This is a genomic window from Pararhizobium polonicum, from assembly GCF_001687365.1.
GTDB classification, from domain to species: Bacteria; Pseudomonadota; Alphaproteobacteria; order Rhizobiales; family Rhizobiaceae; genus Pararhizobium; species Pararhizobium polonicum.
On sequence record NZ_LGLV01000021.1, the window covers coordinates 1 to 57174 of the forward strand.

53 protein-coding genes (1 of these 53 only partly in view) are annotated in these 57174 nt (G+C 60.0%); 30 read left to right on the forward strand and 23 right to left on the reverse strand.

Annotation, left to right across the window (positions count from 1 at the left end):
- Positions 1 to 279 precede the first annotated feature (279 nt).
- From ADU59_RS27355 to wecC, 6 genes are all read left to right on the forward strand, one after another.
- Entirely contained in the window at positions 280 to 546 is a 267-nt protein-coding gene (locus ADU59_RS27355) for an acyl carrier protein (RefSeq protein ID WP_068958639.1), read from the forward strand.
- On the forward strand, positions 543 to 1892 hold the full coding sequence (locus tag ADU59_RS27360; RefSeq protein WP_068958641.1) for an ANL family adenylate-forming protein: 1350 nt from the start codon (positions 543 to 545) through the stop codon (positions 1890 to 1892). The genes ADU59_RS27355 and ADU59_RS27360 overlap by 4 nt, the downstream gene beginning before the upstream one ends.
- Positions 1893 to 1895: 3 nt before the next feature.
- Complete coding sequence (locus tag ADU59_RS27365; RefSeq protein WP_202970083.1) at positions 1896 to 2618, forward strand: SDR family NAD(P)-dependent oxidoreductase; 723 nt, start codon at positions 1896 to 1898, stop codon at positions 2616 to 2618.
- On the forward strand, positions 2618 to 3709 hold the full coding sequence (locus ADU59_RS27370) for a hypothetical protein (protein WP_068958645.1): 1092 nt from the start codon (positions 2618 to 2620) through the stop codon (positions 3707 to 3709). The genes ADU59_RS27365 and ADU59_RS27370 overlap by 1 nt, the downstream gene beginning before the upstream one ends.
- Before the next feature lie 462 nt (positions 3710 to 4171).
- Positions 4172 to 5305: a non-hydrolyzing UDP-N-acetylglucosamine 2-epimerase gene (gene wecB, locus ADU59_RS27375; RefSeq protein ID WP_193427109.1), complete on the forward strand. Its 1134-nt coding sequence runs from the start codon at positions 4172 to 4174 to the stop codon at positions 5303 to 5305.
- On the forward strand, positions 5302 to 6579 hold the full coding sequence (gene wecC / locus ADU59_RS27380) for a UDP-N-acetyl-D-mannosamine dehydrogenase (protein ID WP_068958647.1): 1278 nt from the start codon (positions 5302 to 5304) through the stop codon (positions 6577 to 6579). Before wecB ends, wecC begins: the two co-directional genes overlap by 4 nt.
- Before the next feature lie 223 nt (positions 6580 to 6802).
- Here wecC and ADU59_RS27385 read toward each other — a convergent pair whose 3' ends face one another.
- The 19 genes from ADU59_RS27385 to bglB all read right to left on the reverse strand — a co-directional run bounded on the left by ADU59_RS27385 (position 6803) and on the right by bglB (position 29399).
- Entirely contained in the window at positions 6803 to 7261 is a 459-nt protein-coding gene (locus tag ADU59_RS27385; RefSeq protein WP_068958649.1) for a hypothetical protein, read from the reverse strand.
- Positions 7262 to 7834: 573 nt separating this feature from the next.
- A complete protein-coding gene (locus tag ADU59_RS27390; protein ID WP_068958651.1) occupies positions 7835 to 8236 on the reverse strand; it encodes a hypothetical protein in 402 nt (133 codons plus the stop codon).
- A 22-nt stretch (positions 8237 to 8258) separates the two neighbouring features.
- On the reverse strand, positions 8259 to 10229 hold the full coding sequence (locus ADU59_RS27395; RefSeq protein ID WP_139093235.1) for a hypothetical protein: 1971 nt from the start codon (positions 10227 to 10229) through the stop codon (positions 8259 to 8261).
- Between the two features lie 290 nt (positions 10230 to 10519).
- Positions 10520 to 11317: a hypothetical protein gene (locus tag ADU59_RS27400; RefSeq protein ID WP_068958654.1), complete on the reverse strand. Its 798-nt coding sequence runs from the start codon at positions 11315 to 11317 to the stop codon at positions 10520 to 10522.
- A 26-nt stretch (positions 11318 to 11343) separates the two neighbouring features.
- A complete protein-coding gene (locus ADU59_RS27405) occupies positions 11344 to 12027 on the reverse strand; it encodes an acylneuraminate cytidylyltransferase family protein (protein WP_158515772.1) in 684 nt (227 codons plus the stop codon).
- The gene (locus ADU59_RS27410) at positions 12024 to 12947 is read right to left on the reverse strand and encodes a polysaccharide deacetylase family protein (RefSeq protein ID WP_068958658.1); all 924 of its coding nucleotides are present in this window, start codon (positions 12945 to 12947) and stop codon (positions 12024 to 12026) included. The genes ADU59_RS27405 and ADU59_RS27410 overlap by 4 nt, the downstream gene beginning before the upstream one ends.
- Complete coding sequence (locus ADU59_RS27415; RefSeq protein WP_158515773.1) at positions 12928 to 13965, reverse strand: GNAT family N-acetyltransferase; 1038 nt, start codon at positions 13963 to 13965, stop codon at positions 12928 to 12930. Before ADU59_RS27415 ends, ADU59_RS27410 begins: the two co-directional genes overlap by 20 nt.
- Before the next feature lie 77 nt (positions 13966 to 14042).
- The gene (gene neuC / locus ADU59_RS27420) at positions 14043 to 15200 is read right to left on the reverse strand and encodes a UDP-N-acetylglucosamine 2-epimerase (RefSeq protein WP_068958662.1); all 1158 of its coding nucleotides are present in this window, start codon (positions 15198 to 15200) and stop codon (positions 14043 to 14045) included.
- A complete protein-coding gene (locus ADU59_RS27425) occupies positions 15193 to 16197 on the reverse strand; it encodes an N-acetylneuraminate synthase family protein (RefSeq protein ID WP_068958664.1) in 1005 nt (334 codons plus the stop codon). The genes neuC and ADU59_RS27425 overlap by 8 nt, the downstream gene beginning before the upstream one ends.
- 5 nt (positions 16198 to 16202) lie before the next feature.
- A complete protein-coding gene (locus ADU59_RS27430; RefSeq protein ID WP_068958666.1) occupies positions 16203 to 17789 on the reverse strand; it encodes a hypothetical protein in 1587 nt (528 codons plus the stop codon).
- Between the two features lie 21 nt (positions 17790 to 17810).
- The gene (locus tag ADU59_RS27435; RefSeq protein ID WP_068958668.1) at positions 17811 to 19082 is read right to left on the reverse strand and encodes a DUF6716 putative glycosyltransferase; all 1272 of its coding nucleotides are present in this window, start codon (positions 19080 to 19082) and stop codon (positions 17811 to 17813) included.
- A 476-nt stretch (positions 19083 to 19558) separates the two neighbouring features.
- Complete coding sequence (kduD, locus tag ADU59_RS27440; RefSeq protein WP_068958670.1) at positions 19559 to 20317, reverse strand: 2-dehydro-3-deoxy-D-gluconate 5-dehydrogenase KduD; 759 nt, start codon at positions 20315 to 20317, stop codon at positions 19559 to 19561.
- Positions 20301 to 21386 (reverse strand): ABC transporter ATP-binding protein, encoded by a 1086-nt coding sequence (locus tag ADU59_RS27445; protein WP_068958672.1) that lies wholly within the window; start codon positions 21384 to 21386, stop codon positions 20301 to 20303. The genes kduD and ADU59_RS27445 overlap by 17 nt, the downstream gene beginning before the upstream one ends.
- Positions 21387 to 21395: 9 nt before the next feature.
- Positions 21396 to 22448: a carbohydrate ABC transporter permease gene (locus tag ADU59_RS27450; protein ID WP_068958674.1), complete on the reverse strand. Its 1053-nt coding sequence runs from the start codon at positions 22446 to 22448 to the stop codon at positions 21396 to 21398.
- Positions 22445 to 23422: a carbohydrate ABC transporter permease gene (locus ADU59_RS27455; protein WP_068958827.1), complete on the reverse strand. Its 978-nt coding sequence runs from the start codon at positions 23420 to 23422 to the stop codon at positions 22445 to 22447. Before ADU59_RS27455 ends, ADU59_RS27450 begins: the two co-directional genes overlap by 4 nt.
- A 212-nt stretch (positions 23423 to 23634) precedes the next feature.
- A complete protein-coding gene (locus tag ADU59_RS27460; protein ID WP_068958676.1) occupies positions 23635 to 24903 on the reverse strand; it encodes an ABC transporter substrate-binding protein in 1269 nt (422 codons plus the stop codon).
- A gap of 82 nt (positions 24904 to 24985) precedes the next feature.
- Complete coding sequence (locus ADU59_RS27465) at positions 24986 to 27469, reverse strand: hypothetical protein (RefSeq protein ID WP_068958678.1); 2484 nt, start codon at positions 27467 to 27469, stop codon at positions 24986 to 24988.
- Positions 27466 to 28302, reverse strand: a complete 837-nt coding sequence (kduI, locus tag ADU59_RS27470) for a 5-dehydro-4-deoxy-D-glucuronate isomerase (protein WP_068958680.1) — start codon at positions 28300 to 28302, stop codon at positions 27466 to 27468. The genes ADU59_RS27465 and kduI overlap by 4 nt, the downstream gene beginning before the upstream one ends.
- Positions 28299 to 29399 carry a beta-galactosidase BglB gene (gene bglB / locus ADU59_RS27475; RefSeq protein WP_068958682.1) on the reverse strand — a complete coding sequence of 367 codons (1101 nt, stop codon included), beginning with the start codon at positions 29397 to 29399 and terminating at the stop codon, positions 28299 to 28301. The genes kduI and bglB overlap by 4 nt, the downstream gene beginning before the upstream one ends.
- Positions 29400 to 29514: 115 nt before the next feature.
- On the opposite strand from bglB, the gene ADU59_RS27480 reads away from it, so the two are divergent.
- Positions 29515 to 30576 (forward strand): LacI family DNA-binding transcriptional regulator, encoded by a 1062-nt coding sequence (locus ADU59_RS27480; protein ID WP_068958683.1) that lies wholly within the window; start codon positions 29515 to 29517, stop codon positions 30574 to 30576.
- Positions 30577 to 30609: 33 nt separating this feature from the next.
- Here the strand turns inward: ADU59_RS27480 and ADU59_RS27485 are convergent, their stop codons facing one another.
- Positions 30610 to 31581, reverse strand: coding sequence for a quinone oxidoreductase family protein (locus tag ADU59_RS27485; RefSeq protein ID WP_068958686.1), 972 nt, complete (start codon positions 31579 to 31581; stop codon positions 30610 to 30612).
- 98 nt (positions 31582 to 31679) lie between these two features.
- On the opposite strand from ADU59_RS27485, the gene ADU59_RS27490 reads away from it, so the two are divergent.
- Positions 31680 to 32075, forward strand: a complete 396-nt coding sequence (locus ADU59_RS27490) for a winged helix-turn-helix transcriptional regulator (protein WP_068958829.1) — start codon at positions 31680 to 31682, stop codon at positions 32073 to 32075.
- A 32-nt stretch (positions 32076 to 32107) separates the two neighbouring features.
- On the opposite strand, the gene ADU59_RS27495 is transcribed toward ADU59_RS27490, so the two are convergent.
- Complete coding sequence (locus ADU59_RS27495) at positions 32108 to 32833, reverse strand: GntR family transcriptional regulator (RefSeq protein ID WP_068958687.1); 726 nt, start codon at positions 32831 to 32833, stop codon at positions 32108 to 32110.
- Positions 32834 to 32933: 100 nt separating this feature from the next.
- Between ADU59_RS27495 and ADU59_RS27500 the strand changes: the two genes are divergently transcribed.
- The 10 genes from ADU59_RS27500 (at position 32934) to ADU59_RS27545 (ending at position 42118) form a co-directional block, all read left to right on the forward strand.
- Entirely contained in the window at positions 32934 to 33536 is a 603-nt protein-coding gene (locus ADU59_RS27500) for an amino acid synthesis family protein (RefSeq protein ID WP_068958689.1), read from the forward strand.
- The gene (locus ADU59_RS27505; RefSeq protein ID WP_425332064.1) at positions 33490 to 34341 is read left to right on the forward strand and encodes an alpha/beta fold hydrolase; all 852 of its coding nucleotides are present in this window, start codon (positions 33490 to 33492) and stop codon (positions 34339 to 34341) included. Before ADU59_RS27500 ends, ADU59_RS27505 begins: the two co-directional genes overlap by 47 nt.
- Positions 34338 to 35264, forward strand: a complete 927-nt coding sequence (locus ADU59_RS27510; RefSeq protein ID WP_068958691.1) for a flavin reductase family protein — start codon at positions 34338 to 34340, stop codon at positions 35262 to 35264. Before ADU59_RS27505 ends, ADU59_RS27510 begins: the two co-directional genes overlap by 4 nt.
- A 5-nt stretch (positions 35265 to 35269) precedes the next feature.
- Positions 35270 to 36307 (forward strand): LLM class flavin-dependent oxidoreductase, encoded by a 1038-nt coding sequence (locus ADU59_RS27515; RefSeq protein WP_068958693.1) that lies wholly within the window; start codon positions 35270 to 35272, stop codon positions 36305 to 36307.
- 4 nt (positions 36308 to 36311) lie between these two features.
- Positions 36312 to 37778, forward strand: a complete 1467-nt coding sequence (locus tag ADU59_RS27520; protein WP_068958695.1) for an aldehyde dehydrogenase — start codon at positions 36312 to 36314, stop codon at positions 37776 to 37778.
- A 5-nt stretch (positions 37779 to 37783) separates the two neighbouring features.
- Positions 37784 to 38113, forward strand: a complete 330-nt coding sequence (locus tag ADU59_RS27525) for an NIPSNAP family protein (protein ID WP_068958833.1) — start codon at positions 37784 to 37786, stop codon at positions 38111 to 38113.
- Between the two features lie 118 nt (positions 38114 to 38231).
- Positions 38232 to 39242: a polyamine ABC transporter substrate-binding protein gene (locus ADU59_RS27530; RefSeq protein ID WP_068958698.1), complete on the forward strand. Its 1011-nt coding sequence runs from the start codon at positions 38232 to 38234 to the stop codon at positions 39240 to 39242.
- Between the two features lie 119 nt (positions 39243 to 39361).
- Entirely contained in the window at positions 39362 to 40237 is an 876-nt protein-coding gene (locus ADU59_RS27535) for an ABC transporter permease (protein WP_068958699.1), read from the forward strand.
- A 1-nt stretch (position 40238) separates the two neighbouring features.
- Positions 40239 to 41039: an ABC transporter permease gene (locus ADU59_RS27540; protein ID WP_068958701.1), complete on the forward strand. Its 801-nt coding sequence runs from the start codon at positions 40239 to 40241 to the stop codon at positions 41037 to 41039.
- Positions 41036 to 42118: an ABC transporter ATP-binding protein gene (locus ADU59_RS27545; protein ID WP_068958704.1), complete on the forward strand. Its 1083-nt coding sequence runs from the start codon at positions 41036 to 41038 to the stop codon at positions 42116 to 42118. Before ADU59_RS27540 ends, ADU59_RS27545 begins: the two co-directional genes overlap by 4 nt.
- An 8-nt stretch (positions 42119 to 42126) precedes the next feature.
- On the opposite strand, the gene ADU59_RS27550 is transcribed toward ADU59_RS27545, so the two are convergent.
- Positions 42127 to 43188, reverse strand: a complete 1062-nt coding sequence (locus ADU59_RS27550; protein ID WP_068958835.1) for a LacI family DNA-binding transcriptional regulator — start codon at positions 43186 to 43188, stop codon at positions 42127 to 42129.
- A 237-nt stretch (positions 43189 to 43425) separates the two neighbouring features.
- On the opposite strand from ADU59_RS27550, the gene ADU59_RS27555 reads away from it, so the two are divergent.
- The 7 genes from ADU59_RS27555 (at position 43426) to ADU59_RS27585 (ending at position 51111) form a co-directional block, all read left to right on the forward strand.
- Positions 43426 to 44403, forward strand: coding sequence for an autoinducer 2 ABC transporter substrate-binding protein (locus tag ADU59_RS27555; RefSeq protein WP_068958707.1), 978 nt, complete (start codon positions 43426 to 43428; stop codon positions 44401 to 44403).
- A 100-nt stretch (positions 44404 to 44503) separates the two neighbouring features.
- Entirely contained in the window at positions 44504 to 46018 is a 1515-nt protein-coding gene (locus ADU59_RS27560; protein ID WP_068958710.1) for a sugar ABC transporter ATP-binding protein, read from the forward strand.
- Positions 46011 to 47012, forward strand: a complete 1002-nt coding sequence (locus ADU59_RS27565) for an ABC transporter permease (RefSeq protein WP_068958712.1) — start codon at positions 46011 to 46013, stop codon at positions 47010 to 47012. The genes ADU59_RS27560 and ADU59_RS27565 overlap by 8 nt, the downstream gene beginning before the upstream one ends.
- Positions 47009 to 48004, forward strand: coding sequence for an ABC transporter permease (locus ADU59_RS27570; RefSeq protein ID WP_068958714.1), 996 nt, complete (start codon positions 47009 to 47011; stop codon positions 48002 to 48004). The genes ADU59_RS27565 and ADU59_RS27570 overlap by 4 nt, the downstream gene beginning before the upstream one ends.
- 4 nt (positions 48005 to 48008) lie before the next feature.
- Positions 48009 to 48857, forward strand: coding sequence for a sugar phosphate isomerase/epimerase family protein (locus tag ADU59_RS27575; RefSeq protein WP_068958716.1), 849 nt, complete (start codon positions 48009 to 48011; stop codon positions 48855 to 48857).
- Between the two features lie 65 nt (positions 48858 to 48922).
- Positions 48923 to 50410 carry an FGGY-family carbohydrate kinase gene (locus ADU59_RS27580; protein WP_068958718.1) on the forward strand — a complete coding sequence of 496 codons (1488 nt, stop codon included), beginning with the start codon at positions 48923 to 48925 and terminating at the stop codon, positions 50408 to 50410.
- Entirely contained in the window at positions 50407 to 51111 is a 705-nt protein-coding gene (locus ADU59_RS27585; protein WP_068958720.1) for a class II aldolase/adducin family protein, read from the forward strand. Before ADU59_RS27580 ends, ADU59_RS27585 begins: the two co-directional genes overlap by 4 nt.
- A 42-nt stretch (positions 51112 to 51153) precedes the next feature.
- On the opposite strand, the gene ADU59_RS27590 is transcribed toward ADU59_RS27585, so the two are convergent.
- Positions 51154 to 51720: a dual specificity protein phosphatase family protein gene (locus ADU59_RS27590; protein WP_068958837.1), complete on the reverse strand. Its 567-nt coding sequence runs from the start codon at positions 51718 to 51720 to the stop codon at positions 51154 to 51156.
- A 336-nt stretch (positions 51721 to 52056) separates the two neighbouring features.
- Between ADU59_RS27590 and ADU59_RS27595 the strand changes: the two genes are divergently transcribed.
- The 5 genes from ADU59_RS27595 to ADU59_RS27615 form a co-directional block, all read left to right on the forward strand.
- Positions 52057 to 53085: a substrate-binding domain-containing protein gene (locus tag ADU59_RS27595; protein WP_068958721.1), complete on the forward strand. Its 1029-nt coding sequence runs from the start codon at positions 52057 to 52059 to the stop codon at positions 53083 to 53085.
- Between the two features lie 70 nt (positions 53086 to 53155).
- Positions 53156 to 54694, forward strand: a complete 1539-nt coding sequence (locus ADU59_RS27600) for a sugar ABC transporter ATP-binding protein (protein WP_068958723.1) — start codon at positions 53156 to 53158, stop codon at positions 54692 to 54694.
- A gap of 28 nt (positions 54695 to 54722) precedes the next feature.
- Positions 54723 to 55715 carry an ABC transporter permease gene (locus tag ADU59_RS27605; RefSeq protein ID WP_099050955.1) on the forward strand — a complete coding sequence of 331 codons (993 nt, stop codon included), beginning with the start codon at positions 54723 to 54725 and terminating at the stop codon, positions 55713 to 55715.
- Position 55716: 1 nt separating this feature from the next.
- On the forward strand, positions 55717 to 56733 hold the full coding sequence (locus tag ADU59_RS27610; RefSeq protein WP_068958727.1) for a sugar-binding transcriptional regulator: 1017 nt from the start codon (positions 55717 to 55719) through the stop codon (positions 56731 to 56733).
- A protein-coding gene (locus ADU59_RS27615; protein WP_068958729.1) for an aldo/keto reductase crosses the window boundary here: on the forward strand, positions 56730 to 57174 show its 5' end (the start). Its footprint extends 551 nt past the window's final position; 445 of the gene's 996 nt are visible here — the first part of the coding sequence; it begins with the start codon at positions 56730 to 56732; the stop codon falls past the right edge of the window. Before ADU59_RS27610 ends, ADU59_RS27615 begins: the two co-directional genes overlap by 4 nt.

Genomic DNA, 57174 nt, shown 5'->3' on the forward strand with positions numbered 1-57174 from the left:
GCTTTCGGCCCGGCACCGAACCCGTCCGTTTCGTCCGCCAGGTGCACGAGATCGGACGATAACCCGGCCTGCGCAAGAACGGACGATCGCATCCCGGATGCCGAAACCATCAGCGCCGGGTGAGTTTCATGGTCTGAGCACTACAACACGTTTCACTTACACAAAGCTTTGAGATGTGGATCGCCAGGCGATGCCGGGCTCTACGTTGACGTTCGGAACGCTTCATGGTAGCGGCGGGGCACGAAATACTCGATCCCGAAGGATTTGAGAGGAGCAACTATGGCCGATCCTACACAGCTAGAAAATACGATCCGTAACCGGCTTACCGAGGTTTTCTCGAGCCAGGCCGGAGATGGTGAGATTCCCGCCCTGACCGACGGCACGGTGCTGCTGGAGACCGGCCTCGATTCCCTAGGCTTTGCGATCCTTGTGACACAGCTTGAGGAAGAGTTGGGTTATGATCCGTTCAGTCTGGCGACGGAAGCTTACTATCCCACCACTTTCCGCCAGTTCGTCGATTTTTACGCAGCCCATCAGCCGGCATGAACCTGCTCGATCATCTTCAGCTTGCTGATCCGCTCGGGCTGGCACTGGCAACCGAGGCTAGCAGTCTGCAGTTTCAGGATCTGATTGCAGAAGCCGAAGGATTGCGCGCCGCTCTGGGCGAGGTGCGGGGCATACGGCTGTTTCTGAACATCGCTGACCCGGTAGCCGCCGTCATCGCGCTGGCGGCTCTGGATGGCGTGGCCGGGGCCCTTATTCTCTCTTCGCCTACGCTTGATGCGGCGACGGTGGCGGTGCTTGCCGCACGTGCAGAGGCGGATGCGATTCTGTCGGACCGGAACGACCTGTTAGAGGAGATACCGGTTGTTCATCGGGTCGCGGACCTGGCCTTGGTACCGGTATCGCGGGTTTTCGGCGGCGCGACCGATTGGGTGATGACCACCTCCGGTACGACCGGTCGCCCGAAGCTGGTGGCGCATGGACTGGACAGCTTGACGCGTACTACCAAGCAAGACCAGTTGCGGGGGCGCGCTCAGGTCTGGGGACTGCTTTACGACTATACGAGGTTCGCGGGTCTTCAGGTCATGCTGCAGAGCTTGCTCTCGGGCGCGGTGCTTGGAGTGCCCTCGGCCGATCTGTCGCTTGAGGGCCGAATCGCGTTTCTCGCCGGGATGGGGGTAACGCATCTCTCCGCAACTCCGACCTTCTGGCGCAAGGTTTTGATGACGCCGGGAGCAGAACGGTTGGCGTTGCGGCAGATCACACTGGGCGGTGAGATCGCCGATGATACCATCCTGTCGGCCCTGACACGCCGGTATCCCGGCGCCCGGGTTAGCCATATCTTCGCCTCGACCGAAGCGGGTGTCGGCTTTTCGGTCACCGACGGACGGGCTGGGTTTCCGGTCATTTTTCTGGACGAGCCGCCGCTAGGTATCGGTCTGCAAATCCGGGACGGCCGTCTTTTTATCCGCAATGAACGCGTGGCCAGCCATTATCTGGGCGGTGAAGGTGAGCTTGCCTGTGACGGATGGGTCGATACCGGGGATCAGGTTCGCGTTAACGATCAGCGGGTGCTGTTTTTGGGCCGCAGCAACGGGGTGATCAATGTTGGTGGCGACAAAGTGCATCCCGAAGAGGTTGAGGCGGTCATCTTATCCCATCCCGCCGTCGAGATGGTTCGCGTCTATGCCAAAAAAAACCCGATTGTTGGGGCATTGGTCGCCACAGACATCATGCCCAGGCCCGGCTGTTCCGATCACGCAGCCCTGCGCGAAGAATTGAAGCATTGGCTGGCAACCCGTCTGGAGCGGCACAAGGTTCCGGCATTCATCCGTATTGTGGAAGAGTTTGAAACCAACGCTGCCGGCAAGCTCAAGAGGGGCGAATAAATCATGAAGAACGTCATCGTTACCGGTGCGACACGCGGTCTTGGCCTTGCCATCTGTGCCCGTCTTCTTGCCGTGCCGGACTATCGCATCATCGCCATCGGCCGTTCGCCTTCGGAAGAGTTTTCCGCGCTTTGTGTGGAACATGCCGAAAACTTGATTTTCCGGCCCTATGATCTGGCTGATCTGGCTGGAATCGCAGCGCTGGTTCAGTCCATCACGCGGGAATTCGGTCCGCTTTATGCATTGGTCAACAATGCGGCGGTCGGGCTGGACGGGCTGTTGGCGACACAGCACGCCTCGGAAATCTCGCGGGCGTTGCGTGTCAATCTGGAATCGCCGATCCTGTTGACCAAATATGCTTGCCGGACGATGCTGACCCGGGGCGAGGGGCGTATTGTCAATGTCTCGTCGATTATTGCGTCGACCGGATTCAATGGTCTGTCGGTTTATGCTGCCAGCAAGGCCGGGCTGGAAGGTTTCACCCGCTCACTGTCGCGCGAGCTTGGCCGTGCCAAGATCACTGTGAACTGTGTGGCGCCGGGCTATATGGAAACCGATATGACAGCCGGATTGCAGGGAGAGAAGCTAAATTCGATTCGTCGGCGCGCGCCTCTGGGCTTGCCGCGCCCGGCGGATGTCGCGGGAGCCGTCGCCTATCTTCTTTCCTCCGAAGCTTCGATGGCGACAGGGACAGTTATTACCGTCGATGGCGGAAGCACAGCCTGATGGGGGCAGTCCGTACCCGCCTGGCCGAAAGCCGTGATCGCGATGCCCTGATCGAATTCATCCGCGACCACTGGTCGGCGCGCCATGTTTTTGTCTCTGACCCCGATGTTTTTGACTGGCAATATCGCCAGGCTGACGGTCGTATCAATATGATGATGGCCGAGGATGTCGCCGAGGACGGTCATGCGACCGTTCTGGGAGTGTTGGGATTTATCCCGACGGGGCGCTTCGATCCCGATCTGGGCGACGCCGATATCCTGCTAGCATTGTGGAAGGTGCGCGAGGATATTGCTCCGCCCGGACTGGGGCTGCGGTTGCTGAAAGCCATACAGGCGCAATTGAAACCACGCATGATCGGTGCCATCGGCATCACGGATGCCGTCGGGCCGATCTACCGGGCGCTTGGATATACCTTGGACCGTCTGTCGCAGGCCGCCATCGTGAACCCCGCCTTCAAAGGGCGGACGCGTCTGGCGCAGGGTGTCCCCGAGGCGGCCTTTGCTAAAGGTGCGGTGGATACGACCCGTAGCCTGTGCAAGCTGGATCCACAGCGTGATTCCGATGTGGTCGCGGTACTTGCAGGCAGGTGCTGCCCACAGAAATCCTGGGCCTATATCCGAGAGCGCTACATCGATCATCCCTGGTATGACTACGATCTTCGCTTCGTCCTGCATGACGGACGGCCCGAGGCTTTGCTGGTTTGGCGCTCCGTCGAGGCCGAGGGCGCGCGCATCCTGCGTATCGTCGATTCGATCGGCAGCACGGGGTGGCTGCCTTCGGGAACAGCGCTGCTGCGGCCTGTTTTGACTGAAGCGGCTGCGGAATATATCGACATCATGGGCTGCGGGCTTTCGGCTGAAAATCTTCAGGCCGGAGGATTCATCAGCCCGGAATGGTGCGACGGTCTGATCCTGCCCAATTATTTTGCACCGTTCGAGGCCAAAAATATCCGCATCGCGCTGTCTTGGAAGCGTTTTGACGGTGCTGCCGGGGCGGATGCGATGTGTCTGTTTCGGGCAGATTCTGATCAGGATCGGCCCAACCAGCCCCTGCCGCGACGAACCGCAGGGTCCGGACAGGCCGCAGTCTGACGGACCGGCGACCTCAAGACAATCCGGGTCGATAGCGGCAGAGTTCATCTCTCGCGACCTGGATCCTGAATCTACGCCAACAGCGTCACCCTCGGCGTCTTACGTCCGCGGTCGACGATGGCTTCGAAGCCGTTCGCCTTTGGTCCAGGGTTTGGTTTCGGAGTGGTCGTTTAGCCAAAGAGAGGCGGGACTTTCCCATGAATGAAATTTTCTCTTCTCAAGTTGTTTCTTATCAACTAAGGATAACTACCTTATCGCCCGTCCGACCATCGCCATACGGATGCTCTTTTTATGCGCCTTAAGCTTTTGTGATCTGTAGATCCCATAACTCCGGTTATTGAATAGAGCCGCCCCTTTCGTGGATTTCGTATCTCCACCGGCATCAAGGACTTACTCTCCCGAGACACAAACCTCAAACAGTTCACAGTTCGACGACAATAAAAAGGTCTCTAAATATATATTATGATGAAGGTATTGACTGTTTTTGGAACGCGCCCGGAAGCCATAAAAATGGCCCCCTTGGTCCTAGGATTACAGCACGACGACCGATTTGAGAGTGTTGTATGTATCACCGCTCAACATCGTGAAATGTTGGATCAAGTTATCAATCTTTTCGGCATCGTGCCGGATTATGACCTGAATGTCATGCGCGACAAGCAGGATCTGCATAGCCTGACCGCAACAATGGTCCAAGGTTTGCGGTCTGTTATCAGCGAAACCTCCCCTGACATCGTTCTGGTGCATGGGGATACGACGACGACTTTGGCGACGTCGCTGGCAGCTTACTATTCAGGCAAGCCGATTGGTCACGTGGAAGCCGGCTTACGGACCGGCGATATCTACTCGCCCTGGCCCGAAGAAGGGAACCGTCGTGTTGTCGGCGCGCTTGCCACTTTGCATTTTGCGCCCACTGCGGGCGCGCGTGAAAACCTGTTGCGCGAAAACATTCCGAGTGACCGTATTGTCGTGACCGGGAACACCGTCATCGACGCCTTGGCCGAGGTATCCGAGCGATTGCTTGGGGACCCGCAGCTTAATGAAAGCCTGCGCAGTAAGTTCCCGTTCTTTGCGCCGCACCGAAAGATTGTTCTGGTGACCGGCCATCGGCGGGAGAGTTTTGGTTCGGGCTTTGATCGCATCTGCCTTGCCCTTCGCGAGCTTGCTACCAGCTTCGGTGAGGTGGACTTCGTCTATCCGATGCACCTTAATCCGCAAGTTCGGGAACCGGTCACGCGAATTCTGGGGGCGGCGTCTAACGTGCATCTGATCGAGCCGTTGGACTACCTGCCTTTTGTCTGGTTGATGAACCATTCTCACATCATACTGACGGACTCTGGCGGCATTCAGGAAGAAGCTCCTTCCTTGGGTAAGCCGGTATTGCTGATGCGCGATACTACGGAGCGCCCTGAAGCGGTCGATGCTGGAACGGTGCGCCTTGTCGGCACCGACAAAGATCTTATCGTAAAATGGGTTTCGACGCTTTTGAATGATGAGGCTGAGTATCAGGCGATGAGCCGCGCTCATAACCCCTATGGCGACGGGAAATCCGTTGCTCGGATATTGGAAGCACTGCAGGAATTTGGAGTAAATCGATGAAAGCGTTCAATTCCGTTTGTATCGTCGGCCTTGGCTACATAGGCCTGCCCACTGCCGTTGTGTTTGCTCTGCGCGCCATAAACGTCGTTGGGCTTGATGTTAATGCAAGAGCCGTTGAAAAGATAAATTCCGGCGAGCCGCATATCGTTGAACCTGGCTTGGCTGACGCTCTCAGGCGATCGGTTGATGCCGGCTATCTGCGCGCGACAACAACGCCGGAACCTGCCGATGCCTTTCTGATTGCGGTCCCAACACCGTTTCGCGCGGGGATCGAGACACACGACCCAGACTTGTCTTACGTAGAAGCCGCCAGCCGGTCGATTGCCCCGGTGCTAAAAAAAGGCGACCTAGTTGTGCTTGAATCGACCAGCCCGGTTGGGGCAACTGAGGAAATGGCTGCGTGGCTTGCTCAGGAGCGCCCGGATTTGACTTTCCCTCAGAAAAACGGGGGACATTCGGACATTCGGATAGCGCATTGCCCTGAGCGAATTCTTCCCGGGCATGCCCTCACCGAACTGGTATCCAATGACCGCATCATTGGGGGAATGACCAAGGAATGCTCCGCTCGTGCCCGGGAGCTTTATAAAATGGTCGTTGAGGGGGAATGCATCGAAACAGACTGCCGAACCGCCGAATTGGCAAAGCTGACCGAAAATAGCTTCCGTGATGTCAATATTGCGTTTGCCAACGAATTGTCGCTGATCTGCGATCGTCTCGGAATTAATGTATGGGAACTGATCAAGCTGGCGAACCGGCATCCGCGCGTCAATATCTTGCAGCCGGGTCCAGGCGTCGGTGGACATTGTATCGCCGTCGACCCCTGGTTCATCGTCAGCCAAGCTCCAGACGAGGCGAAAATAATACGAACTGCACGAGAGGTAAATGACGGCAAGCCCGAATGGGTGGTGGCCAAAATTCACCAAGCTGTCGCTGATTATATCGAGACGCATTCCGAGCAGCCGCGTATCGGATGCTTCGGCCTATCGTTCAAGCCAAATATCGACGATATCCGTGAAAGCCCTGCGCTTCGGATTGTTGAAAGTCTGGCGCGCCTTTATCCCGGACAAATTGACGTCATCGAGCCACACTTGCATGAGTTGCCTGCCGGCATCAAAACACAGGCAAACCTGGTGCGCTCTGTACAGGCCCTACAATCCTGCAGGATTCTGGTGATGCTTGTCGACCACGATGATTTCAAGGCCATGCCGGTACCGCTTGCGAGCGATTATACGATTATCGACACGAAGGGGGTTTGGTTGAACCGTCCAGCGTAAGTACATTCTTTCCAAAATTATGCTGCAGGTACGGAATGTTACAACGCTGTGCGTCATACATGACGCACAGCGTTGTAGGCTTTGATTGACGGGGCAGCAGAATGAGGGCGCGAAGATCAACGGAAGAGCTTTGGGCATATCTGCCGGCTTATACCGGCAGATAATTTGAATCCGAGAGGATCTGATGCGCAGAGCCCAAGTGTTTCAACCGGTCAGGGAAATGCTAACTCCCGCTCGCCACTTTCGGCTTCCTGAAGCGCGCTTTTACTGGCAACACTGCTGATGAAGGCTGGGTGGCATCTTCTTTCACCAGCATTTCCTCAATTGTATCAATCGATTCTATGACAGAATACTCGGCATGTGTGCCGGAAGCGGTCGTACGAATAGTCGCCAGCCCGCCACGTTCATAGACGCCCACGATTTGATCGACATTGATGAACAGGGTGCGGCCGTCACCGCTACGGTTGACATGGATGAATGCCGCGCCGCAAGCTGAGAGTTGACTGACAACTTCTTCGATCGGTTTCGCTACGACAAAATTGATATTTTCGCCGCCTGCGGTCGTACGGACGACCGTTTGCTGCTCTTCTGTTTGTTGTTGTGCTTCGAAAATAATCACAACATGGTCGCTGTTCAAAAGCAGAGAGCCTTTTCCCTCGGGGCGAGTGAATTTCGTAAACATGATCTCATTTCCTATTCGTCATATCACGACCATGCAATTTGAGTAGTGGAGCGGAACCGGACGACGCCCAAATCTTGCTTCTGAAACTCGAATGCATGCCGCTCAGGTTTGATATCGTTGGTGAAATTTCGTACTCAAGACTTTAAGAGCGCAATATCGTCCTTATAATGGCAGGTCTAAATTTTATCGTTTTATAATATTGACGTGTCTAAAATATGTGAATGATCATCGCAACCCTGAATTTTCAATATCGTTTCATCTGGTACAGCTGATGAGAAGCATCGCGAGTGGTTGAGCGAGTACGACGAATCATCAATCGCAATGGTCAGGGGAAAATTAAATGGTAGCCGCTCTACGCCAGAATAGTTCCTTAAACCGGAATCGGTTTAAGGATGAAATTATGCGGCGAGTATAAAGCGTTGCAGCGAACCCTAGTGCGTTTCGTATGACGCACGGCGCAGTTAAAGTCTGGCAGCAGAGATGAAGGAGGCTGCTTACCGACAGGGGCCCGGAACAGCGGATGGTATTGCTGTGCCACGCGACGCCTGAATTTTATGCTGTGCGTTTCAGGCCTTAATTTTCGTCGACGTGGTTTTCGGCATTGTCCGACGTGACGAGCTCCACGTTCTGAATGGTGTGGAATGTTTCTATGTTGAAGCGGATCTGATACTGGTCCATCCACCCGCCGAGCAAGTCCCGGAATGCCACTGCGAGATGGGCTTTCTGCGCGGGGGTAATCTCTACCCCATCACTGTCAAATGGTTTTGCAGCCGTTCCGAGATCGCCATTGATCTCAACAAACAGGGCGAGCAGTTGATCAGCCTCGGGAAAGACAAAGGGGGGCTTCTTTCCCTCCATGACCCAGAAGTTCCGTTCGGGATCGGTCATCGCCCGTCCAGCTGCGACGGCGTCCTCCCGTGTGGGATATGGACCCTGATAATGCCCTTCTTTCTCGTAGTAGAACCAGCCGTACATCTGGGGTCCCCGGCCAACTGTCTCACATGACGCGATAGCGAGCTGTGAAACTGAAGCTGTTGTTGTTGGTTTTCTGAGCCAGCCAACGGAGGCGTAGCATTGTGCCATTTGCCGCGACAGAACCGGCAATATTCAAGCCGGCAGTTGCTGCGATGAGCGAACCTGAGGCATCCTGGGGCTGGGTGAACATAGAGGGCACTGGCACTGGCATGTCGATTTCGCAGTTTCCGGCTGCCGCCGCTGTCGCCGTCAACCTGCCATAAACCTCGATCAAATCGTCATCGATATAGAGCCAGTCGAGCGCTGGTGCCTTAACGCTCGCGACGTTGACGACAGCAATTGGTTTTGGTGAATAGCTCTGCCGCTTGCCGACGAGAATAACCGGCGAGCCAGCTGTCCACGGGGTATTGCTGCCTTCCTTTGACAGGTTAACCGCGCGGATGCGGTTACTGCCATAATTGCTACCGATAACTCCCTGCAGCGTGTCGCTACCCAAGAGTTTCGCATTGATGACCTCGATATCGGAATTCTGGGAGCCGAAGCTGAACGCGCGCGAACTGTCCGGCGAAGCAAAACCCACATCATGAAAGGTGATGTCAGAAAATGCCACTCCTTCGAGGCAAGCCGAGGTGTCGCGGATCGCGTGCTCGTGGCAATTCGACAGCACCATGTTTGAAAATCTGCCGCCAGTGAAACGCCCGGTGGTCAACTTGATCAGGTTTTGGGGCGTTCTCACACCGCCCTTGGCGTTACCGCCGCCGGTAATGCCAGATACGTTGAAATCACGGCCGCCGGTGAGCTCAAGGATTTCTGTTGCCGAAACCGTCGAGGTGGAATTGGTGATAGAGCCGTGCTTTCCGAGATGGCCGTAGAAGATGCGACGGCCGATATCGAGAACGATATCGTTAATTTTCAGGCCGACGATCTTGTCGGCGTTCGGTCCGACATTGGCGACAGCGGCGTAGTTCAGTGAATGGAAGCGCGTGTCCGAAACCGCGATGCCACGGAAGGCCATCGCGTCGTCGTAGGCGTCATGCCCGGACGTGTCGCTGGGGCTATAATCGCCAAGGTCCGGCCAGTCGAGGCCGATGCCGATATGGCATGAGGTGAAGTGATTGGTATGCGCTGCAAGGCCCCGGCCCTTGTGATAGACGCCTTGATAGAAGCCAGAGAAACGGCAGCGGCTGATCGTTACATCAACGTCCATCGTTTGGCCCATACCCTTGTCGCTGTGCAGGCCGTCCTTCCGGTTGGCCCAGTTCGCCTTGTTCGGTTGCCCAGATATCAGCGACAGGTTGAAGAGTTTGAATTCCTGAGAAGAGTTCCGGATGGCCGGCTCGCTACCACCATCCTGGCACCGAATGGTGGTATCCCAGTAGGACCGGCCGTTGAAGGAGATGCCGAGAATCTCGTTTGGGATGACAAGCTGGGAGATATTGTAGATGCCGCGCTCCCACGTCAGGGCACGAGATCGGGGCGGATAGTACTCCATCCAATAGATTGCGTCCTGCAGTGCGGCGCTGTCGTCGGCGCTACCGTCGCCCTTTGCCTTGAAAGCATCGCGAACGCTCGGCTCGTCGCCTTTCAGCCGACGATACCAGGCGCCTCGCGTGAGCGGTTTTTCCGCATCCCTTACAACCACATGCTCGTTAGGGTCTAGCCGGGCGGTCGTCGTGCTATCAATGTCTTTCCAGTCGAAGCCAGTGTCGTCGGGAAGGAACGCCAGCTTGGTGACATCGGTGTTCAACGTCTTCAATGCCGGGATGTCGGGCACGCGCCGGATATTGGCGCTTGCCGCCGCTGCTCGAGCCGCTTCCGCCGCTTCCTGCACTTGGTCGATGGAAATTTCGGCGTTCGGTTTGTCTCCGGGAACAGCTACGCTATCGCCTTGCCTGTTGGAAAGGGCAAGAGCCGGATCGGAGAGGCTTAGGTGAGCAGCACCCGTGGTTCCGGCGATAAGTGCCCCGGCGCGTAGGAAAGAACGGCGGTCCATGCGAACTCCCGAAACTGAAGAATCCCTGTCAACGCAAACTGCCGCCCATTTCAAGGGTGAACAAGCTTGCTCCGTATACGATGCTCTAGCTTGGGAGCGACCTGGCCGATCCAGCAACAGCATATTACCGGCCAGACCTCTTTAGTCTAAAACCATCAAGCGAATCTCAGAGACTAGATATTAGGCATCTGCGGTAAAATTGAGATGCTTCCAACCGGGGCAAATGGAGCTGGAATTTTCCGAGGCAAAGGTTCATTTCGACAGTTTGGCCGACGAGTGAGCACGCCATTCTACTCGATGAGCGTGCTTTCCCGCTGTTCTGCGGCTAAGTCCGCCTTAAACGCTTCGAGGTGTTTTACAAACCGGTCGATGTTTTCGACGCAGGAGTAAAGGTCAAAGCGATAGCACTCGTAATTCTGGAGTTTCGTGTAGAAATCGAAGTCTGTGGGGTGCATTTCACGGAATTCGCTTTCATATATCTCGATCGTCATATTCCCCTCTACCTTCTTCCACAGAGGGTAGAGCGTGTTGTGCAACCACACCGGCATGCCGATATGCATAATGTTAGAGCCGACGACGCGCTTTGCCAGCTGAGACTCTCCGTACTTCGATTTTTCGGGATAGAACATGTAAACGAAGACATTGTCCTTGTTGACGAGACCGCGGGCTTCACACCGGCGAATTGCCTTCGGTGTATATTGTTCCGATTCCCAAAACGATACCAGCGATCCTGGGGCACGATCTTCAATGTTCCTTCGAATGTAGACCTCCCTGTCCACAGTCGTGTAGGCCGAAAATAGAAACAGATTGAAAGTAACTTTCGGAAATTTCCGGATCAGCTCTTTTGTAAGAACTATAGCTCCAGAGCAGGACTTGCTGGTCCCGATGAAATTGAGGCGCTTGATACTGTGCTTATCGATGATGCTGGAGAGGAATTCAGTATTGAGCGCGATGTTGCTGAAGTACCATCCTCCAACCATTTTGACGTTGTCTCTACGATATCCGCGCAAGATATGCTTGCCGTGACCGAGAATAACATCAACTTCTCCGTTGTCGTTATTGATCTCGACCGCAAACTTCTCGCTCATATCTTTTCCCTCTTCACGGCAAACTTTCACAGAAGTCCGCCTTTCGCATACATAGATTCTAGGAGCATGAAATCTTCTGGGGTGTCAACATTGATGCCACGGCCCATCACGTAAGGGATGGTCTTCGCAGGCAGAAACGTCTTGTACTGCAGCAGTGCGGCTGTCCGCACAACATACAACGCTCCGTTCAACAGATAAGCCGGCGGCAGTGCCTGACGAGGAATCTCTGAGGACGTGCCTTCGATGAAAGGCTTGATGAAACCGTCGTCCCCTATTGCTTTCAGCTTGTGGGGGTGAGGCTCTTCCAGGCGCGCGACCGACACAGCGGCATTCGCCTGGTTCTCGCCGATCTTGGCAATCATGGTGTCGATATCGCGCGCATGTCTGACCGGGGATGTCGGTTGCAGGAGGACGACGTAATCATAACGCTCACCGAGCCGATCCAGAAGATCCAGTACGACATCCACGGTCTTGGCGCTATCGCTTGCCAAATGCGTCGGGCGCAGCCCTGCGGATTTGGCGCCGGCTGCGATACCGATGCTTTCATACGTTTCGCTGTCGGTCGATACGTAGATATCGGATATGGTCGGACAATCCTTCGCCACACGCACTGCCCATTCGAGCAGGGTAATGCCACCGATTTTTGCAATATTCTTGTTCGGAAACCCCTTGGATCCCGCACGGGCCGGAACGATCGCCAATACCTTCAAATGCAATACTCCGTGCTGCCGGATTTTCCCCCAGGAGCGTCATTGGTATCCACGCGCTTCAGCAGGAAGGGTGTTTCCAGATCGGAGATCTCGTTGATGCCCCTGAACATGGTCAAGCCGAAAGAAAAGCCATAGCTCGCTGAAATATCCGCAACGGTTTGCGAAACGGCCTTGGGGCCGCCGAACGGGTAGGAAATGGAGTGGAAAGTCTGCGTACCGCTCTGCTCTTGCAAAAAGTCCAGGCACGCCTCTGTATCCTGGCGAATGGCTTTCTCGCTCAAGGTTGCCAGTGGCAGATGGGCATCGCTGTGCGCGCCGAGATAGTTAAGGGAACTGAGCTTTCTGAGATCGTTCCCGTCCATGTAGAGGCTTTTTGAGTAGGCTGCTTCATCCGCGATCTCGGCAAAAAGCATTCCTACGATACGATCCTTCTCCTCTGCGGTGAGAATGAAGTTCAGCAGATACTTCAGGCGCTTGGATTGCGGCGGATCGTAGCGATAGAGGCTGTCGATGTTTTCCGGATAGGTCACGGCGGACAAATCCATTCGCTGACCGATGAAGTCATAAAGCTGGGTATCCGAGACAACCGACCGAATATGGTGCAGCTTGTGTACGTCGGCGACCGTATGGTCCCGGATAGGGGCCGTCGTCACGTAAAAGGCAGCAGGCACCCCTTTGCGCTCCAGCAACTCAAGGGCAGTCATCTGCTCCTTCAGGCCGTCATCGAATGTCAGCAGGCAGAAATTGCCCTCTCGCGGATTGCCGGCTACCATTGTAGCGAGTTCCCTGGGGGCAATGAATTGATAATGGCGTGACAAGGCATCGACCTGGTCCGTCAGTTCGCGAAACGTCCGAGGATATATTCCCCCCGCATAGGCTTCGTCGCGGATGTAATGGAAATTAACGATCAGCAGTTTCATGCAGAGCTCTCCCTATCTTTTCCAAATAGGTTGGGTTGGGTCTGTCCAAGTCACAATCGGCCTTCGTGATATGCAGGCTATTGATGTCCAGGCCGCCTCGCCGAACGTCCTCGTGAAGATAACTGATCAGTGAATAGGATTTGGAGGATTTCACTTCCAGCGGGTGGTAGAGGTAAGCAAGATCAATGAAATCGCGCAAGTCGAGGCAAGGTATGAAGCCAGCCCTGGTTAAGGCGGCGTTCAACGCGCCGTTGCTGGAAAAAAAGTCAATGAAGTCGATCTCTTGATCACGCGCAAAATTATCCAGCGTGCTCACAAAGGAGTTTGTGGGTAATATGGTGTATAGAATGTCCGTCAGAATCATGATCCTGACGCTGCCAACATCCTCGATACGGTAAATTAGCGTCGTGTCTTGGCCGACAAGTAGCGCATGGTATTGATAGATCGGGTGGTTCTTATAGCGCCAAATAAGATTACCGGATGAGCGATCGAACCGATCGGGCCAGATCCCATCGATTTCGGCGAAATCGATGGGCAAAAGCGATTGCGATGCTTCCTGACGGGCAGTCGGCATCTTGTACACTTTCGAAATGACCGTATCGATGGTCCCGAGCGCTGCTACTTTGTCAAAGTCGTAGATCCTCATGAGTCGCGGTACTTCGCGGATGAAGTTGAAGCCCATCCGGATATAAGCACGTACGGCGTCATTGGTTATATTGGCGCCATACGCAATGTCGAAATTCTTTTTGATAAGATCCAGCATTGCTTTCGCAATGCCGGTGCCCCGGCATTCCTCTTTGACGATCCATGTTGTCAGCTCGGCGCCTTTCAGCACCTCGCCGCCGGCGTTGAATGCCCGTTTGTTCAGCCCAAGGAAGCCGACAATCTCGCCACCCAATAGAGCGATGACGCAATGGTCCTTGCCCTCACCAGCGATAGGGTCGATGAATTGCCACCGATAAAAATGCTGGTCTGACAAGATTGTCGGCCGTAGCCAGTTCGTCCCGATGAAATCCATGATCCTCTCGACTGAAAGGTCGAGGTTGCATGCGAAGTCGACAATTGCGTGACGAGACATGGCCATCCTGCTTGCGATCAATAGGCCAGCGTCTTGTGGAATTTCAGAACGAAATTGGCCAAGGCATCGGCCGCCTTCTTTCCGGCGTGGCCGTCGCCGTAGATCGGTTCGGACGCGTAGTGGCCGTGTGCGATCTGCTTGAGGATCTGTGCCTTGATTTCGTCGGCATCGTGTCCGCAATCAACGACATTCTGTCCGCGTTCACGCGAAGTCTGACGGGAGCCGATGTTGACGACCGGGACCCCGAGGAAAGCGCATTCGCGGATGCCGACGCTCGAATTACCGATCAGGCATGCCGAATTTTTGACGAGGCGAAGGAAGTCTTCCGGTTCCATATTCTTGAAGAAGCGGGTCTTGTGAAGATCGTACTCTTCGCGGTGATGGCGCAGGCCGCTTGAGATGCTTTCTCCCCCAAGGTCCGCGTTCGGCCAAAACCAGAAGGTCGGCATATCCAAAGCATTCACCGCCCTGATGGTTTCCTCGATCTGCTTTCGCGCATGTGTGTCTTCGGTGGTCACAGCGTGTTGCATAACCACAATATACTGGCCCTTTGGGGCGATCTCCGCGCCGACGCCACCATATTTCTGAGTGGGATCGAAATCGATTGCCGGGCTCTCAATGACCGCGCGGGCAATATCCATCGAGGGGCAGCCCGTATTCAGGATGGACGCGGCATGCTCACCCATCTTCAATACACGCTGCTTTGCCAATTCGCTGGCAACCAGATGAAGATCCGCGAATTTGGTGTTGGCGTGCCGTACCTTTTCGTCGATGCTACCGGTCACCTCGCCGCCCTGAATGTGGGCAAGCGGAATGTTCTGATAGGAAGCGGCGATCGACGTAGCGATGGTTTCAAATCGGTCCGCGATCGTCACTACGATATCGGGTTTGAGGTTCTGGAAGGCTGTGGCCAGCTCCATGATGGCGAGGCCGGTTGTCTTGGCCATCGAAGTTGGTGCGGCACCGGACAGAAGATTGTAGATTCGTTCGGATATGACGAATCCGTCTTTTTCCGCGATCGGTCCCACGTCGCCGTACTTGTCCAGCAGCGCCGATCCAGCAAGCACGAGTTGAAGCTCGAGGCTTTCGTGCATCTGAATGGCATGGAGCATTGTTCTAACACGCGCGTAACTCGGCCGAGCCGTAACAACCACGCAAATCTTTCTCTTAGTCACTTACATCACCTTCCTGCAAAAAACTCCAACGATCCAGATTGCGGTTGAGCCTTTTGCCCACGACGCGCTGGTATTCCTTCGCTGGTATTCCATGGCCTGCGGGTTTCTTCGCCTCCAGATCATCAAAGGACAGAATGGAGCCCGCCCTCATATCCTGGTTGACGGCAAGCGATTTGCCGAACACCTTCCTCAACGCCTCAAACTTCGAGCTGTCGGCTTTCTCAGTGCCTTGTCCCATCGCCGCTTCGATGAAGCGAACCCCCTCGGCAAGGCGCCTGACATCGTCAACACAAAGTGAAGACGTGCTATCCGGGCCGAACATTCTCTTATCAAAGGTGATATGAAACTCCAAGACAGACGCGCCCAGCGCTGCGGCAGCAAGGCAAGGATAGATAACGCCGGAATGGTCCGACAATCCAACCGGCACGTCGTATCTTTTCTGGAGTACGTCCATGACCCGCAATCCGACATCCTCAGCCTTGGTAGGGTAGCTCGTGCAGCATTGCAGGACGGTCAGTTTGTTTCCAAAGGGCCGGAGGAAATTCACGGCGCTATCGAGTTCGGCGAGATCGCTCATTCCGCTCGACAGGATGATCTCCTTGCCGGTGCGTGCGATCTTCTCGAGCATGAGGAAATTGGAAACTTCGCCGGAGCCGATCTTGTATTTTGCGACTCCCACTTCTTCCAGAAGATCGACAGCGGCATTGGAAAAGGGCGAACTGATGAAATCGAGCCCCGCCTTGTCGCAGTGCGTCTTGATCCCGCGCCATTGTTCGAGCGTGAATTCCATTCTCTTCCAGTAGTCGTAGCGCGTGTCGTCTTCGTAGCTGAAGCGCGTGCGGAACGGCTCGTGAGTGCTGCTTTCAGCTTCTGCAATATGGGTCTGGAACTTGATTGCGTTGACACCACTGCCCACCAGCGCGTCGATAAAGGAATGCGCGATGCCAAGACTGCCATCATGGGCCTGTCCGACCTCCGCGATTAAATAACACCCCATAGCACTCAACCGACCATCCTTTCAGGTTCATTCTCCGAGCCATCCGCAAGGAGGCTTTGGAATATGGTTTTGATATCCGTCTTCGCATAGGAGCCCGTTCTGGACTCGCGAACGGTGAAATCCAGTGCTGCCGCCTTGGAAAATAAGGAAGCCGCGTTCTTGATATGGAAAAAGCTGCCGTTGTCGACTTCCTGCTTATAGTTCTTATAGCCCTTGTCGCCGAAAACGAAATTGTAGAGGCCGGCATAGTCGGCTTCGATCGCCACGGTCGATCCTTCGGATACCGTAATATCGGTATGCTTGAACAACTGGGCCAGAACGATCTGGTCGAAATAGGGATCGAGCAGCACATTATCATGTCGTGCTGGGCCAAAATCTTCCGGCTTGAATCTGTTCCCCTTCGGATGGTGGCGCACAATCCACAAATAGTTGGCAGGAGACCGACGTATCAGTTCCTTGTATATTGGGGGAACACTGTCTTGGTTCTGCAGAATAAGCAGGACTTTGACACGGTAGCGGGAAAATTTCTCCCTGTATTCCTCTTGTAGAGGTGGTGTGAGCTCAAGCTGACGTGCCAACCAGGGAAAGCCTGTGACAACAGGCGCGTGTTTGGCACCCTTGAAAACTTTTCTGATCGATTCTGCTTCCTTTTCACCCCAGACAAAAAAGGTATCGACGACGGCCTGATACCCTTCAGGTGGCATTTCCTCCCAATCATTGTACAGAGGATTGTAACCGACCTGAATGCCGTGCTGTATGTCTACTGTTTTTATGCCCAAATGGTGCGCAGCAGAAATCAGCGGTGCCTGGAAGTGGAAGCCGTTCAGCAACAGAACCCGCGGATTTATTCTCCGCAAGATGTCGATATAATAATCCCGCGTATGCATTTCCCAGTTTATAAACTTGCGAAAAACTGAGTGTGTATGCTGCACCGATGGGATTCTGCGGTTAAGTCGCTTCAGGAGACCAACAGGGTAATCCATCCGCAAATGATCTTCGCGCGGTGAGGGGATGGGGCTCATCACATGCTGAACCTTGTGATAATACTTGTGGGAGCGCTCCAGCTGCGGAGATTTAACCCTGAGTATTTCCATCTTCAAGGCGGAGCCAACTTCACTTGCGATTTCGTAAAATGGGTCGGTCACGCGATGGTAGTATTTCCCGTCCGGTAACCGTACCTGTTCGGCTGCATTGGTGACAACCATGAATAGAAAATCGACGTTGTAGTCAGCTGGCTTGATGTCCGTGATATCCAAAGCCCGATATTTTTTCTTGAGCTGGTTACGGTCCGCAAGAGGAATGTCCGCCAAGCGACCGCGCTGCATTACCTCAGGGGGCATCGTCGCCTTGGACGTCTTGCCTCGGCCGATCGCGTAGAGCTGAACCCATAGCCGCTGCCGAAAATAGGGCCAGAGATATTCATCGCCCAGTTTCAGGCTGTTGACGTCCACGACCGAAGCGAATTTGGTCAGGTCCCGGAAATAGCTCGGGAGCGTCTTTTCTGTGCTCTTCGGCTTTTTAAGGAACGGCAACCACCGTGCACGCCGGAGGATACTCATCAATTTTTTCGTGATGAATTTAATTTCTTTCATCGATCCTCCCTTCGAGGTGATTTATCTGAAATGGAGGCGTATTTGTGTCAAACGCGACATCCATTTCCTAAATCTGCTATCTGGGGCTTTTTTCAGGTAGAAGGATGGAAAGCCGATCCTGTCATAAAACATTCTTATCGGCTTCAGAGTCCCGTGCGCGCGTTGCTCATCGAGGCTCGCTAGCCTTGCGGTGATGTCCTCAACAAATGATTCCGAAAAGGAAGCATTTTCTTGAAACCACAAATCTGCCACTTCGGGGAGCTCGTCGTTTTTAAGGTCATGCAAGGAGACGAACAATCCGCTGCCGATGAAGCTGGTATTACCTATGTGTGTCCCAATGCCAAAGTCACGGATAACGGCAACCTTCTTTCCCATTGCCAGCGCTTCGAATAGCACCGTGGATGAAATGGAAATACAAAGATCCATCTTCGGCAGAAGGTCTTCCGTGCCTTCTTTGGAAAACACGACGTTGGAAGGGTGAGGTGCGATCGTCTTTTTCCAGAGCTTTCGGAAGCTGTACTTTTCCTTACCCGAATTGGTGTGCCGCACACCCTCTGCGCTGCGCAGCTTGATAACAACCTGTCTTGTGGGGTGAGCACGCGCGTAGGCAGCAAGCTGCTTCATCAACAGTGCCTTCTGCCGCAGATTAACGGGTCTGCCAACCTGTTCCACAAAGAGGATGTTTTGCGGGGGCTTGTTCTGGGGCAGGGGTCTCGGTTGATCGTTGTTTCGAAGATAACCCGCCAAGACCAGTGGAGCATCATCCAGATGGAATTCCTCGGAGAGTTTCCGGAAAAATGCCATGTCCCGCTTCGAGTTGACGCATATTACGTCAGCACCTTGCCTGCACAAAAGGCCGTGCGAATCGCCCGGCTCCATAAGACCGTTGAACCCTGCAATGATGAGTGGTCTGGTGGGAAACTCATGCTGACGTTCGGCGATTGCACTCATGGCTTGGATGGCCGGATTACCGCCCAAGGCGAGGATGATGTAATCATAGTCGAACAACAGGGAGCTAGTGAGGATTGGATCAAGATCACGGTACTGCCTTACGACATAGTTCGGAAGAATATACCTCTGACGGATGGAGGGCGGAATTTCTTCGAACATAATCGTAATTTCGCAAGAACTCTGAAAAAAAGCTGCCAGCGAGGCACCCCATTTCACGCGCGAGTCCAGATCTGACAAGACGAGAAGCTTACGTTTTTTCTCGGTTTCATCAACCATAATGGCGTTGACGGCGCTGATCTCTACATCGTTATTGAGGTTGATAATTTTGTTGCCTTTGAGCATGTCGTGCTCGTCGTCCCGAAAGCGCTGTGATCAACCAGCAATACCAAAATGTCCAATTTATCGACTGCCCCGTGTATTCGGCGGAGGTGGATATTGTCGGTGCGTAGCCCACCCCACCCCGACAGCCCCGTCCTTCATCTGCTGGTGGAAAGCGGTGAGCGAAGCAGCGGAACACGCAATTACATTACCGGACACGAAAATGCAAATCCAGTTGCAACTTAGGGGCGGTCGGTCGTATCCGCGATGACCAGAACGTTAAATAGACGCCTTATCCTGTCCGGTTCTGACAAGCGGCTCCTATCTATTCCGAGTGAGGAATTCAGCGGCCTGTATTGATTCAAGGCGTTTCCCGTCTCTCTGAAATGGGCATGCCTTCCTCACCGCGAAATCACCAGTTGCCCCGACGACAGACATGTCGCGGGGCTTTTGGTGTTGGGTAGAATGCGGATTGTCAAATGCACAAAGGCAGCGAACGGTTACCGAACAAGCCAGCCGCCGTCGACGGGCAGGGTGATGCCGGTCACATAGCCAGAGCCGCGGGAGGCGAGATACAGCACCGATGTGGCGAGATCGTCCGGTGTGCCCCAGCGGCCCATCGGGATGCGGGCGGAAATCTGGGCGTTGCGGCCGGCATCGTTGCGCAGCGCTTCGGTGTTGTCGGTCGCCATATAGCCGGGGGCGATGGCGTTGACGGTGATGCCGTGCGGCGCAAGCTCGTTGGCCATCGCCTTCGTCAGGCCGGCAATGCCGTGCTTGGACGCGGTATAGGCCGGCACGCGGATGCCGCCCTGGAAGGACAGCATCGAGGCGAGGTTGATGATGCGTCCGGCCCGCTTCGTCTCGACCATGTGGCGGGCAACGGCCTGCGACAAAAGGAAGGCCGATTTCAGGTTGACGTCGATGACATCGTCCCAATCCTCCTCCGAATGATCGAGCAGATCGGCCCGGCGGATGATGCCGGCATTGTTGACGAGGATATCGATGCCGCCCAGTTCGGAGACGATTGAACCGACGACGCCCTTCGCGTCGAATTTCTGCGAGAGATCGATTTCGAGCGCCTGAAAGTGGCGGCCGGTCTGGCGGATGGCGTCGGCGGTTTCCGGCATGGCGCTGGAGCCGAGTGCTGCGATATCGGCGCCGGCCTGAGCCAGCGCCAGCGCCATGCCCTGGCCAAGGCCCGTTCTGGCGCCGGTGACCAGCGCGATTTTGCCGGAGAGATCAAATGGCGTGTTCAAGGCGAAGCCCCTTCTCGTCAAACAGATGCAGGGGCGCCGATGACAGCGACAGGCGGATATCGGCTCCCGGCGTCAGGTTGTGCTGTCCGGGCGCAACGACCAGGATTTTCTGGCCGGCGACATCGGTGTGGAGGATGGTTTCGGAGCCGAGCGCCTCGACCAGCTTGATTTTGGCGGCAATGCCCTCAGAGCCCGTGCCGATCGTCACATGCTGCGGGCGGACGCCGAGGGTAATGCGCGCGCCGATGGCAAGGCTGTTGGCGGCCAGCGGCAGGTCCAGGCTGTTGCCGCCGGCAAAGGCGGCGACGGGTTTGCCGGATGGCGACTGTTCCACCGTACCTTCGAGGAAATTCATGTGCGGCGAGCCGATGAAGCCGGCGACAAAGCGGTTGGCAGGCGTATTGTAGAGTTCCATCGGTGTGCCGATCTGCTCGATGCGGCCGGCGCGCAAGACGACGATACGGTCGGCAAGGGTCATCGCCTCGATCTGGTCATGGGTCACGTAGATCATCGTTGCCGAAAGCCGGGCATGCAGAGCCGCGAGTTCAGCGCGGGTCGATCCGCGCAGTTCGGCGTCGAGGTTGGACAGCGGTTCGTCGAGCAGGAAGGCGACCGGACGGCGCACGATAGCGCGGCCGATGGCGACGCGCTGGCGCTGGCCGCCGGAGAGCTGGCCGGGCCGCCGGTCGAGATAATGTTCGATCTCCAGCATGCGGGCCGCTTCGGTGATGCGGGTGGCAATCTCGGCCTTGGGCATCTTGCTGTTTTCCAGCCCGAAGGCGAGGTTCTGGCGCACGCTCATATGTGGATAGAGAGCGTAGGACTGGAACACCATGGCCAGTCCGCGATCGGAGGCGGGGACGGTGTTGACCACCGTGCCGTCGATGGCCAGCTCGCCGCCGGTCGGCTTTTCGAGGCCGGCGATCATGCGCAGCAGCGTGGACTTGCCGCAGCCGGACGGGCCGACGAAGACGACGAGTTCGCCGTCGGCGATTTCCAGATTGATGCCATGGAGTACGTCGATCGCGCCGAACGACTTTGTTATATTGGTGAGCTTAATGTGTCCCATGATGCACCCTTATTTCAGGCCGGTTCCGGCGATGCCGGTGGTGATGAAGCGCTGCAGGAAGAGGAAGACCAGAACCACGGGGATCATGGTCACGACGGTCATGGCGAGAATGAAGTGCCATTGAACGTTCAGTTCGCCGGAATAGATGCTCAGGCCCACCTGCAGGGTATAGAGCTCCTTGCGCGACAGCACGATCAGCGGCCAGAGGAAGTCGTTCCAGCGCCAGACGACGGAGAAGATGGCAAGAACGGCAAGCGCCGGCGCGGTCAGGGGCAGGATGATGCGCCAGTAGATCTGCCATTCCGACGCCTTGTCCATGCGGGCGGCGTCGAGCAGCTCGTCGGGGATGGTCAGCATGTACTGGCGCAGGATGAACACGCCGGTCGGCGTCGCCACCGTCGGCAGGATCACGCCCCAGAGATTGTTGAACAGGCCGAGCGCCGAGACGATCGAATAGAGCGGCACCATGATGACCGACAGCGGCACCATCAGCGTTGCGAGGATCAGCAGCATGGCGAAGGTGCGGCCGCGGAATTCGTATTTGCTCAGGGCAAACGCCGCCATGGAATTGACCACCAGCGTGATCAGCGTTGCGGTCACCGTAACGAAGACCGAATTCCAGAGATAGCGGACGAAATCGAAATGGGTGAAGGGCTCGGTATAGTTATCGGTCGCAAACGACATTTGCCGGACAGGCGTGCGTTTGGCGATGTTGACTTTGACGATCTCGGCCGGTTTGGCGGGATCGACCATCTGGCTGACGGTGCCGATGCGGCGGACCTCGGCAAGCGTCGCGGTGCTGCCGTCCTCAAGCGTCACGGTGTAAAGATCGAGCGGCTTGTCATAGCCTTCGACCGTCGCCTTCTGGGTGACATAGGGCAGGATGGTCGGCGGGAATTCGGCCAGCGCTGCGGGGGACTTGAAGGAGGATGCGGTCAGCCAGACCGCCGGGCCGAACATCACGAACAGGCCGACGATGAGCCAGACCCAGGTGACGATATCCGTCCAGTGCCAGCCTTTGCCGCCCTTGCGGCGAAACAGGAATTCGATGGCCCGGCTCATTTGCGGGCTCCCTTCTTTTCGCTGGAACGGCTGAGGCCGAGCTGCATGAGTGTGAGGACAACCAGCACCAGGCCCATCAGGATCGAGGCGGCGGCGGCAAGGCCGGGGTTGCGCAGCTGGGCGGCAAAGCCGGTCTCGTAGATATATTGGGTGATGAAGAGCGTGCTGGTGCCCGGCCCGCCGCCGGTCAGCACGTAGACCTCATCGAAGATTTGCACGGCGCGGATCAGCACCAGCACAATGACCACAAGCAAGTTCGGCATCAAAAGCGGCAGGGTGATGCGGGTGAAGACGCGCATGGCCCGGGTGCCGTCCATCTCGGCCGCCTCATAGAGATCCTTCGGAATAGCCTGCAGGCCGGCGAGGATGATCAGCGTGTAGAAGCCCATATGCGCCCAGATCGAGACGCCGACGGTGGCGGCAAACGCCCAGTTGCGATCGTTCAGCCAGACATGCGGCTCAAAACCGAAGCCGAAGAGGCCGAAGTTGAGCAGGCCCTGCCGCTGCAGAATCCATTTCCAGATGAGGCCGACGACGACAGGCGACAAAAGCACCGGAAAGAAGAACACTGCGCGCCAGAAGCTGCGCGCCATCAGTTCGCGGTTGAGGATCAGCGCCGTGACCAGCGAAAAGGCGATCATCAGCGTGACCTGCAGAACGACGAACCAGCTGGTATTGCTGACGGCCGTCCAGAACGTGTCTTCAGCGCAGGTGTTTGGGGCCAGATAGTTCGCGCAGTCGAACAGCCGGGCATACTGGTCGGCGCCGACGAAGGTGCGGTCCGACAGGAACAGCGCCGTGCCGCCGGTCATCGAATAGGCGAAATTGATGAAGAACGGCAAAAGCACGAAGATGCCGAAGATCAGCATGTTCGGCAGCAGGAAGACGGCCGCCATGCCGCCGAGGCCGAAGGTTTTCTGGACCCAGCGCAAGGGCGCGTCGATAAGGCCCATCGCAAGGCGGACAGGCACCATGGCTACGCCGCTCAGGCCCAGGCCGGTCCTGCTCTGGCTGTTCTGGCCGGATAGATCTGCCATCGTTGATCACCTTCAGATCTCGTTGGATCGGTTCATTTGGTCCTGCCCGGCTGCCTACGGCAGATCATCGGGCTGGACAGTATCGCGGACGGCAGCAAGAGGGGAGTTCGTCCCTTCGCCGCCGCCCGCATGCCGGTTGCCGATGGCCGTCAGAGAGCCGAGTCCTTGACCTTGGCGGCGATATCCGCGTCGATGCGGGTATAGGCCTCATCGAGCGTCATTTCGCCGGCTGCCGCCTGGCTGACGCGGGTGACGAGCGCGCCGTAGACCGTATCGGACCAGGCCCAGCCGGGCAGCTTGCGGGCGAGGTCGGACAGGCCCGTCGAGGCCGTCACGAAGATGCCGAGCGCCGCCTTGGCCTGGGCGTCGTCGGTCTTGAAGTTCAGCCCCTTTTCGATGACACCCTTGTGGGCCGGCAGGAACAGGGTACGCTCCGAAAACTCCTTCACCACCGGCTCGCTTGCCAGGTAATCCATGACCTTGGCGACGTCCTTCGGGTTCTTGGTGTACTTGATCGCCACGAGGCCGGCACCGCCCGGCATGCCGGTGCAGTTTGCCGGGCCGCAAGGGCTGCCGGTCGCCACCCAGTCGAAGTTCGAGCCGATCTTGGTCGAGAAGTTCGGCACCTGCCAGGAGCCGGAATAGTAGAAGGCGACCTGGCCGTTGATGAAATCGTCGGCGCCGGCGCGGTAGGTCGAGCCTGCGGCGGAGACCCAGATGTCCTTGCTCATCGTGCCGTCTTCGATCCAGCCGATGAACTTGGATATGAAGGACTTCGCCCCATCATCGAGCGGTGCCGGCTTGCCGTCGGCTCCGATATAGTTGGCGCCAAAGGCAATGTCTGGCGCCGTCAGGCGATGTCCGGACCGGTCGAGCGCCATCGGGAAGGGTATCTGCTGGCTCTCGGCCACCTGCTTGGAAGCCTTGGCCCAATCGTCCCATGTGGCGTCCTTGCCGGGCAGGGCGACGCCGGCCTGATCGAACAGCGTCTTATTGGCAAAACCGCCGGTCAGGGTGATCTGCGTCATGAAGCCGGAAATCTGGTTGGAGCCATCGGGGCGCATCCAGTCGGCCTGATCGCCGAAATTCTTGTCCCAATAGGCGGGATCGGCTACCAGCGGCCGCAGATCGAGCCAATGCTTGCTCAGCGCCTTGAGGTTGGCGAGACGGGCAATATCCGGGCCGTCTCCGGCTTCGAGCTGCACCGGCAGCTGTTCGCGCACGACGCTGAAGGACACGTTGTCGATGACGACATGGATATCCGGATTGTCCTTCATGAAGCGGTCGATGAGGTCTTTCAGCACTTCGCCTTCGACGCCATCGGAATACCACATGATACGCACGTCCCCGGCAAGGGCTGCCGTGGAGGTCAAAAGCCCGACGGCGAATGCCGCGAGCATCGTTCTGGTCCTGGTCATTGTCTTCCTCCTCCTTTGGGTGCGAGCCTTCTCCCAGCCCGCATTGAACGGGCGCCGGCTTCTCCTTGCCGGCGCTGCGTCATTAATGTGCGGCCAGCATGGCGACCTCGCCGGCGACCGTGAAATCTCTCGGAACAATCGTCCGACCTTCCGCCTGTACTGAACCATCCTTGCGGAACGTGACCGTACCGTAATCGGGGTCCTCGACGACCAGCGAGCCGTCTGCCGTCTCCGCGACCGAAAGGAGCGCGAACCGGCTTTCCACCGTTGCAAGATCCGACGCTTCGCAGACGCGCACGATCCAGCGGGTGTTCTGGCCGTATTGCCGCAGTTCCGCATTGGCCGAAGGGCCGGTTGTCACCGACCGCAGGTCAGTGTTGCCCAAGAGGATCACCGCGCCGCCGCCACTGCGGGCCATGGCAAGGTTTCCGCGCACGGTGCTTTCATCGAACTCGGCGACCGGGAACCAGGCATGGGTGAAATCCGGCTGCTCTTCGAAGGTCAGAAAGTCGAGTACGGCCAGCCCCCGGTACTGGTGGGCGCGAGGGAGGGTGCCGCAACCACCCCAAAAGGACGGCCGGCCGTACCCGAACTGAATTGTTTCGCCGGGATGGTTGATCCAGATGGCCGCCTCGGGCCGTTGGCCGAGACGCAGATGCAGGATGGTTTCCTGATAACCCCACTCGTTCCAGCGATAATGGGCGGCGGAGCCCATGGCGAAATCGCGGCCCTTGTAGTGATAGAGCGCTGCGAACCGGTCCTGCCCCTGGGCAAACCGCCATTCCTGATGCGTGTCGGCCTGATGGCTGGCAACGGCGGCGAGGTCTTGCGGGATAACCAGCCCATGGTCGCGCAGGCAGACGGCAAGCTGCGGCAGGGCGTGAACGCGCCGCCCGTACCAGCCGGCGCCCCAGAGCAGGCGGGCAACGCCGGAAAGCTCCAGCGAGCGGCCGGCGCAGAGCGTGTGTTCGTAGGAGCGGCCTTGCGCAGCCGTGACCATGCCGTGATGCGCCGAGCGGGCGATGACTTCGCAGAGGCGAATGATGCCCTTCTTTGCCCGCTCGACGATATCGGCATCGGGCGACAGGGCGGCAAGCGCCGTCAGACCCTTGAGATCGATCGGAAAATAGGGCGCGGAGTTGAACTCCGCCATTTCCCAGGCCTCGAAATGATCCAGCCAGGCGCGGACACGGGCGGCACCGATGGCGCTTTGCTCTGCGCCCTTGCGGCCGGAGCGGACGAAGGTTTCATCGGCCAGCAGGTGTCCGGCGAGATAGGCCGAGGTGTGGAACAGAAGCGAGTGGTTTTCGGAGAAGTACCACTGAACATCGTTGCCGGGCTCGTCCATCCAGTAGCGGAAATCGAGGATGGCGCGGTCGATGCGGTCGCGCGTGGCCTGGCCGATATCCTTGCCCCAGACGGTGCGCGACCAGATCAGCGGGACGAGGGAAAAGTCGGCGCAGTCGTGGCAATCCTCGATCGACGGCAATATTTCCTCGATCATCGCATCGGTATCGGCGCCACCGAGACCGTTTGCCAGCCGCGCGAAAGCACGAACGGTGTCGCGTTCGGAGAATTCCGAGACTTCATTCAGCGTTTCGGCAATGCGGTCGGCAAGCGCTGCGGGTGCCTTGCCCTGGCGGCCGGTATGGCAGATCTCGATGCCGAGCGAGCGCGAGGCGGTAAAGCCGCCGGCCTTGAGCGTGATACGGAAATGACGGAAGTCGGCGGGGGCCTTTTCCGAAGGACCGATCACCAGCCGCGCTTCACCCGCCTTGAGAACGAAGTCGTAATCGACATGTTCGGTCGACATGAAGTCGCCCTCGATCGTCACGTTGACGGCGACATCGACGGGCAGGGGCTCGGCAAGCAGAAGCGTGATATCGCTTTCGAAATAGGCCGTCCTGTCGAAATGCATGCCTTCAAGCGCCGTCTCGATGGTTTCGGCGACCTTGCCCTCGATCGGTACAGGCACGGCGACGCCGGCAGCCGGGCCTTGCAGATAATCGAGCTGGAAGAAATAGCGCGCGTCGCGTTCGGCAAGATCGTCGAAGAAGAGGGTGATCTCGTTCAGCCCTTCCTTCAGCGGCAGGTCGAACTCGGCCTTGGCTTCGAGATTGCGGCTATAGGGCGCCATCCAGCCGATTTCCGTGCCGTTCAGCCAGAGGATCGCGCCGCCGCAGGTGCCGAGGCGCACCTTGGCAGTCCCGGCTTTTTCGGCGGCGATGAAGGTGCGGGCAAAGGTGGCCAGCCGTGTCGGGCGAAACCAGAAGCCGGAGAGGTCGAGCCGGGGCGAGCCGAAGGGCAGCCACCAGCGGGTAGCCTCGAAGGCACCGCGCAGATCCGGACGCTTGCCGCGATACTGCTCGGCAAAGATCGTCCGGCAGGGATATTCGTGCGGGATGAAATTCTTGTGCTTGGTGAGGAAGAAGAACGGGTCCATCTCGCCCTTCATCGGCGCGTCGGGCACGTCGAAGCGCTCTTCGGCAATCGTTCCGAGCTGCCAGTAGCGGATGGCGTCGCCGGATTTCAGTTCGCGGTTCATCAGGGATCTCATCGGGGTCATTTCAGCTCTGCCAGGGCCACCGGGGCCACGTCGTTATATTCCTGGTTTTCTCCGGTCATGCCCCAGACGAAGGCATAGGGGCCGGTTCCGGCGCCCATATGGATAGACCAGGCGGGTGACAAAACGGCGTCGCCATTGGCGACGATCAGATGGCGGGTTTCTTCGGGGCGGCCCATCAGGTGGATGATGCGGTCTTCCGCCGCCATGTCGAAGTAACAATAGGCTTCCATGCGGCGCTCGTGCAGATGCGGCGGCATGGTGTTCCAGACGCTGCCCTCGGCCAGGTCGGTGATGCCCATCAAAAGCAGGCAGGACGGCGTCACCTCCGGGTGGATGTACATGGCCAGCCGTCGCTTGTTCGACCGGCGGCCGTCGCCCAGATCGAGCGCCTTCGCGTCCGCTTTCGTGATCAGCCGGTGGGGGATATCGGCGCCGGCCGGCACCGAGTTCATGTAGAACCGGGCAGGGGTCTTTCCCGAGAGGCTGCTCATCACGATTTCGCGGGCGCCGCGGCCGACATAGAGCACGTCGCGGTTTTCCAGCGTGAAGGACTGTCCGTCGATGGTGACAGTGCCGGCGCCGCCGAGATTGGCAATGCCCATTTCGCGCGCCGACAGGAGATAGGGCGTGCCGATCTCGTTGCCGGAACCGAAGCTGACGCTCTTGGAAACCGGCATCGCGCCGCCGAGCAGCAGGCGGTCGACATGGGTATAGGTGAAATTGGCGGCGTCCGGCACGAACAGGTCGGTCATCAGGAAGGCGCTGCGGAGTTTTTCCGTGTCATAGCCTTTGACGTCCTGCGGCGCTGCGCCATACAAAATCTTCATCGTCATGCTGCTTGTCCTTCTGCGCCGACATGCTGGAGGCCTTCGGAAAGGCACAGGATCGCCAGGGCCTGGCCATAGCCGGTCGGTTGAATGGGGATATCCTTGTAGAACTGGAGATCATGGCCCATGCGGGTGCCGTAGGACACGTTGCCGACGGTGCCGGTTTCATCGATATTGTCCATCACCACGCGCAGGGCTTTCAGCCCCGCCGTCCGCCATGCCGGGGTGCCGAGGCCGAGGCGGTAGCCTTTCAGCAGGCCGTAACCGATGCCGGCGGTGGCGGAGATTTCCTCATAGGAGGTGGCATCGTCGAGCAGCGTGCGCCATGCCCCGGAGGGCGCCTGCAGCGACAGCAGCGCATCGACCTGCGCCACGAGAATGCCCTGCAGGAAATCCTTCACCGGCTTGTCAAGGTCGGCCAGATCGAAGAGGTCGAGCAGGCCTGCGGTGATCCAGGCATTGCCGCGGGCCCAGCGCGCTTCGGCAAAATTGTGCCGGCCATCGAAGGTCCAGCCGTGGAACCAGAGGCCCGTATGGGTATCGGCGAGATAGCGGGTGTGGACGAGGAACTGCCGCGAGGCCTCATCGACCAGTTCGCGCCGGCCGCTCGCCTGTCCGTAGGACGCCAGAAACAGGGCGACCATATAGAGCGTATCGTCCCAGAGCTCGTCGTGATTGACCTTGTCGGAGACATGATGCTCGAAGCCGCCTTCCGGCGTGCGGCCAAGCTCCGCCATCACCCGGTTGGCCCAGTCGTCGAGCACCGGCTGCCAGCGGGGATCGCGGGTCTTGGCCCAGAGCACCGACAGGCCGAGCATCGGCGCCGTCGTGTTGACGTTAAGCTGCGGCAGGCCGGCTGCGATGCGTTCCCCGTACCAGGATTCGACAAGCTGGCGCAGGTCGTCGCGGCCGGTGAACAGCCAGAGCTTGATCAGGCCGTAGAGGCCGACGCCCTGCGGCCATTCCCAGCTTTCGAAGCTGATATAGTCGCCGGCGGTGCCATCGAGATTGGGCTCGTGAAAACGGCCGTCGTGCTTGAGACCGGTCGTTCCGGCGACAAGGCGATCGAGACCGTTGCGAATATCGCGGCCATCTGGACCCATGAATGCTCCTCCACATGCGCCGCTCTTGGGGACGGCTCGTTGCGGAAATAAATGCACGTCGAATTTTGTTGCGCAATCTGAAAATTTTTCTCATGTTGGCGCAACGGAGGTCGACATGACGGTAAAGCCGATCGCGGGCAAGCGCGGAAAGAAGAGCAGGCGCGTGCGTCTGGAGGATATCGCCGAGGCTTGTGGGGTTTCGCTGAGCACGGCCTCGCGGGCCATCGCGGGCGAAAAGGGCGTGCGGCCGGAAATCCGCCAGCGGGTGCTCGAAGCCGCCAAGATCGCCAATTACGTGATCCCGACGGCGGTGGCCGGCCAGAAGGTCATTCTGGCGGCCTCCAGTGCCGCGATGATCGACTATGTGCGCAACCAGTTCACCCTCTATGTTCTCGAAGGGGTGCAGGAGCGCGCGCAGGCGCTCGGGCTCGAGATCGTCACACGGCCGATCGCTGACAGGAACGAGGAACTGGCGGTGCTGAAGGAGGCGCTGGACGATCCGGAGGTCGCCGGCCTGCTGTTTCTCACCGTCGATGACGAGGACATGCTGGCCGCGACACGCGGTTTCGACAAGCCGGTCGTGCTTCTCAACGGCGACGACCCGTTCATGCGGCTGTCCAGCGTCACCCCCTGCAACCGCTCCAGCGCACGGCTGGCGGCCGATCATCTGATCGAGCTTGGCCATGAGCGCATCCTGTTCCTGATGCGGCCAGGACGGCGCACCATCGAGCGGCGCTACGAGGGATGGCAGGATGCGCTCCTGCATCATGGACTGGCCGCCGGCCCGGATCTGGTGGTGCCGGTCGAGGACTGGCTGCCCGAACTGGCGGCACAGGCGATCGCGTCACGGATCGAGACGCGCGGGCTCGATTTTACCGCGGTGCTGGCTGCCGGCGACAGCCTGGCCGTCGGCGCGATGATGGGCGTCCAGCAGCGTGGCTATTCGGTGCCGGGCGACGTGTCGGTGATGGGGATGGACGACCTGCCGCAGGCGGCCTTCCTCAATCCGCCGCTGACGACGATGCACATCCCCATGCGCGAAATCGGCTCGGTCGCCCTCGACCTTCTACGCGACAGCCTGTCCGGCCTGCCGATGCCGCCGCGCCGGGTGGAGCTTGCCTGCCATCTGGTCGAACGGGCTTCGACGGCACCGCGCCGGTCAGTGCTGGTCAGGTAGTCCGTCCGCATCACATGCGGCGTGGGCCGCCCATCATGGATTGAGGACGATCTTGCCGCTGGTACTGCGGCTCTCGATCGCCGCATGCGCCCGCGCGGCCTCATGCAGTGGAAAGGCTCCGCCCTGCACGACCTTGATCATGCCTGCGGCGGCAAGATCGAACAGTTCCGACAGGTCGCGGCGCAGGTTTTCCGGCGAAAGCAGCGGCAATAGCGCAAATCCCTTGATCGACTGGTTGAGGTCGAACATGCGGTTCATATCCGTGCGGTCGAGTTCGAAGCGGCCGAGGGCTGCAAAGACAATCTTGCCGCCGGGTGCAAGCGCCCGCAATGCGGCCTTCGTCATGGGGCCGCCGATCGTTTCATAGATGATGTCAGCGCCGCCGGTCCGCGCCCTGAGGGTGTCGGTCCAATCCGCCCGGCTATAGTCGATCGCGAGATCGGCCCCGAGGGCATGCGCCAGATCGCGCTTCCTTTCGCTGCTTGCGGCGGCAACCACCCGCTTGGCACCCTCGCGTTTTATCAGTTGCACCAGCAGCGAACCGACGCCGCCAGCTGCGGCATTGACGAGAACCGTCCGGTCTGCCGGAGGGCTTTGCCGCACTAGATGAAACGCGGTCAATCCTTGCACCATCAGCGCGACGGCATCATCAAAACCAAGGCTGCCCGGCAGGGGCACGGCAGTCGTGGCATCGATGGCGACAAATTCGGCATAGCCACAGCCGCGCCCGGCGGCAAAGAGCGGGACGCCGACGCGCGTTCCGAGCAGGGCCGGATCGGCATCCGGCCCAAGCTGCTCGACAATGCCGGCCACCTCGACGCCGGGGATCATCGGCAGTTGCGGCGTAACGGCATAGCGGTCGGACCGCATCAGCACCTCGAAATAGTTGATACCGGCAGACCGCACGCGCACCAACACCTCGCCCCGTGCAGGCACGGGCACGGGGATTTCGATGATTTGGAGAACATCCGGCGGTCCGAATTGGCTGAATTGAACGGCTTTCATGGCAGGCCTCGCGTTGAAATGACGCAGGCTGCTGTTTACCTTTAGGCCTGAGACGGAAAATACACACTCTTTCGTTCCATACCCACCGGGAGGTGACCATGGCGGGCGCGACAAACAGACTTCCGAAACTGCCGGTCGAGCGGGCATTGAAGGTTATTGCGGGCCGCTGGAAGCCGGTCATTCTCTACTATGTTTTCGACGGCCCGAAACGGCTTTCGGAACTGAAGCGCATGATGCCGGACATCACGCAGAAGGTGCTGATTCAGCAGCTGCGCGAGATGGAGGAGCATGGTCTCGTCCGGCGGCAGATCTTCGCCGAGGTGCCGGTACGCGTCGAATATAGCGCGACTGTGCTTGGGCTTGGCCTTGAGCCGGTGCTTCTCTCGCTCTGTGCATGGGGGCAGCGCCACGCGAAAGAGCAGAATGACATCCCCGATGTGGCCGACTGCATCGTCCGGCCACGGCGCGCGCCGGGGGCAACGGCCGCGACCTGATGTTCGTGCAGTGGGCGTGGCGTAGCCGCCCGCTAAGGCTTCCTCTCGTTCGCCGGCGCCAGCAGGCTTTTGGCGATCCGGGCTGCTTCCTCGATATGGGCGCGGCAGGCGGCGGTTGCCACGTCCGGATCGTTGCGCAGGATGGCGTTGAAGATCTCGCGCATCCGTGCCGGGCCTGAGACCGTGCGGTTGGTGGTGGCAAGCGTCATGACCCGCAGGCGGGAAATGCGGCTGTTCAGGCGCTTGACGATATCCCAGGCGATCTCGTGGCCGCCCGAAAGGAAGATCGTTTCGTAGAATTCCGTTGTCGCGGCAAGGATCGTCAGGGCATCGTTCTTGCGCGAATTGCGGTCGAGATCTTCCAGCACGATCTTCAGTTTTTCCTTCGTCGCCGCATCGGCATTGCGGGCGCAATCGGCCACCGCCGTCGTTTCGAGCGCAACGCGGACATCGTAGATCTGCCGGGCCTGGTGCCAGTCGATGCGGGCGACGATCGGTCCCTGCTTGGGCGCGGTCTCGACCAGGCCTTCCGTTTCCAGATGCCGCAGAACTTCGCGGATGACGGAGCGTGAGACGCCGAGCTGATCACACAGGGTTCGCTCGACGAGCCGCTGCCCCGGGCTGAAAAGGCCGGCGATGATGGCGTTGCGCAGCCGCTCGAGCGCCATTTCCCGCAAGGTGATGGGCGGTGTGTCGATCCGGAGCGAGTCCAGGTTCGGGGCGGTATCGACGGTCGGGGCGAACAGCTTCTGGTTCATGCTTCTCTCATAGACGCTGAAATGATTCCGAACAAGGCTTGACACGTGATCTTATGGTATACCATCATACGGCACATCGACATATCGAAGGAAAACGGCCTTGGCTATCGAAATCCGCAAAACCCTGCTGCAGGTGGAAACCATTCTCATCGAGGGCGGCAAGGCTGCGCCGATACCGCTGAAGCTCTATGCGGCGATGGCCGTGGTGAAGAACCCATGGGCCGGGCAAGGTTTCGTCGAAGACCTCAAGCCGGAGATCCATGCGGCGGCACCGGTGCTCGGCGAATTGCTGACGCGGATGATCATCGACGCCGTCGGCTCCGGCGATCAGGTCGAGGCCTATGGCAAGGCGGCCGTGGTCGGGCTGGACGGCGAGATCGAACATGCGTCCGCGCTGATCCATACGTTGCGCTTCGGCAATCATTACCGTACTGCCGTCGGTGCTAAATCCTATCTCGCCTTCTGCAACACGCGCGGTCCGGCCAATGCGCCGGTGATGATCCCGCTGATGGACAAGAACGACGAGGGCCGCCGCTCGCATTATCTCACCATCCAGACCTCGATCGGCGACGCGCCGGGGGCAGGCGAAATCCTGGTCGCTCTTGGCGCCTCGGTCGGCGGGCGCCCGCATCATCGCATCGGCGACCGCTATCAGGATCTCAAGGATCTCGGCAACGACGTCAGCAATCCGGCCTCGGTCTGAGGCCGGGATGGAGATGGTCCGGCGGTTCCACACGAAAAGCGGCATGGCCTATGCGGAGCAGGGCGCCGGCGAGCCGCTGCTGCTGATCCATGGGGTCGGCATGCGGCTGGAGGCCTGGGCGCCGCAGATGGCGGCACTTGGTAAGGGTCATCGCGTGATCGCCGTCGACATGCCGGGGCATGGCGAAAGCCGGGCCTTGCCGGAGAATGCCGGACTTGACGGCTTTGTTGCCTGGCTGGGGCTTTTTCTCGACGATCTGGATCTGGACCGTGTCAATGTGGCCGGACACTCGATGGGCGCGCTGATTGCCGGTGGTGTGGCGGCTTCGTTCGGAAACAGGGTTTCGCGCGTGGCGCTTCTCAACGGTGTCTATCGCCGCGATGCGGCCGCAAGCGCGGCGGTTATCGGCCGGGCGCGGGAAATCCGTGCCGGGCTGGTGGACGTTGATGGTCCGCTACAGCGCTGGTTCGGGGCAGACAGCCGCGACAGCGACGTCTACCGCCTGACCCACCGGTGGCTGGCGAGTGTCGACCGCGCGGGTTATGCCACGGCCTATGCCGCCTTTGCCGCCGGCGACGGCACCTATGCCGATTGCTGGCCGAAGGTGACTTGCCCGGCGCTGTTTCTGACCGGAAGCGACGATCCCAATTCGACCCCGGCGATGGCGCGGGCGATGGCGGATGCGGCTCCGAATGGTTACGCCGTGCTGATCGACGGTCACCGGCACATGGTCAACCTGACGGCGCCCGATGAGGTCAATGCGATCCTCTCGGAGTGGCTGGCGAAACCGGAGGCGGCACGATGAGCGAAACGGGTTTCGATGCACGCGCCCTGCGCGACGCGTTTGGTGCCTTTCCGACCGGCGTGACGGTGGTGACGGCGCATGATGCGGCCGGCCAGCCGATCGGCTTCACCGCCAATTCCTTTACCTCCGTGTCGCTCGATCCGCCATTGCTTCTCGTCTGCCTGGCAAAGGCGTCCCGGAATTTCGCTGTGATGACCGGGGCCGGAAAATTCGCGGTGAATATCCTGTCGGAGACCCAGAAGGATGTGTCCAACACCTTCGCCCGCCCGGTCGAGGACCGGTTTGCCGCTGTCGCGTGGCGGAAGGGACCCGAGGGATCGCCGATCTTTGCGGATGTCGCGGCCTGGTTCGATTGCACCACCGAGCAGGTGCTGGATGCAGGCGACCATGTGATCATGACGGGGCGGGTGAAGGCCTTTGCCAATAGCGGCCTGAACGGCCTCGGTTATGCCCGGGGCAGCTATTTCACTCCGGCTTTGGCGGGCAGGGCCGTTTCGGCGGCAGCGGAAGGTGAGGCGCAGCTGAGTGCCGTGATCGAGCGTGACGGTGCCGTCCTTCTGCTTGGAGACGATGGTCTCGGCCTGCCGACCTGCGCCATGGAAGGCGGCGAGCCGACGCAGATGTTGCGGGATTATCTCGAAACGCTGACGGGGCTGAGCGTCTCCATCGGTTTCCTCTATTCCGTCTATGAAAACCGCGCTGATAACCGGCAGCACATCGTCTACCGGGCCACCGCCACCAGTGGTGAGCCGATCACCGGGCGTTTCCTGCCGCCCGCCGAAGCGTTGCAGCAAAGGCTCGACAGTCCGGCAACGGCCGATATCCTCCGGCGTTTCGACATGGAAAATTCCATCGGCAATTTTGGTGTGTATTTCGGCAATGAGACGGCCGGTAAAGTCCACCCGGTTTCAAGGAAGGCCTGATCGCGATGAAATTCTCTCTCTTCGTCCACATGGAACGGCTCGACGCGGAGCAGGATCACAGGAGCCTCTACGAGGAGTTCGTCGCGCTCTGCGAAATTGCCGACAAGGGCGGCATGCATGCGATCTGGACCGGCGAGCATCACGGCATGGATTTCACCATTGCTCCCAATCCCTTCATCACCATCGCCGACCTCGCCCGCCGCACCAGCAATGTGCGGCTCGGCACCGGCACGGTGATCGCGCCGTTCTGGCATCCGATCAAGCTTGCTGGCGAAGCGGCGATGACCGACCTTATCTGTGATGGGCGGCTGGATATCGGCATTGCGCGCGGCGCCTATTCCTTCGAATACGAACGCCTGCTGCCGGGCCTCGATGCCTGGGGGGCCGGGCAGCGCATGCGCGAGCTCATTCCCGCCGTCCAGAAACTGTGGGAAGGCGACTATGCCCATGACGGCGAGTTCTACACGTTCCCTTCCACGACCTCGGCGCCGAAGCCAATCCAGCAGCACCCGCCGATCTGGGTGGCGGCGCGCGATCCGAACAGCCATGAATTTGCCGTTGCCAATGGCTGCAATGTTCAGGTGACACCACTCTGGCAGGGAGACGATGAAGTCGAGACGCTGATGGGCCGCTTCAACGAGGCCTGTGCGAAGAATGCGCAGATTGCCCGGCCGAAGATCATGCTTCTGCGCCACACCTATGTCGGCACCGATGAGGCCGATATCGCCCAGGCCGCGCACGAGATGAGCGTCTACTACAATTACTTCTTCGCCTGGTTCAAGAACGAGAAGCCGATCCATCAGGGCTTGATCGAGCGGATTGCCGCGCAGGATATCGCCGCCAACGCCATGCTGTCGGGGGATGTCATGCGGGCCAACAACGTCGTCGGCAATGCCGGCACGGTCATCGACCGGCTCAAGACCTATGAGGCCATGGGCTATGACGAATATTCGTTCTGGATCGACACCGGTATGAGTTTCGAGCGCAAGAAGGCCTCGCTCGAGCGCTTCATCGCCGATGTCATGCCGGCATTCGGGGAGTAGAGCGATGCAGCAGTTTCAATGTTACATCGACGGCAGTTTCGGCAATGGCGAGAGCCGCTTTGTCAGTATCGATCCGGCAACCGGCGCCGAATGGGCGCAGATCCCCGAAAGCCGCGCGGATGACGTCGATCGCGCCGTCGAAGCGGCCCACCGGGCACTTTATGGCGACGGCAGCTGGCCCCGGATGACCGCGACGCAGCGCGGCAAGCTGCTGTACCGGCTCGCTGAACTGATCGCGGCCAACGTAGCGAAACTGGCCGAACTGGAAACCCGCGATACTGGCAAGATCATCCGCGAAACCTCCTCGCAGATCGCCTATGTCGCCGACTATTACCGCTATTACGCCGGGCTGGCCGACAAGATCGAAGGCGCGACGCTGCCGATCGACAAGCCGGACATGGATGTCTGGCTGCGCCGCGAGCCGGTCGGTGTCGTGGCCGCCATCGTGCCGTGGAACAGCCAGCTGTTTCTTGCCGCCGTCAAGATCGGCCCGGCGCTGGCCGCTGGCTGCACCATCGTCGTCAAGGCGTCCGAAGACGGCCCGGCACCGCTGCTCGAATTTGCCCGGCTTGTCGATGAGGCAGGCTTTCCGCCCGGCGTCGTCAACATCATCACCGGTTTCGGCGCCACCTGCGGCGCGACACTGACCGCACATCCGAAGGTCGCTCACATCGCCTTTACCGGCGGTGCCGAGACTGCCCGCCATATTGTTCGAAGTTCGGCGGAAAATCTCGCCTCCACCTCGCTTGAACTTGGCGGCAAGTCGCCGCTGCTGGTCTTTGCAGATGCCGATCTCGAAAGTGCGGCGAATGCCCAGGTGGCAGGCATTTTCGCGGCCACCGGCCAGAGCTGCGTCGCCGCATCGCGGCTGATCGTCGAGCGCAGCGTCAAGGACCGGTTTCTCGAAATCCTTGCGGCCAAGGCGGCTGCGATCCGCATTGGTTCGCCGATGTCCATGGAAACCGAGGTGGGGCCGCTGGCGACGGAGCGGCAGCGCCGGCATATCGAAACGCTGGTTGCCGCATCGCTTGCCGCCGGGGCAAAGCTCGTCACGGGCGGATCGGCGCCGGCCGGTGAGGGCTATTTCTATCGCCCGACCATTCTCGATTGCGACGGCACGACCGCGCCGTCCCTGGAAAAGGAATTCTTCGGGCCGGTTCTCTCCGTTGTGTCCTTCGAGACGGAGGCGGAGGCGCTCGACTTGGCCAACGGCACGCCTTACGGGCTTGCGTCCGGCATCTTCACGCAGAACCTGACGCGGGCGCACCGGCTGATGAAATCGATCCGCGCCGGCATCGTCTGGGTCAACACCTACCGGGCGGTCTCGCCGATTGCGCCGTTCGGCGGTTCGGGCCTTTCCGGCGACGGGCGCGAGGGCGGGCTTGCTGCGGCGCTGAGCTACACCCGCACCAAGACCGTCTGGCTGCGGACGTCGGACGATCCGATCCCCGATCCCTTTGTGATGCGGTGACGGCGATGGTCTACGAAATCCGCACCTACCGGCTGAAGAACGGCGCCATCCCGGCCTATCTCAAGGTCGTGGAAGAGGAAGGCATCGCCATCCAGAAGAAGCATCTGGGCGAACTGATCGGCTACTTCTTCTCGGAAATCGGCGTGATCAACGAAATCGTCCATATCTGGGGCTTTTCGAGCCTTGACGATCGGGAAGCGCGGCGCGGCCGACTGATGGCCGATCCGGCCTGGCAGGCATTCCTACCGAAGATCCGCGACCTGATCGAGGTTGCTGAAAACAAGATCATGAAACCGGCCGCCTTCTCACCTGTGGGAGGATCGCGGCCGGTGTGATGACAATAGGCCTACACGTCCGGAAAGGGAAAATCCGGACGATGGCAGGCTGACAAACGGCGGCGCAGACCGCTGCAAGACGACAAGAAGCAGTCCAACAAGAACGGAGCAAGGGAACATGAAGAACACAGTCATTATCGCGGCCATGGCCGCAATGCTCGGCCTCTCGACGCAGGCCGGCGCCGCGGACATGGTTTTCACCAGTTGGGGCGGCACGACGCAGGATGTGCAGAAGGCCGCCTGGGCCGACAAGTTCACGGAAAAGAGCGGTATCGCCGTTCTGCAGGACGGTCCGACCGACTATGGTAAGATCAAGGCCATGGTCGAAGCCGCCGGCGTCACCTGGGATGTGGTTGATGTCGAAGGCGATTATGCCGTCCAGGCCGGCAAGGCCGGGCTTCTGGAAAAGCTCGACTTCACCGCCATCGACAAGAGCAAGCTCGATCCGCGTTTTGTTACCGATTATTCGGTCGGCAGTTTCTATTATTCCTTCGTGATCGGCTGCAACAAGGATGCGGTTTCGGCCTGCCCGAAGAGCTGGGCGGACCTGTTCGACACGACGAAATTCCCCGGCAAGCGAACCTTCTACAAGTGGTCGGCGCCCGGCGTCATTGAGGCGGCGCTGCTGGCCGATGGCGTCGCGCCCGACAAGCTCTATCCACTGGATCTGGATCGCGCCTTCAAGAAGCTCGACACGATCAAGGCCGATATCATCTGGTGGACGGGCGGCGCGCAATCGCAGCAGCTGCTGGCCTCGGCTGAGGCGCCCTTCGGCTCCTTCTGGAACGGCCGCCTGACGGCGCTGGCCGCCACCGGGGTCACGGTCGAAACCTCCTGGGAGCAGAACATCACCGCCGCCGATGCGCTTGTCGTGCCGAAGGGCGCCAAGAACAAGGATGCGGCGATGAAGTTCATCGCGTTCGCATCCTCTGCCGAAGGGCAGGCGGAGATGGCCAAGGGGACCGGCTACGCCCCGGTCAATCTGGATTCGCCGAAACTGATGGACCCGGACCTTGCCAAGACGCTGCCGGACCAGCAGACGGCAGGGCAAGTGAATACCGACATGGGCTACTGGGCTGAAAATCGCGATGCGATCGGCGAGCGCTGGTACGCCTGGCAGGCAAAATAAGCTTTGTTGCGGGCGCGGCTGGTTCGCGCCCACATTCCCTTTTCGACAGGCGTCTTTTCGGCCGGGTATGTGTCCGGCCAGTGTGTTTTCTGCCAGCATCTTTTGGAAGGTATTTCGGCATGGTCCTGTTGACCGAGCGAGACAGTCCACCGCGAACGGAAAAGCTGCGGCTGGTCCGGCCGATGAATTTCGCGCTGACCGTTCCGGCTCTGTTGCTGCTTGTGGTGTTTTTCATCCTGCCGGTGTTGTCGCTGCTGTTGCGCAGCGTCATGGAGCCCGAACCGGGGCTCGGTAACTATGCGGCGCTGCTCGGCTCCACCACCTATCTGAAGATTTTCCTCAATACCTTTACCGTTTCGGCGCTGGTGACGGCTGTGACGCTGGCCATCGGTTTTCCCGTCGCCTGGGCGCTCGCGATCATGCCGTCGCGGCTGTCGTCGATCGTCTTTGCCATCCTGCTTCTGTCGATGTGGACGAACCTTTTGACCCGCACCTATGCCTGGATGGTGCTCCTCCAGCGCACCGGCGTGATCAACAAGACGCTGATGGGGCTTGGCCTGATCAGCGAGCCGTTGCCGCTGGTCAACAACCTGACCGGCGTCACCATCGGCATGACCTATATCATGCTGCCCTTCATCATCCTGCCGCTCTACGGCGTCATCCGCAAGATCGATCCGGCCATCCTGCAGGCGGCGGCGCTGTGCGGCGCCACCCGTTGGCAGGCGCTGACCCGTATCCTCATTCCGCTGGCAGCCCCCGGCATGGTTTCCGGCGCGCTGATGGTGTTCGTCATGTCGCTCGGTTATTTCGTCACCCCGGCGCTATTGGGCGGCACGGCCAACATGATGCTGGCCGAACTGATCGCGCAGTTCGTGCAGTCGCTGGTCAACTGGGGCATGGGCGGTGCCGCGGCGCTGGTGCTGCTGGTCGTCACCCTGACGCTCTATGCCATCCAGCTCCGGCTGTTCGGCCCGACCCGCATGGAGGGACGCTGAGATGCTGCTCAATTTCGACCGTCTCGGTGGATGGAAATGGATCCTGCTCGGGATCACGGGGCTGACGGCGGCCTTCCTGATCCTGCCGATCATCTTCATCGCGGCGCTGTCCTTCGGCTCGTCGCAATGGCTGATCTTTCCGCCGCCTGGCTGGACGCTGAAATGGTACGCGGCTTTCTTTGCCGATCCGCGCTGGCTGGAGGCGGCCGGCACCAGTTTTTACATCGCCGCGATCGTCACCGTTCTGTCCGTCCTGATCGGGCTCGTCGCCTCCTTCGGGCTGGTGCGTGGCCGGTTCATCGGCAAGGAGGGGCTGAGGGCGCTGTTCCTGACGCCGATGATCCTGCCGGTGGTGGTGCTTGCCGTCGCGCTCTATGCCTTTTTCCTGCGCGTGGGGCTGAACGGCACGGTGACCGGCTTCGTCATCGCCCATCTGGTCGTGGCGCTGCCGTTTTCGATCCTCTCCATCACCAATGCGCTGGAAGGCTTCGACAAGTCGATCGAGGACGCGGCGGTGTTGTGTGGTGCAAGCCCGCTCGAGGCGAAGCTGCGCATCACCCTGCCATCGATCAGCCATGGGGTGTTCTCGGCGGCCGTCTTTTCGTTTCTTACCTCGTGGGATGAGGTCGTGCTGGCGATCTTCATGGCAAGCCCGACCCTGCAGACGCTGCCCGTCAAGATCTGGGCGACGCTGCGCCAGGACCTGACGCCGGTGATCGCTGCCGCTTCCACCCTTCTTATCGTCGTTACCATCGCCCTGATGCTGCTGGTCGCGCTGCTGCGCAAAGGACTGAAATCATGAGTTTCCTGCAAATCCGTGCTCTCAGAAAGGACTACGGCATCGTCACCGCCGTCCGCGACGTCAACCTCACGGTCGAGCGCGGCGAGTTCATGACCTTTCTCGGCCCGTCCGGATCGGGCAAGAGCACGACGCTCTATATCCTGGCCGGCTTCGAGAATCCGACGGCGGGCGATATTCTGCTCAATGGCGAAAGCCTGATCGCGACGCCCTCGCACAAGCGCAATATCGGCATGGTGTTCCAGCGCTACACGCTGTTTCCGCATCTGTCGGTCGGTGAGAACATCGCGTTTCCGCTCCAGGTTCGGCGCCTGCCCAAGGCCGAGATCGATGCCAAGGTCAAAAAGATGCTGAAGCTCGTCCGGCTTGAGGGTTTCGAGGATCGCAAGCCGGCGCAGATGTCGGGTGGCCAGCAGCAGCGCGTGGCGCTGGCGCGGGCGCTTGCCTATGATCCGCCGGTGCTTTTGATGGACGAGCCGCTGTCGGCGCTTGACAAGAAGCTGCGCGAGGAAATCCAGCACGAGATCCGCCGCATCCATCAGGAAACCGAGGTGACCATCCTCTATGTGACGCACGATCAGGAAGAGGCGCTCAGGTTGTCGGACCGGATCGCGGTGTTTTCCAAAGGGGTGATCGACCAGATCGGTACCGGGCCGGAGCTTTATGCCAATCCGGCCACCCGCTTCGTCGCAGAGTTCGTCGGCGATAGCGATTTCGTCGATTGCCGTATTCTTTCCGCGCAGAATGGACGCGCCGATATCGCCATCGGATCGAGTGGCACGATCCGCAGCGTGCCGGTGCACGGGCGGGCATCCGCCGGCGGCACGGCGGCGCTGATGCTGCGGCCCGAACGTCTGTCGCTGGCACGCGGTCTCGCCGGGGAGGGGACTGCCAATCTGGCGGCCACCGTCACCGACATCACCTTTCTTGGCAGCAACATCCATGTGGCGGCTGCCGCCGAGACGGGCGAGGCGCTGTCGGTGCGCCTGCCCTTCGGCCATGAAGCCGCGTCCAGTCTTGCGCGAGGGGATCGGGTTTCGCTCGGTTTCGATCCGGCCAGCGCGCATGTGTTCTGCGCATAGCCAGCGCTCTACGCGTCGATGTCGCGGATGGAATCGAGCGGGCCGTTCAGGGCCGTTCGCGGATGCACCAGCTCGGGCTGGATCAGGTGGATTTTGACGGCGGGGCGGCTTTCCTCGATGAGCTCGAAGGCCTTGGCAAGCATGCTCTCGGTGTCCTGCCGGATCATGATGACCGGGAAGGGCAGGAATGATCCGAAGGGATCATAGTCGTAGCAGCCGACGACGATATCGGTGAAGGCTTCGTGTGGATGCTGGGCCATGAAGCGGAGCAGACCCTCGAAATTGATCGACGAGTTGATGAAGAGGCCGCGCGGTAGTTTTCCTTCCCGCGCATAGAAGGCCTCGAAGGCCTTTTGCGTCATGTTCGGCGAATAGCCGGTCGGCTGGATGCTGCCATCGGTATCCCTGCCGAGCAGCTCGGACTTGATATCGCGAAAGCCCCTGATGCGTTCGCGGCTGGCATGGTCGTTGCGGCCGCCGAACAGGAACAGCTCTTCCGGCAATAGCGGATCGGCGGCGCCGAAACGCTGGATGATCGCTTGCGTCAGCATCCGGGCGCCCTGATAGTTGTCGCTGATGACCGATGGCGCCTTTGTCCCCGGCAGGTCGATATTGATGTGGCGGATGCCGGCTGCCTCGCACAGGGCGTGGACGCTGTCGGGATCGGTTGCGCCGGCGATGAACAGCTCGTCGATCGAATAGGAAATCAGCGTTTCGACCGTCGCAAGCTCTTCCTGCGGATCGCGGCAGGCACTGACGACCACCGGGCACTTGCCATGGCTGCGCACCTGCGCTTCGAAGGTCTGCGCCATGGAGGAGAAATAGCGGTTGTCGTGAACGGGCAGCAGCAGGCCGACGAGGCCGGAGCGGGAGCTGCGCAAACCGCGTGCCTGCAGGTTTGCCGTATACTGGTGCTGCTCGGCAAGGCTCCGGATGAGCTCGGCGGTGCTTTCCTTGATCCGCCGCTTGCGCCATGTGCCGTTCAGCACGGCGCTGACGGTCGAGGCGGAACAGCCGGACAGGACCGAAAGATCGTAGATCGTCGCCTTCTTCTTGCCCTGCTGCTTCATGCCGTCCTCCATCTATTTTGTTTAGTGCCAGTTCCCTCTTGACGAAAGCTTAAATCCAAAACATATTGATTGCACCATCGATTGTGCAAAAAGAAATATCGATTGTGCAATCGGGGTCCGCTTGAGGAGGCGGTCAACTGGAGGATGCGATTTCCCGCGTCGAACTGAACCGACAGGACCGCCTACCGGGCGGCCCGGGGTGTTTCCTGCGCGGAAACGTTTGGAGGAGGAAGAAACATGAAAAAGTTTATGATCGCAGCGCTGGCTGCGTCGCTGTCGCTTGGCGTTTCGTTTACGGCGATGGCTGCCGACAAGATCGGTGTCGTCGTCAAGATCGGCGGTATCCCGTGGTTCAATGCCATGGATGCCGGGATCAAGGAGCAGGGCGCCAAGCTCGGTCTCGATGCCTTCATGGTCGGCCCGACCAGCGCCGATCCGGCGCTTCAGGTGCGCGCCATCGAGGACCTGATCGCGCAAGGGGTCAAGGTCATCGGTGTCGTGCCCAACGATGCCAAGGTGCTTGAGCCGGTGCTGGCCAAGGCCAAGGCCGCGGGCATCTTCGTCATCACCCATGAATCGCCGAGCCAGAAGGGCGCCGACTGGAATTTCGAGCTGGCCTCTTCGACCGGCTTCGGCGAAGCCCATGGCAAGCTGCTGGCGGAGAAAATGGGCGGCAAGGGCGAATATGCCGTGTTCGTCGGCTCGCTCACCGTTCCCCTGCACAACGCCTGGGCCGATGCGGCGATCGCCTATATCAAGGCCAACTATCCCGACATGACGCTGGTCGGCGAACGCTATGGCGTGGCCGAAGATGTCGACAAGAGCCGCTCGACCGCGCTCGATCTGATCTCGGCGCATCCGGGGATCAAGGGCTTTCTTGCTTTCGGCAGCCAGGGGCCGATCGGTGCCGGACGCGCGGTGGAAGAACGCCGCAAGACCGGCGAGATCTTCGTGCTCGGTCCTTTCTCGCCCGGACAGGGCCAGAAGCTGATCAAGTCCGGCGCGATTTCCGGCGGCTTCATGTGGAATCCGAAACAGTCCGGCGAAGTTTTCGTCACCCTGGCCGATCGGCTGATCAAGGGTGAGAGCGTCAAGGACGGCGACGATATTCCCGGTCTCGGCGTGATCAAGCCTGTCGGCAACGACATCATCGTCGATCAGTTGCTGCCGATCAACAAGGACACGGTGGACGAGCTTGCGGCCATGGGCCTGTAAGCGTCCGCCGAACGCGTTCTCCCGGGGCTGCTGGGCTGGTTTCGGCCGGCTCGGCGGTGCCCCGGGATTTCCATAGACGAGCTTTTCACAGGTTGGTGCGATGACTGGACGTGCGAGCGTGGACAGCGGCCGAAAGCCGCTTCTGTCCCTGCGCAACATCAATATGACCTTCGGCGGCGTCAGGGCGCTGAAGGATGTCGGCTTCGACGTCCTGCCCGGCGAGGTGCATTGCCTGGCCGGTGAAAACGGTTCCGGCAAGAGCACGCTGATCAAGATCATCACCGGCGTCTACCGCCCGCAGGACGGCGCGGTCATCGAATTCGACGGACAGACCTATTCGCATATGTCGCCGGTCACCGCCCAGAATGCCGGTATCCAGGTAATCTGGCAGGATCTCGCCCTGTTTCCGGAAATGACGGTGGCCGAAAACATCGCGTTCCAGACATTGCTCGGCCGCCGGCCGCGTTTCGTCAACTATTCCAGCATGCGCAAGACGGCGGAAAAGGCGCTGGCGCGGCTCGGCGTGACGCTCGATGTCGACCGGCCGCTGAAGGATTATCCGATCGCCCAGCGCCAGATCGTGGCGATCGCACGCGCCCTTGTCGGCGAGGCGAGGCTGGTCTTCATGGATGAGCCGACCGCATCGCTGACGCAATCGGAAACCGACCATCTGCTCGATATCGTGCGCACGCTGTCAGCCTCCGGCGTCGCCGTGGTGTTCGTCAGCCACCGGCTGGCCGAGGTACTGGAGATTTCGAGCCGGCTGACGGTTCTGCGTGACGGCGCGCTCGTCGGTGTCTATTCGACCGGGGGCATGACCCAGTCGCGCATCACCGAACTGATGACCGGCAAGACCTTCGACCAGACCATCCGCATCCGCGATGTCAGCGCCAATCCGGTGGTGCTGGAAGTGGAGGGGCTCAGCCTGCCCGGCCAGTTCGAGGGTATCGCCTTGACCGTGCGGCGCGGCGAGACGTTGGGGATTACCGGGCTCTTGGGGGCAGGGCGCACCGAACTGGCGCTGTCGCTGTTCGGCATGCTGAAGCCGCGATCCGGCACTGTAAAGCTTGAGGGGAAACCGGTCCGTTTTTCGTCCAACCGCGATGCCATTGCCGCCGGTGTCGCCTATCTGTCCGAGGACCGGCTGTCTCTCGGCCTCATCCAGCCGCAGTCGATCGCCGACAATCTGGTGATCGCGTCGCTCGACCGCATCACCTCCGGCGGGCTGTTGTCCGACAGCCGCAAGCGGGATCTCGTCGCCCAGTGGATCGCCGATCTCGGCGTCAAGATTGGCCAGCAGGGCGATGCGATCTCTACGCTTTCAGGCGGCAACCAGCAGCGCATCGCCATTGCCAAATGGCTGGCGACCGATCCGAAGCTGCTCATTCTCGATGCGCCGACCGTTGGTGTCGATGTCGGCGCACGTGCCGGCATCTTCGAGATCGTTGCAAAACTTGCCGACAGCGGCCTTGCGATCATCCTGATCTCCGACGAGGTGCCGGAAGTCTATTTCAATGCCGACCGCGTGCTGCACATGGCGCAGGGGCGTGTGGTCAATCAGTTCACGCCGGCGGCCTGCTCGCTCGCGGATATCGAGGCAGCCGTCTATGCGTAAGGTCGTTCAATCCCACGCGACAGAATTTGCGCTGCTCGCGGTCATCGCGGTCATCAGCCTATTCCTGTCGATCGCCACCGACCGGTTCTTTTCGCTCGGCAATGCGTTCGATCTGCTCAACACCAGCTCCGTCAACATCATCTTCGCCGTTGGCCTGCTGGTGGTGCTGATTGCCGGCGGCATCGATATCTCGTTCGCAGTCGCCGCTTCGGTCGTCCAATACGTTGCTGCGATCCTGCTGGGGTGGATGAGCGGCGGCGGGTGGATCAGCGGATTGCTGATCGCCGGTACGCTCGGCATCCTGCTCGGTGCCGTCAACGCCTTCCTGATCCACCGGTTCCGGATCATCTCGATTGTTGCGACCATCGCCACCTTCAACATCTATTTCGGCCTCTTGATGTTCTTCACCCGCGGCGTGTCGATCTACAATCTGCCGGACTGGCTGACCTCGCGCGTCGTGCTGTTCGAGCATGAAATGGCCGATGGCAGCTGGATCGAGATCACCCTGCCGGTGCTGGTGATGCTCATCTGCGTGGTCGCCACCTGGGTCTTCATCACCCGCACGACGACGGGGCGGCAGCTCTATGCCTTTGGCGACAATCCGGAAGGGGCGCGGCGTTTCGGCATCAATATCGGCGCCATGCAGTTCATTGCCTTCGGCTGGCTCGGCATGATGGCCGGGATCGGTGGCCTGGTGCAGGCGCATTATGCGCAGGAAGTCGTCCCCAATGCGCTCTACGGCCGCGAACTGGATGTGCTGGCCGCCGTGGTGCTGGGCGGCGCGCGGCTTGGCGGCGGCAAGGGATCGGTGCTCGGCTGCGTGCTTGGCGTGCTGTTGATCTCGATCACCCAGAACGGGCTCAATCTGGCGGGTGTCTCGCCCTATGCCTTCAAGATGATCGTCGGCGCCATCATTCTCGTCGCCATCACGCTGTCCAACACCAGCATCGAAAAGCTGCTGCCGTTCATGCGCCAGGAGGAGGGCCGCCAATGACCGCAATCCTCAATCGTATCAAGACGGCGCTCGGACCCGATATGGCCGGACCGGGATTTGCGCTGATCGCCGTGCTGATCGTTTTCAGCCTCGCATCGCCGCAATTTCTCAGCCGCGCCACCTTCGGCTCGGTTGCCTTCCAGCTGCCGGAACTGGGGCTTCTGACCCTTGCCATGCTGTTGCCGGTGCTGACCGGGGGGCTCAACCTTGCCATCACCTTCACCGCCAATATCGCCGGGCTGACCACGGCCTGGGTGCTGCAGCAGCATGGCGGCGCGGATGCGGGGCCTTTCGCCTTTTTTCTTGGCGCTCTGCTCGGCATCGGCGTTGGCGCGCTCAGCGGCGTGGTGATGGGACTGGTGATTGCCTATACACGCGCCCATCCGATCCTTGTCTCTCTATCGATGATGATCTTCCTGCGCGGGCTCGGCGAATTCCTGACGCGCGGTGGCGATGTCTCGGGCTTCCCGGCTTTTCTTCAGCCGCTCGGCCACGGCAGCATTCTCGGCTTTCCGGTACCGCTGATGGTCCTCATCGGCTGCGTGCTGATCTGGCACCTGCTGCTGACCCGGATGAAGCTCGGTTTCAACACTTATATGATCGGCTCGAACATCGAGGCGGCGCGCTATTCCGGCGTCAACACGCGCAAGACCCTGGTGCTGGTCTATACGCTGTCGGGCGCGATGTGCGCGATCGCCGGCATCATCATGCTGGCCCGGTTCAATTCGGTGCGCGTCGGCCATGGGGAATCCTACCTGCTGATCACCGTGCTCGCCTGCTTTCTCGGCGGCGTCAATCCGTTCGGCGGTTTCGGCCGGGTCATTCCCGTCTTCGTCGCGCTGGTCGTTCTGCAGCTTCTGGCGTCCGGGCTCAACCTGATGGGGGCCAACCAGCATCTGGCGACGGCCGTCTGGGGCATTCTGCTCATTACCGTGATGATCCTGCGCTTTGCCGCGGGCCAGTTCACATTTCTCAAACGAAAAAAAGGATAAGGCTATGCAGGGTTTTGGTGTTCATACCAGCATGTGGACCATGAACTGGGACCGCGAAGGGGCGGAAAAGGCGATTGCCGCCGCCGTCAAATACGAGATGGATTTCATCGAGATCGCGCTTTTGAACGCGCCGGCGGTGGATGCGGAGCATAGCCGCAAGCTTCTCGAGAAACACAAGCTGCGCTCTGTCTGCTCGCTCGGACTGCCGGAGCATGCCTGGGCCTCGGTGCATCCAGAAAAGGCCGTCGACTATCTGAAGGTCGCCATCGACAAGACGGCGGACATGGGGGGTGAGGCCCTGTCCGGGGTGATCTTCGGCGGCATCGGCGAACGCACCGGCGTTCCGCCGAGCGAGAAGGAATATGACAATATCGCCCGGGCCCTGCAGGCGGCGTCGAAACACGCAAGGACGCGCGGCATCCAGCTGGGTATCGAGGCGGTCAATCGTTACGAGACCCATCTGATCAATACGGCCGCCCAAGCGGTTAATCTGATCGAGCGCGTCGGTGCCGACAATGTCTTCGTGCACCTCGACACCTATCACATGAACATCGAGGAAAAGGGTGCCGCCAACGGCATTCTCGAGGCGCGCGAGCATCTGAAATATATCCATCTGTCCGAAAGCGACCGGGGCACGCCGGGCTACGGCAATATTCCGTGGGACGCAATCTACGCGGCGCTGGCGGCGATCGGCTTCAAGGGCGGCCTTGCCATGGAAAGCTTCATCAACATGCCACCGGAGGTGGCCTATGGGCTCGCCGTCTGGCGTCCGGTGGCCAGGGACGAGGCGGAAGTGATGGGCAACGGCCTGCCGTTCCTGCGCAACAAGGCGCGGCAATACGGTTTGATCTGACGATCAGGGCTGTTCCCGCATCGGTGGGAACAGCCGCACATGCGGGTTGGATTCGGGATGCGGACATGACGGAAGGGCACGGGAGAGATCGAGCGGACGGTGGGCAGCCTGCGACCGTCGCCGTTCTCGATGTCGGCAAGACCAATGTGAAGCTCAACGCCGTCACGGCGGCCGGGACCATTCTCGAAACTTTGTCCGTTCCCAATCCGGTGTTGCGGCAGGGGCCGTGGCGGCATCATGACCTGAATGCGCTGAGCGGCTGGGTGTTTGACACGCTTGCCGGACTTTGCAGACGCCATCCGCTATCGACGTTCGTGTCGTCCGGCCACGGCTCCGGCGGCGTGCTGGTCGGCCCCGATCCCGACGATGGTGATGGAACTGCCCTGCCGATGATCGATTACGAGCAGGCTTTGCCGGAAGATATCCGCACTCGCTACCTGCCGCTGTCCGGCTCCTTCCTCGATCGCGGCAGCGCCATGATGCATGGCGCCACCCATCACGCGCGGCAGATGTTCTGGATGCAGCAGGCGGCACCTGAAGCATTTTCGAGGGCGCGCTGGTTTCTCGGCGTTCCGCAATATTGGGCCTGGCGGCTGTCGGGTGTGGCGGTTTCGGAGGCAACCGTTCTGGGGGCGCAGTCGCATCTGTGGAATGTCGCGGAGAAACGCTGGTCGCCGATCGTCGGCGCGCAGGGCTGGGAAAACCTGCTGCCGCCTTTCGCCAGGGCGTGGGAGGCAATCGGGACCATCCGACCGGTTCTGGCCGAACGCTATGGCCTGCCCGCAGACATGCGGGTGCTGGCCGGCATTCATGACAGCAGCGCCAATTTCTACCGCTATCAGGCAGCCGGATTTCACGATGCGACGGTGGTCTCCACCGGCACATGGATCGTCGCGCTCAGCGGCAAGACGCCGCTTTCCCGGCTGGACGAACACCGGGGAATGTCCTGCAACAGCGATGTGCACGGCCGGCCCGTGGGCGGCGCGCTGACCATGGGCGGACGGGAATTCAGCCATATCATCGGCCGTGACGATGCCCCGCTCGATACGGACGCAGCGCTCATCAGCCGGATGATTGCGCAGGGCACGATGGCGCTGCCGTCCTTCGGCGATGACGACGGGCTGTTTCCCGGCAGCGCCGGCAAGGGGCGGATCATCGGCCCCCGGCCGGTGGATGCGACTGAGCGCAAGGCGCTGGCGGTTCTCTATACGGCGCTGCTGACGGTCGAATGTCTTGATGCGCTGGACAGCCGCGGCCGGGTTATTCTCGACGGCAGTTTCCTGCGCGATCCGCTCTATGCGGCGCTGGTCGCAGCCCTGCGGCCGCAGGGCGATACGGTTGCCAATCTGGATGCCTATGGCGTTGCAGCCGGTACGGCGCTTCTCGCCAGCCACGGGATCCGGCCGGCCCGCGCGGCGATCGCTTTGGAAAAGCCGCCGGTTTTTCATCATCCACCGGGCGAGCTTGCCGCCTATGCAGAGCGCTGGAAGGCCGCGGCCAGGCGATCTTCAACGACGCATTTCCATTCACTTCATGAAAGGTCCATCACATGAGCGACACTCTGACTGACACTGCGGCGCTGCGCCGCGACATGGTCGATATCTGCCGGCGGATGAATTCGAGCGGCATCAACCAGGGGACGGCCGGCAATCTGTCGGTGCGCACCGGCAGCGGATTCCTGGTCACGCCATCGTCGCTGCCTTACGACACGATGACGCCGGACGATCTGGTGGAGATGGATTTCGATGGCACCTATGTGGGCCGCAGGCCGTCGTCGGAATGGCGGTTCCACCGCGATATCCTCAAGAACCGCACGGATATCAATGTCGTGCTGCATTGCCATTCAATCTATGCGACGACGCTTGCCTGCCATCACAAGACCATTCCGAGCTTTCACTATATGACCGGCATCGCCGGAGGAACGACGATCCGCTGCGCCGAATATGCCACCTTCGGCACGCAGGCGCTGTCGGACCACGCGCTGGTGGCGCTCAAGGACCGGCTCGCCTGCCTGCTCGGCCAGCATGGCCAGATCTCGCTCGGCAAGACATTGGAATCGGCGCTGTGGCTGGCGATCGAGATCGAGACCCTGTCGCGCATGTATGTGCAGGCCCTGACGCTGGGCGAGCCGCCGGTGCTGCCCGACGATGAGATGGCGCGGGTGATCGAGCAGATGCGCAAGATGAGCTATGGCCATGCGCCGGATGCGGAAGGGATCAGCGATGTTGCCCGGCCCAAGGCCGCCGCGTCCTGAAACGGGCGGCGGATACAGGCCCTTGATGGCCTGCCGGAACGATCAGCTGGCGTTGTTGGCCGACTTCTCGATGGTCTCCCAGTTCTTGTCCATCGCATAGGTGGGCGACAGGAACGGGATGCCCAGATGGCCGAACCGGATGGACAGCTGCCTTTCGGCGGTGTCCTCGTTTGCCTTGGTAATCTGGTAGAGGTAGAGCGCCGAGGCAAGGCCGGTGCGGTCCGATCCGGATTTGCAATGGATGAGGATGGGCTTGGGCGCGTCGCGCAACAGGGCGACGAGCTTTTGCGATTGGTCCGGCGAAAGCTCTTTCCATGCCGACATCCTGAAATCGATATGCTCGATGCCAAGCGTCGTTGCTGCCGCGACCTCGTCCTTGTACCAGGCCGCGTCTTCGCCGTTGCCACGCAGGTTGACGATGGTTTTGATACCGTAGCGCTGCGCATAATCGGCGACCCGAGCGGCCGTCGGCTGGTTGGAACGGTAGAGTTCGCCGGGCACGACGGCGTAGAAATTGCCGGTCGCCTGAATGGCCAGCAGATAGGCGCCGAGCGCCAGCAAAGCGGCGCAGACCGTCAGCCCGCCAAATTTCAGAACCTTGAACAGCATGAAGATGAAACCTCGTTTATCGAGGCCAAACTGATGGTCCCGGCTGACAACAGCCTGAACGTCAAGGCGCTGCCGGCGGCGGCCGCGCCATGCCGATAGTCCGGGCGGATGGTCTATCTCAGAAGCAGGCGCCGGGTTCTCCGCCATTCCCGGTCATCAATTCCCAGATTTCGTGAAATATATTTCAAGATATGAATTATATTGACACGGCTTTGTCTTTACCGTTAGCTGTCCTCATCGGAACTCGAGGAGGAGTTCCGGTCTTCATTGGATCATCGGTCGTCCGCCAGGGCGCCACCGGATATTTGGGAGGGGCTTCGGCCTCGAGGAGGAATCTTGCGCAATTTTCTAAGCACGACCGCATTGGCGGTCCTTGCATCGACGCTTTTTGCCGGCGTTGCCAGTGCCGAAACGGACAATCCGTTCCGCTGCAAGCCGGGCGAGAAATATGTCATGAACGTCATGGTGTCCGGCGTCGAATACTGGTTCCCGGTCTATGAGATGTTCAAGCAGGCCGGTCAGCAGCTCGGCTGCGAGACCGCCTATACCGGCACCCCGGAATATGACGTCAACAAGCAGATCGCCACCTTCGACCAGGCACTGGCGCAGAACCCGGCCGGCATTCTTGTCCACCCGATGAACTCCGACCCGTTCATCGAGCCGATCAACCGGGCGATCGACCAGGGCACGGCTGTGGTGACTTTCGCAGCCGATGCGCCGCTCTCCAAGCGCATCTCGTTCATCACCTCGGACAATACCCGCGAAGGCACCTATGCCGCCGACGCGATTGCCGAAAAGATGGGTGGCAAGGGCGAGTACGCAGTGCTGGAAAACCCGGGCCAGGACAATCACGACAAGCGCATCGCCGCCTTCATCGCCCGTATGACGGAAAAATACCCGGACATGAAGCTGGTCGGCCGCGCTGCTTCCAACCAGGATCCGACCAAGGCCTATCAGGCGCTTTCGAGCCTCGTCCAGGCCAATCCGAACCTCGGGGCTGTGTTCATGCCGGAAGCCAACTCGGCCATCGGCGCATCGCAGGCCAACAAGGAAAACGGCGGCAAGATCCTTGTCATGTGTGCCGACGTCAATGCCAACATTCTCGACATGATCAAGGCGGGCGAAGTGTTCGGCTCGATCAACCCGAACCAGGGTATGCAGGGTTACATGGGCTTCATGCTGCTGTGGCTTGCCAAGCATCCGGAACTGATCGATCCGATGAACGACGCCAAGCGCGCCGGCTTCAACCCGATGAGCATTCCGTTCGTCGACAACGGCCTGTCGATCGTCACCGCTGACAATGCCGACGACTTCTACTGGGACAAGTACCTGAAGCGGCGGGGCACGAAGGGCATCGAGGAGTAAGCCTTTTGTGCCGGCTGTCCGGGGTGTGGAGCCCCGGACAGCCACCGCAAGTGTTAAGGAGGAGACAATCATGGCGCCGGTGCCGGTTCTGGAAATCCGCAATGTCAGCAAGCACTTCGGTGCCGTGAAGGCGTTGACGGACGTGAGCTTCAGCCTGGAAAAGGGCGAGGTTCATGCGCTGTGCGGTGAAAACGGCGCGGGCAAGTCGACGCTGATGAACATCATTGCCGGCGTACTGCAGCCGAGCGAGGGGGAGATCCTCGTCGATGGCGTGCCGGTGAAGGTGACATCGCCGGCCGTGGCGCAATCGCTCGGGCTTGGGCTGGTGCATCAGGAGATCGCGCTTTGCCCCGATGCGACCGTGGCGGAAAACATGTTCATGGCGGCAACCAACCGCCGCCGCTCGCCTTTCATGAACTATGGCAGGCTGGAGCGGGACGCGCAGGCGGTGATGAACCGGCTGGCGCCGATCGACGTGCGCCGGAAAGTGGCCGAACTGCCGATTTCCAGCCAGCAACTGGTCGAGATCGCCAAGGCGCTGACGCTCGATTGCCGCGTGCTGATCTTCGATGAACCGACGGCGGCGCTGACGGAATCCGAGACGCAGGTGCTGTTCGGCATCATCCGCGATCTGAAGGCTCAAGGGATCTCGATCATCTATATCAGCCATCGTATGGCCGAAATTTTCAGCCTGTGCGACCGGGTGACGGTATTTCGCGACGGACGCTATGTCTCGACGGAGAAGGTGGCGGACCTGACGCCGGACGACGTGGTGCGCCGCATGGTCGGACGGGAGATTACCCAGCTCTATCCGGAAAAACAGGCGATGGCGGAGCGCACCGACGAGACCATTCTCAGCGTCCGTAATCTCGGCGACGGCAGCCGTTTCCGGAATGTCAGTTTTGAATTGCGCCAGGGCGAAATTCTGGGTGTCGGCGGGCTGATCGGCTCGGGCCGGACGGAGATCGCCGAAGGCATTTGCGGATTGCGTGCGGTGACGCAAGGCGAGGTGCAACTGCATGGGCAACGGCTGCGGGCCCGGTCCTACGCGCAGGCCGTAAAGGCGGGCGTCGTCTATCTTTCGGAGGATCGCAAGGGTTCCGGCGTCTTTTTGGAGCTGTCCATTGCCCAGAATATTGCCGTTCTCGATCTGAAGTCGCTGACCGGGCCGCTGGGCCTGTTGAATTCCAAGGCCGAGGCGGACCGTGCCCGGGATCTGACGAAGCGGCTCGGGGTGCGGATGGGCGGCATCGATATGCCTGTCTCGTCTCTATCGGGCGGTAACCAGCAGAAGGTGGCGATTGCCAAGCAGCTGGCGGTCAACCCCAAGGTCATCCTGATGGATGAGCCGACGCGCGGCATCGATGTCGGCGCCAAATCGGAAATTCACCGGCTGCTGCGTGATCTCGCGCGCTCCGGCATCGGCATTGTGGTGATTTCCTCGGAACTGCCGGAGCTTCTCGGTCTCTGCGACCGGGTGCTGGTGATCCGCGAAGGCACGGTTGCCGGCGAAGTCGAGGGCGAGGCGATGACGGAAGAGGCGATCATGCGGCTTGCTTCCGGCATCGGCGGCCACAACAATTCAAAGGCATCAGAGCATGCCGCATAAAGAAGAAGCAGGGGCAGGAGATACGGTGATGGCAGATGCGACATTGACAACGGCACATCAGGCACGGGCGCCCGGCTGGAAGAGGCTGGGGACGCTGCGCGAGGCGGGGCTGATCGCGATCATCCTGGCGCTCTGCATCGTCATGAGCTTTGCCTCGCCCCATTTCCTGACGCTCGGCAATTTCCGGGCGATGCTGATGTCCTTTTCGGTAGAAGGCATCGTCGTCGTTGGCATGACCATCCTGCTCATCGTCGGCGGTATTGATCTCTCGGTCGGTTCGGTCGTCTGCTTCTCGATGGTGCTGTCGGGCTCGCTGTTCCTGATGGGGCTCGACCCCTGGAGCGCCTCCTTGATCGGCATCATCGCCAGCGGCCTGATCGGCTGCGTCATGGGCTTCTTCGTGACGGTGGTGGGGCTCAACCACTTCATCACGTCGCTGGCGGCAATGGTGATCGTGCGGGGCATCTGCCTGATCATCACCAAGGGCACGCCGCTGTCGCTGTTCACCTTGCCGCCCTCATTCAAGGCGGTCGGGCAGGGCACGTTCCATGGCATTCCCTATGTGATCCTGATTTTCGTCGCCGTCGTCGTGCTGTTCGATTTCCTGCTGCGCCGGGCAACGGCCTTTCGCAAGGTGTTCTACACCGGCAGCAACGAGAAGGCGGCGCTCTATTCCGGCATCAAGACCAATCAGGTGAAATTCTGGGTGACGGTGCTCTGCGCCACGCTGTCGGGTGTTGCCGGCGTCATCTACATGTCCCGCTTCGGCGCGGCGACACCCACCTTCGGTGTCGGCATGGAGCTCAACATCATTGCGGCGGCCGTGATCGGAGGGGCCTCGCTGAATGGCGGTTCCGGCACGATCCTGGGTGCAATTCTCGGTATCGCTCTGCTCTCGGTCGTGACAAGCTCGTTGATCCTGCTCGACGTCTCCGTCTATTGGCAGGATATGATCAAAGGCTGCATTCTGCTCGCTGCCGTCTCGATCGACCATTTCCTGCACAAGCGGAAGGCTGCCTGACATGTCGCCCCATCGGCCGATAGCCAAACCCAGAATTGTCACTCCGCCGCGCGAGGAAATCGTTATCGCCCGGCAGATGCACCAGGCGCTGGTCCTGCATTTTCTCGAAGGCCTGACGCAGGCGCAGATCGCCGATCAGCTCGGCATCTCGCACGCCACCGTCAACCGGCTGATCAAGCGCGGCCGCCAGCTCGGGCTTGTTGAGATCAAGATCAAGTCGCCGGTCGAGCCGCTGGTCGATATGGAGGAGCGGCTTCTGGCGCTCGGCGGCATCGGCCGCGCCGTCGTGGTGCCGACCGTGTCCGACAATCCGCAGACGGCGCTTCAGGCGGTCGGTGAAGCGGCAGCAAGGTTGCTTTTGGAAGAGATCGTCGACGGCGACACGATCTGCATTACCGGCGGCAAGGGTGTCAGCGCCGTGGTTGCCGGCCTGCAGGCGCAGCGGCGCTTCGGCGTCGAGGTTATTCCGGCGACCGGCTGCGTGCAGGGCAAGCACTATACCGACGTCAACCATGTCGCGACATTGATGGCCGACCGGCTGGGCGGCCGCTCCTATCAGATCCATGCGCCGCTGTTTGCCGACAGTGCGGCCGAACGCGGCATGCTGATCAACATGCGCTCGGTCGCCGATGTCTTCCAGCGGGCACGGGAGGCGAAGGTGGCGGTGGTCGGCATCGGCTCGATCCTGTCGGACGACTCGAGTTACTACGACCTGCACCCGTCATCGAGCACCGATCGCGCCGCAATCGAGCGCTCCGGAGCTTCCTGCGAACTGTTGGCGCATCTGCTCGACGATCAGGGCCGGGTCTGCGACTACAGCCTCAACCGTTCGCTGGTGTCGCTGACGCTTCCCGAGTTCGCCTCGATCCCGACGAAGATCGGTGTGGCGAGCGGACCGGCCAAAGCAGGACCGATCCTCAGCGTCCTGCGGGGCAATCATCTGGATACGCTGGTGACCGACGAGGCGACGGGTGCGCGCGTGCTGGCATTGGCGAATGGCGAAGGAAAATGGGCATGAGCGGGCAACAATTGACACGTGAGATCGGCAACTCCGGCGTTTCCGCCTCGGCGGTCGGGCTCGGCACCTGGGCGATCGGCGGCTGGATGTGGGGCGGGACGGATGAAAACGAGTCCATCGCTGCGATCCAGGCCTCGCTCGAGGCCGGCGTGACGCTGATCGACACGGCACCGGCCTATGGGCTGGGGCGCTCCGAGGAGATTGTCGGCAAGGCGCTGGCCGGGCGACGCGACAAGGCTGTGATCGCCACCAAATGCGGCCTTGTCTGGCATACGCAGAAGGGCCGGCATTTCTTCGATCAGGACGGCAAGCCGGTGCACCGCTATCTCGGCCGCGATGCGATCCTGCACGAGGTCGAGGAAAGCCTGAGACGGCTCGGCACCGACCATATCGATCTCTACATCACCCATTGGCAGGACCCGACGACACCGGTCGAGGAGA

What these genes read in the sequence shown, in the direction of transcription:
- ADU59_RS27355 (WP_068958639.1), top strand. Translation starts at nt 280, where the DNA reads ATGGCCGATCCTACACAGCTAGAAAATACGATCCGTAACCGGCTTACC.
- ADU59_RS27360 (WP_068958641.1), top strand. Translation starts at nt 543, where the DNA reads ATGAACCTGCTCGATCATCTTCAGCTTGCTGATCCGCTCGGGCTGGCA.
- ADU59_RS27365 (WP_202970083.1), top strand. Translation starts at nt 1,896, where the DNA reads ATGAAGAACGTCATCGTTACCGGTGCGACACGCGGTCTTGGCCTTGCC.
- ADU59_RS27370 (WP_068958645.1), top strand. Translation starts at nt 2,618, where the DNA reads ATGGGGGCAGTCCGTACCCGCCTGGCCGAAAGCCGTGATCGCGATGCC.
- wecB (WP_193427109.1), top strand. Translation starts at nt 4,172, where the DNA reads ATGATGAAGGTATTGACTGTTTTTGGAACGCGCCCGGAAGCCATAAAA.
- wecC (WP_068958647.1), top strand. Translation starts at nt 5,302, where the DNA reads ATGAAAGCGTTCAATTCCGTTTGTATCGTCGGCCTTGGCTACATAGGC.
- ADU59_RS27385 (WP_068958649.1), bottom strand. Translation starts at nt 7,261, where the DNA reads ATGTTTACGAAATTCACTCGCCCCGAGGGAAAAGGCTCTCTGCTTTTG.
- ADU59_RS27390 (WP_068958651.1), bottom strand. Translation starts at nt 8,236, where the DNA reads ATGTACGGCTGGTTCTACTACGAGAAAGAAGGGCATTATCAGGGTCCA.
- ADU59_RS27395 (WP_139093235.1), bottom strand. Translation starts at nt 10,229, where the DNA reads ATGGACCGCCGTTCTTTCCTACGCGCCGGGGCACTTATCGCCGGAACC.
- ADU59_RS27400 (WP_068958654.1), bottom strand. Translation starts at nt 11,317, where the DNA reads ATGAGCGAGAAGTTTGCGGTCGAGATCAATAACGACAACGGAGAAGTT.
- ADU59_RS27410 (WP_068958658.1), bottom strand. Translation starts at nt 12,947, where the DNA reads ATGAAACTGCTGATCGTTAATTTCCATTACATCCGCGACGAAGCCTAT.
- ADU59_RS27415 (WP_158515773.1), bottom strand. Translation starts at nt 13,965, where the DNA reads ATGGATTTCATCGGGACGAACTGGCTACGGCCGACAATCTTGTCAGAC.
- ADU59_RS27425 (WP_068958664.1), bottom strand. Translation starts at nt 16,197, where the DNA reads ATGGGGTGTTATTTAATCGCGGAGGTCGGACAGGCCCATGATGGCAGT.
- ADU59_RS27430 (WP_068958666.1), bottom strand. Translation starts at nt 17,789, where the DNA reads ATGAAAGAAATTAAATTCATCACGAAAAAATTGATGAGTATCCTCCGG.
- ADU59_RS27435 (WP_068958668.1), bottom strand. Translation starts at nt 19,082, where the DNA reads ATGCTCAAAGGCAACAAAATTATCAACCTCAATAACGATGTAGAGATC.
- ADU59_RS27445 (WP_068958672.1), bottom strand. Translation starts at nt 21,386, where the DNA reads ATGGGACACATTAAGCTCACCAATATAACAAAGTCGTTCGGCGCGATC.
- ADU59_RS27450 (WP_068958674.1), bottom strand. Translation starts at nt 22,448, where the DNA reads ATGAGCCGGGCCATCGAATTCCTGTTTCGCCGCAAGGGCGGCAAAGGC.
- ADU59_RS27455 (WP_068958827.1), bottom strand. Translation starts at nt 23,422, where the DNA reads ATGGTGCCTGTCCGCCTTGCGATGGGCCTTATCGACGCGCCCTTGCGC.
- ADU59_RS27460 (WP_068958676.1), bottom strand. Translation starts at nt 24,903, where the DNA reads ATGACCAGGACCAGAACGATGCTCGCGGCATTCGCCGTCGGGCTTTTG.
- ADU59_RS27465 (WP_068958678.1), bottom strand. Translation starts at nt 27,469, where the DNA reads ATGACCCCGATGAGATCCCTGATGAACCGCGAACTGAAATCCGGCGAC.
- kduI (WP_068958680.1), bottom strand. Translation starts at nt 28,302, where the DNA reads ATGACGATGAAGATTTTGTATGGCGCAGCGCCGCAGGACGTCAAAGGC.
- bglB (WP_068958682.1), bottom strand. Translation starts at nt 29,399, where the DNA reads ATGGGTCCAGATGGCCGCGATATTCGCAACGGTCTCGATCGCCTTGTC.
- ADU59_RS27480 (WP_068958683.1), top strand. Translation starts at nt 29,515, where the DNA reads ATGACGGTAAAGCCGATCGCGGGCAAGCGCGGAAAGAAGAGCAGGCGC.
- ADU59_RS27485 (WP_068958686.1), bottom strand. Translation starts at nt 31,581, where the DNA reads ATGAAAGCCGTTCAATTCAGCCAATTCGGACCGCCGGATGTTCTCCAA.
- ADU59_RS27490 (WP_068958829.1), top strand. Translation starts at nt 31,680, where the DNA reads ATGGCGGGCGCGACAAACAGACTTCCGAAACTGCCGGTCGAGCGGGCA.
- ADU59_RS27495 (WP_068958687.1), bottom strand. Translation starts at nt 32,833, where the DNA reads ATGAACCAGAAGCTGTTCGCCCCGACCGTCGATACCGCCCCGAACCTG.
- ADU59_RS27510 (WP_068958691.1), top strand. Translation starts at nt 34,338, where the DNA reads ATGAGCGAAACGGGTTTCGATGCACGCGCCCTGCGCGACGCGTTTGGT.
- ADU59_RS27515 (WP_068958693.1), top strand. Translation starts at nt 35,270, where the DNA reads ATGAAATTCTCTCTCTTCGTCCACATGGAACGGCTCGACGCGGAGCAG.
- ADU59_RS27520 (WP_068958695.1), top strand. Translation starts at nt 36,312, where the DNA reads ATGCAGCAGTTTCAATGTTACATCGACGGCAGTTTCGGCAATGGCGAG.
- ADU59_RS27525 (WP_068958833.1), top strand. Translation starts at nt 37,784, where the DNA reads ATGGTCTACGAAATCCGCACCTACCGGCTGAAGAACGGCGCCATCCCG.
- ADU59_RS27530 (WP_068958698.1), top strand. Translation starts at nt 38,232, where the DNA reads ATGAAGAACACAGTCATTATCGCGGCCATGGCCGCAATGCTCGGCCTC.
- ADU59_RS27535 (WP_068958699.1), top strand. Translation starts at nt 39,362, where the DNA reads ATGGTCCTGTTGACCGAGCGAGACAGTCCACCGCGAACGGAAAAGCTG.
- ADU59_RS27540 (WP_068958701.1), top strand. Translation starts at nt 40,239, where the DNA reads ATGCTGCTCAATTTCGACCGTCTCGGTGGATGGAAATGGATCCTGCTC.
- ADU59_RS27545 (WP_068958704.1), top strand. Translation starts at nt 41,036, where the DNA reads ATGAGTTTCCTGCAAATCCGTGCTCTCAGAAAGGACTACGGCATCGTC.
- ADU59_RS27550 (WP_068958835.1), bottom strand. Translation starts at nt 43,188, where the DNA reads ATGAAGCAGCAGGGCAAGAAGAAGGCGACGATCTACGATCTTTCGGTC.
- ADU59_RS27555 (WP_068958707.1), top strand. Translation starts at nt 43,426, where the DNA reads ATGAAAAAGTTTATGATCGCAGCGCTGGCTGCGTCGCTGTCGCTTGGC.
- ADU59_RS27560 (WP_068958710.1), top strand. Translation starts at nt 44,504, where the DNA reads ATGACTGGACGTGCGAGCGTGGACAGCGGCCGAAAGCCGCTTCTGTCC.
- ADU59_RS27565 (WP_068958712.1), top strand. Translation starts at nt 46,011, where the DNA reads ATGCGTAAGGTCGTTCAATCCCACGCGACAGAATTTGCGCTGCTCGCG.
- ADU59_RS27570 (WP_068958714.1), top strand. Translation starts at nt 47,009, where the DNA reads ATGACCGCAATCCTCAATCGTATCAAGACGGCGCTCGGACCCGATATG.
- ADU59_RS27575 (WP_068958716.1), top strand. Translation starts at nt 48,009, where the DNA reads ATGCAGGGTTTTGGTGTTCATACCAGCATGTGGACCATGAACTGGGAC.
- ADU59_RS27580 (WP_068958718.1), top strand. Translation starts at nt 48,923, where the DNA reads ATGACGGAAGGGCACGGGAGAGATCGAGCGGACGGTGGGCAGCCTGCG.
- ADU59_RS27585 (WP_068958720.1), top strand. Translation starts at nt 50,407, where the DNA reads ATGAGCGACACTCTGACTGACACTGCGGCGCTGCGCCGCGACATGGTC.
- ADU59_RS27590 (WP_068958837.1), bottom strand. Translation starts at nt 51,720, where the DNA reads ATGCTGTTCAAGGTTCTGAAATTTGGCGGGCTGACGGTCTGCGCCGCT.
- ADU59_RS27600 (WP_068958723.1), top strand. Translation starts at nt 53,156, where the DNA reads ATGGCGCCGGTGCCGGTTCTGGAAATCCGCAATGTCAGCAAGCACTTC.
- ADU59_RS27605 (WP_099050955.1), top strand. Translation starts at nt 54,723, where the DNA reads ATGGCAGATGCGACATTGACAACGGCACATCAGGCACGGGCGCCCGGC.
- ADU59_RS27610 (WP_068958727.1), top strand. Translation starts at nt 55,717, where the DNA reads ATGTCGCCCCATCGGCCGATAGCCAAACCCAGAATTGTCACTCCGCCG.